Annotated in this window: 50 protein-coding genes, 1 tRNA gene and 1 riboswitch (1 of these 52 only partly in view); of the genes, 24 read left to right on the top strand and 27 right to left on the bottom strand. The window is 71.5% G+C overall.

The window, feature by feature from the left end; all coding sequences use genetic code 11:
• Positions 1-2,046: the 3' portion of a S8 family serine peptidase gene (locus ACFWIA_RS16105; protein WP_387004837.1), read on the top strand. Its footprint begins 1,311 nt before the window's first position; the window shows 2,046 of its 3,357 coding nt (coding positions 1,312-3,357); the start codon falls outside the window, past its left edge; its stop codon occupies positions 2,044-2,046.
• A gap of 118 nt (positions 2,047-2,164) precedes the next feature.
• Here ACFWIA_RS16105 and ACFWIA_RS16100 read toward each other — a convergent pair whose 3' ends face one another.
• The 8 genes from ACFWIA_RS16100 to ACFWIA_RS16065 all read right to left on the bottom strand — a co-directional run bounded on the left by ACFWIA_RS16100 (position 2,165) and on the right by ACFWIA_RS16065 (position 12,007).
• Positions 2,165-2,629: a transglycosylase SLT domain-containing protein gene (locus ACFWIA_RS16100; RefSeq protein WP_387004834.1), complete on the bottom strand. Its 465-nt coding sequence runs from the start codon at positions 2,627-2,629 to the stop codon at positions 2,165-2,167.
• A 329-nt stretch (positions 2,630-2,958) separates the two neighbouring features.
• Positions 2,959-3,891 carry an ECF transporter S component gene (locus ACFWIA_RS16095; protein ID WP_387004831.1) on the bottom strand — a complete coding sequence of 311 codons (933 nt, stop codon included), beginning with the start codon at positions 3,889-3,891 and terminating at the stop codon, positions 2,959-2,961.
• Positions 3,888-5,507, bottom strand: a complete 1,620-nt coding sequence (locus ACFWIA_RS16090; RefSeq protein WP_387004828.1) for an ABC transporter ATP-binding protein — start codon at positions 5,505-5,507, stop codon at positions 3,888-3,890. The genes ACFWIA_RS16095 and ACFWIA_RS16090 overlap by 4 nt, the downstream gene beginning before the upstream one ends.
• On the bottom strand, positions 5,504-6,712 hold the full coding sequence (locus ACFWIA_RS16085) for a CbiQ family ECF transporter T component (protein WP_387004825.1): 1,209 nt from the start codon (positions 6,710-6,712) through the stop codon (positions 5,504-5,506). Before ACFWIA_RS16085 ends, ACFWIA_RS16090 begins: the two co-directional genes overlap by 4 nt.
• A gap of 3 nt (positions 6,713-6,715) precedes the next feature.
• Complete coding sequence (locus ACFWIA_RS16080) at positions 6,716-7,438, bottom strand: SCO2322 family protein (RefSeq protein ID WP_387004822.1); 723 nt, start codon at positions 7,436-7,438, stop codon at positions 6,716-6,718.
• Complete coding sequence (locus ACFWIA_RS16075; protein ID WP_387004819.1) at positions 7,435-8,643, bottom strand: prenyltransferase/squalene oxidase repeat-containing protein; 1,209 nt, start codon at positions 8,641-8,643, stop codon at positions 7,435-7,437. The genes ACFWIA_RS16080 and ACFWIA_RS16075 overlap by 4 nt, the downstream gene beginning before the upstream one ends.
• 140 nt (positions 8,644-8,783) lie before the next feature.
• Positions 8,784-8,854: riboswitch (cobalamin riboswitch) on the bottom strand.
• A gap of 64 nt (positions 8,855-8,918) precedes the next feature.
• Positions 8,919-11,183, bottom strand: coding sequence for an MDR family MFS transporter (locus ACFWIA_RS16070; RefSeq protein WP_387004816.1), 2,265 nt, complete (start codon positions 11,181-11,183; stop codon positions 8,919-8,921).
• A 674-nt stretch (positions 11,184-11,857) separates the two neighbouring features.
• Complete coding sequence (locus tag ACFWIA_RS16065) at positions 11,858-12,007, bottom strand: hypothetical protein (protein ID WP_387004815.1); 150 nt, start codon at positions 12,005-12,007, stop codon at positions 11,858-11,860.
• A 75-nt stretch (positions 12,008-12,082) separates the two neighbouring features.
• Here ACFWIA_RS16065 and ACFWIA_RS16060 point away from each other — a divergent pair, with 75 nt between their 5' ends.
• Positions 12,083-12,886, top strand: coding sequence for a peptidoglycan-binding protein (locus ACFWIA_RS16060; protein WP_387004812.1), 804 nt, complete (start codon positions 12,083-12,085; stop codon positions 12,884-12,886).
• Positions 12,887-12,986: 100 nt separating this feature from the next.
• On the opposite strand, the gene ACFWIA_RS16055 is transcribed toward ACFWIA_RS16060, so the two are convergent.
• Positions 12,987-13,673, bottom strand: coding sequence for an HAD-IA family hydrolase (locus ACFWIA_RS16055; protein ID WP_387004809.1), 687 nt, complete (start codon positions 13,671-13,673; stop codon positions 12,987-12,989).
• Between the two features lie 359 nt (positions 13,674-14,032).
• Positions 14,033-14,614 (bottom strand): TMEM165/GDT1 family protein, encoded by a 582-nt coding sequence (locus tag ACFWIA_RS16050; protein ID WP_387004806.1) that lies wholly within the window; start codon positions 14,612-14,614, stop codon positions 14,033-14,035.
• Between the two features lie 623 nt (positions 14,615-15,237).
• Here ACFWIA_RS16050 and ACFWIA_RS16045 point away from each other — a divergent pair.
• The 4 genes from ACFWIA_RS16045 (at position 15,238) to ACFWIA_RS16030 (ending at position 19,658) form a co-directional block, all read left to right on the top strand.
• Positions 15,238-15,945: a DUF1524 domain-containing protein gene (locus ACFWIA_RS16045; protein WP_387004803.1), complete on the top strand. Its 708-nt coding sequence runs from the start codon at positions 15,238-15,240 to the stop codon at positions 15,943-15,945.
• A 145-nt stretch (positions 15,946-16,090) separates the two neighbouring features.
• The gene (locus ACFWIA_RS16040; RefSeq protein ID WP_387004989.1) at positions 16,091-17,818 is read left to right on the top strand and encodes an alkaline phosphatase D family protein; all 1,728 of its coding nucleotides are present in this window, start codon (positions 16,091-16,093) and stop codon (positions 17,816-17,818) included.
• 158 nt (positions 17,819-17,976) lie between these two features.
• Positions 17,977-18,432 carry a DoxX family protein gene (locus ACFWIA_RS16035; RefSeq protein WP_387004800.1) on the top strand — a complete coding sequence of 152 codons (456 nt, stop codon included), beginning with the start codon at positions 17,977-17,979 and terminating at the stop codon, positions 18,430-18,432.
• Between the two features lie 602 nt (positions 18,433-19,034).
• Complete coding sequence (locus tag ACFWIA_RS16030) at positions 19,035-19,658, top strand: DedA family protein (protein WP_387004798.1); 624 nt, start codon at positions 19,035-19,037, stop codon at positions 19,656-19,658.
• 135 nt (positions 19,659-19,793) lie between these two features.
• Here the strand turns inward: ACFWIA_RS16030 and ACFWIA_RS16025 are convergent, their stop codons facing one another.
• Complete coding sequence (locus ACFWIA_RS16025; protein ID WP_387004796.1) at positions 19,794-20,042, bottom strand: DUF2277 domain-containing protein; 249 nt, start codon at positions 20,040-20,042, stop codon at positions 19,794-19,796.
• Positions 20,043-20,173: 131 nt separating this feature from the next.
• On the opposite strand from ACFWIA_RS16025, the gene ACFWIA_RS16020 reads away from it, so the two are divergent.
• Complete coding sequence (locus ACFWIA_RS16020; protein ID WP_387004793.1) at positions 20,174-20,518, top strand: hypothetical protein; 345 nt, start codon at positions 20,174-20,176, stop codon at positions 20,516-20,518.
• Positions 20,519-20,688: 170 nt separating this feature from the next.
• On the opposite strand, the gene ACFWIA_RS16015 is transcribed toward ACFWIA_RS16020, so the two are convergent.
• A tRNA-Val gene (locus tag ACFWIA_RS16015) sits at positions 20,689-20,760 on the bottom strand.
• A gap of 273 nt (positions 20,761-21,033) precedes the next feature.
• On the opposite strand from ACFWIA_RS16015, the gene ACFWIA_RS16010 reads away from it, so the two are divergent.
• The 3 genes from ACFWIA_RS16010 to ACFWIA_RS16000 all read left to right on the top strand — a co-directional run bounded on the left by ACFWIA_RS16010 (position 21,034) and on the right by ACFWIA_RS16000 (position 23,813).
• Positions 21,034-21,834, top strand: coding sequence for a DUF4097 family beta strand repeat-containing protein (locus ACFWIA_RS16010; protein WP_387004791.1), 801 nt, complete (start codon positions 21,034-21,036; stop codon positions 21,832-21,834).
• Between the two features lie 329 nt (positions 21,835-22,163).
• Positions 22,164-23,477: a hypothetical protein gene (locus tag ACFWIA_RS16005; protein ID WP_387004987.1), complete on the top strand. Its 1,314-nt coding sequence runs from the start codon at positions 22,164-22,166 to the stop codon at positions 23,475-23,477.
• A gap of 117 nt (positions 23,478-23,594) precedes the next feature.
• Positions 23,595-23,813: a zinc ribbon domain-containing protein gene (locus tag ACFWIA_RS16000; RefSeq protein WP_387004788.1), complete on the top strand. Its 219-nt coding sequence runs from the start codon at positions 23,595-23,597 to the stop codon at positions 23,811-23,813.
• 40 nt (positions 23,814-23,853) lie between these two features.
• Here ACFWIA_RS16000 and ACFWIA_RS15995 read toward each other — a convergent pair whose 3' ends face one another.
• Positions 23,854-24,489, bottom strand: coding sequence for a response regulator (locus tag ACFWIA_RS15995; RefSeq protein ID WP_387004984.1), 636 nt, complete (start codon positions 24,487-24,489; stop codon positions 23,854-23,856).
• Entirely contained in the window at positions 24,489-25,643 is a 1,155-nt protein-coding gene (locus ACFWIA_RS15990) for a sensor histidine kinase (protein WP_387004785.1), read from the bottom strand. The genes ACFWIA_RS15995 and ACFWIA_RS15990 overlap by 1 nt, the downstream gene beginning before the upstream one ends.
• Before the next feature lie 132 nt (positions 25,644-25,775).
• Here ACFWIA_RS15990 and ACFWIA_RS15985 point away from each other — a divergent pair, with 132 nt between their 5' ends.
• A complete protein-coding gene (locus ACFWIA_RS15985) occupies positions 25,776-26,456 on the top strand; it encodes a DedA family protein (protein ID WP_387004782.1) in 681 nt (226 codons plus the stop codon).
• Here the strand turns inward: ACFWIA_RS15985 and ACFWIA_RS15980 are convergent.
• From ACFWIA_RS15980 to ACFWIA_RS15970, 3 genes are all read right to left on the bottom strand, one after another.
• A complete protein-coding gene (locus tag ACFWIA_RS15980) occupies positions 26,371-27,117 on the bottom strand; it encodes an HAD family hydrolase (protein WP_387004981.1) in 747 nt (248 codons plus the stop codon). The two genes, ACFWIA_RS15985 and ACFWIA_RS15980, sit on opposite strands and share 86 nt — an antisense overlap.
• Before the next feature lie 107 nt (positions 27,118-27,224).
• Positions 27,225-29,678, bottom strand: coding sequence for a phosphoribosyltransferase (locus ACFWIA_RS15975; RefSeq protein ID WP_387004978.1), 2,454 nt, complete (start codon positions 29,676-29,678; stop codon positions 27,225-27,227).
• Positions 29,679-30,017: 339 nt separating this feature from the next.
• Positions 30,018-31,184: an HpcH/HpaI aldolase/citrate lyase family protein gene (locus ACFWIA_RS15970; protein ID WP_387004780.1), complete on the bottom strand. Its 1,167-nt coding sequence runs from the start codon at positions 31,182-31,184 to the stop codon at positions 30,018-30,020.
• A gap of 197 nt (positions 31,185-31,381) precedes the next feature.
• Between ACFWIA_RS15970 and ACFWIA_RS15965 the strand changes: the two genes are divergently transcribed.
• Positions 31,382-32,212, top strand: a complete 831-nt coding sequence (locus ACFWIA_RS15965) for a TerD family protein (protein ID WP_387004778.1) — start codon at positions 31,382-31,384, stop codon at positions 32,210-32,212.
• A 65-nt stretch (positions 32,213-32,277) separates the two neighbouring features.
• Here the strand turns inward: ACFWIA_RS15965 and ACFWIA_RS15960 are convergent, their stop codons facing one another.
• The 6 genes from ACFWIA_RS15960 to ACFWIA_RS15935 form a co-directional block, all read right to left on the bottom strand.
• A complete protein-coding gene (locus ACFWIA_RS15960) occupies positions 32,278-33,015 on the bottom strand; it encodes a Tellurium resistance (RefSeq protein ID WP_387004776.1) in 738 nt (245 codons plus the stop codon).
• Between the two features lie 166 nt (positions 33,016-33,181).
• Positions 33,182-34,324, bottom strand: coding sequence for a DUF475 domain-containing protein (locus ACFWIA_RS15955; RefSeq protein ID WP_387004773.1), 1,143 nt, complete (start codon positions 34,322-34,324; stop codon positions 33,182-33,184).
• 74 nt (positions 34,325-34,398) lie between these two features.
• On the bottom strand, positions 34,399-34,974 hold the full coding sequence (locus tag ACFWIA_RS15950; protein ID WP_387004770.1) for a TerD family protein: 576 nt from the start codon (positions 34,972-34,974) through the stop codon (positions 34,399-34,401).
• Between the two features lie 156 nt (positions 34,975-35,130).
• On the bottom strand, positions 35,131-35,706 hold the full coding sequence (locus ACFWIA_RS15945; protein WP_387004767.1) for a TerD family protein: 576 nt from the start codon (positions 35,704-35,706) through the stop codon (positions 35,131-35,133).
• A 113-nt stretch (positions 35,707-35,819) separates the two neighbouring features.
• Positions 35,820-36,278: a peroxiredoxin gene (locus tag ACFWIA_RS15940; RefSeq protein ID WP_385487917.1), complete on the bottom strand. Its 459-nt coding sequence runs from the start codon at positions 36,276-36,278 to the stop codon at positions 35,820-35,822.
• 376 nt (positions 36,279-36,654) lie between these two features.
• A complete protein-coding gene (locus ACFWIA_RS15935; protein WP_385488027.1) occupies positions 36,655-37,092 on the bottom strand; it encodes a DUF3052 domain-containing protein in 438 nt (145 codons plus the stop codon).
• Positions 37,093-37,679: 587 nt separating this feature from the next.
• Here ACFWIA_RS15935 and aceE point away from each other — a divergent pair.
• Positions 37,680-40,427, top strand: coding sequence for a pyruvate dehydrogenase (acetyl-transferring), homodimeric type (aceE, locus tag ACFWIA_RS15930; protein WP_387004764.1), 2,748 nt, complete (start codon positions 37,680-37,682; stop codon positions 40,425-40,427).
• Between the two features lie 177 nt (positions 40,428-40,604).
• Here the strand turns inward: aceE and ACFWIA_RS15925 are convergent, their stop codons facing one another.
• Positions 40,605-41,078 carry a peptidase inhibitor family I36 protein gene (locus ACFWIA_RS15925; RefSeq protein ID WP_387004761.1) on the bottom strand — a complete coding sequence of 158 codons (474 nt, stop codon included), beginning with the start codon at positions 41,076-41,078 and terminating at the stop codon, positions 40,605-40,607.
• Positions 41,079-42,215: 1,137 nt separating this feature from the next.
• Here ACFWIA_RS15925 and ACFWIA_RS15920 point away from each other — a divergent pair.
• The 5 genes from ACFWIA_RS15920 to ACFWIA_RS15900 all read left to right on the top strand — a co-directional run bounded on the left by ACFWIA_RS15920 (position 42,216) and on the right by ACFWIA_RS15900 (position 48,033).
• A complete protein-coding gene (locus tag ACFWIA_RS15920) occupies positions 42,216-43,427 on the top strand; it encodes an alpha/beta hydrolase (RefSeq protein WP_387004758.1) in 1,212 nt (403 codons plus the stop codon).
• 75 nt (positions 43,428-43,502) lie between these two features.
• On the top strand, positions 43,503-44,369 hold the full coding sequence (locus tag ACFWIA_RS15915) for a DUF4429 domain-containing protein (protein ID WP_387004756.1): 867 nt from the start codon (positions 43,503-43,505) through the stop codon (positions 44,367-44,369).
• Positions 44,370-44,472: 103 nt separating this feature from the next.
• Positions 44,473-45,888, top strand: a complete 1,416-nt coding sequence (locus ACFWIA_RS15910; protein ID WP_387004753.1) for a sensor histidine kinase — start codon at positions 44,473-44,475, stop codon at positions 45,886-45,888.
• A complete protein-coding gene (locus ACFWIA_RS15905) occupies positions 45,873-46,550 on the top strand; it encodes a response regulator (RefSeq protein WP_387004750.1) in 678 nt (225 codons plus the stop codon). Before ACFWIA_RS15910 ends, ACFWIA_RS15905 begins: the two co-directional genes overlap by 16 nt.
• Positions 46,551-46,815: 265 nt before the next feature.
• Positions 46,816-48,033, top strand: a complete 1,218-nt coding sequence (locus tag ACFWIA_RS15900) for an alpha/beta hydrolase (RefSeq protein ID WP_387004748.1) — start codon at positions 46,816-46,818, stop codon at positions 48,031-48,033.
• Between the two features lie 189 nt (positions 48,034-48,222).
• On the opposite strand, the gene ACFWIA_RS15895 is transcribed toward ACFWIA_RS15900, so the two are convergent.
• Both ACFWIA_RS15895 and ACFWIA_RS15890 read right to left on the bottom strand, forming a co-directional pair.
• Positions 48,223-49,233 carry an aldo/keto reductase gene (locus ACFWIA_RS15895; protein WP_387004745.1) on the bottom strand — a complete coding sequence of 337 codons (1,011 nt, stop codon included), beginning with the start codon at positions 49,231-49,233 and terminating at the stop codon, positions 48,223-48,225.
• Positions 49,230-49,703: a MerR family transcriptional regulator gene (locus ACFWIA_RS15890; RefSeq protein WP_387004975.1), complete on the bottom strand. Its 474-nt coding sequence runs from the start codon at positions 49,701-49,703 to the stop codon at positions 49,230-49,232. Before ACFWIA_RS15890 ends, ACFWIA_RS15895 begins: the two co-directional genes overlap by 4 nt.
• Before the next feature lie 324 nt (positions 49,704-50,027).
• Between ACFWIA_RS15890 and ACFWIA_RS15885 the strand changes: the two genes are divergently transcribed.
• A complete protein-coding gene (locus ACFWIA_RS15885; RefSeq protein ID WP_387004743.1) occupies positions 50,028-50,867 on the top strand; it encodes a serine hydrolase domain-containing protein in 840 nt (279 codons plus the stop codon).
• A 116-nt stretch (positions 50,868-50,983) separates the two neighbouring features.
• Here the strand turns inward: ACFWIA_RS15885 and ACFWIA_RS15880 are convergent, their stop codons facing one another.
• The gene (locus ACFWIA_RS15880) at positions 50,984-51,694 is read right to left on the bottom strand and encodes a pirin family protein (RefSeq protein WP_387004972.1); all 711 of its coding nucleotides are present in this window, start codon (positions 51,692-51,694) and stop codon (positions 50,984-50,986) included.
• Positions 51,695-52,410: 716 nt separating this feature from the next.
• Here ACFWIA_RS15880 and fasR point away from each other — a divergent pair.
• The 5 genes from fasR to fabF all read left to right on the top strand — a co-directional run bounded on the left by fasR (position 52,411) and on the right by fabF (position 57,333).
• The gene (gene fasR, locus ACFWIA_RS15875; RefSeq protein WP_387004969.1) at positions 52,411-53,541 is read left to right on the top strand and encodes a fatty acid biosynthesis transcriptional regulator FasR; all 1,131 of its coding nucleotides are present in this window, start codon (positions 52,411-52,413) and stop codon (positions 53,539-53,541) included.
• A gap of 91 nt (positions 53,542-53,632) precedes the next feature.
• The gene (locus ACFWIA_RS15870; RefSeq protein ID WP_387004967.1) at positions 53,633-54,637 is read left to right on the top strand and encodes an ACP S-malonyltransferase; all 1,005 of its coding nucleotides are present in this window, start codon (positions 53,633-53,635) and stop codon (positions 54,635-54,637) included.
• Between the two features lie 31 nt (positions 54,638-54,668).
• On the top strand, positions 54,669-55,670 hold the full coding sequence (locus ACFWIA_RS15865) for a ketoacyl-ACP synthase III (RefSeq protein ID WP_387004741.1): 1,002 nt from the start codon (positions 54,669-54,671) through the stop codon (positions 55,668-55,670).
• Positions 55,671-55,742: 72 nt separating this feature from the next.
• Entirely contained in the window at positions 55,743-55,991 is a 249-nt protein-coding gene (locus ACFWIA_RS15860; RefSeq protein WP_210875806.1) for an acyl carrier protein, read from the top strand.
• Between the two features lie 76 nt (positions 55,992-56,067).
• On the top strand, positions 56,068-57,333 hold the full coding sequence (gene fabF / locus ACFWIA_RS15855; protein ID WP_387004738.1) for a beta-ketoacyl-ACP synthase II: 1,266 nt from the start codon (positions 56,068-56,070) through the stop codon (positions 57,331-57,333).
• Positions 57,334-57,510 lie beyond the last annotated feature (177 nt).

Genomic DNA, 57,510 nt, shown 5'->3' with positions numbered 1-57,510 from the left:
GACCCGAGCGGGTACACCCCGATGAGCGGCACGTCCATGGCGGTGCCGCACGTCGCGGGCGCGGCGGCCCTGCTGAAGCAGCGTCACCGGGACTGGACCCAGCGGGAGTTGAAGGGCGCCCTGATCGCCTCCGCGAAGGACACCGGCGATCCGACCCTCGTCCAGGGCACGGGTCGGCTCCAGGTCGACCGGGCACTGGGGCAGACCGTCTTCACCGACCCGGTCTCCCTGGGCTTCGGGACGGCGCAGTGGCCGCACCACGACGACGTTCCGCGCACCAAGGAGGTCACCTATCGCAACACCGGGTCCCGGGACGTCGTCCTGGACCTGAGCGTGACGGGCGAGGACCAGCAGGGGCGGCCCGCTCCGCAGGGCTTCTTCGCGCTCGGGTCGCCCCGGGTCACGGTGCCGGCGGGCGGTAGCGCCTCGGTCGGGCTGACCGCGGACACCCGGCTCGGCGGCGACGTCGACGGGCAGTACACCGCCGAGGTCGTCGCCACCGGGGGCGGGCAGACCGTGCGGAGCGTCGCCACGGTGCACCGCGAGGTCGAGTCGTACGACCTGACGATCGAGACCCTCGGGCGCGACGGCCTGCCGACCGCGGAGCACGCCACCTCCCTGAACGGGCTCACCGGGCTCGCCAAGGGGCTGTACGAGCAGCCGCACGACCCCTCGGGCACCGCCCGGCTCCGGGTCCCTGCCGGTGACTACGCCCTCGTCAATCCGGTGTACGTCGATCTGAACGACGCCTCGAAGGGGGCGGACCTCCTCGTCCAACCCCGGCTGCGGCTCACCAAGGACACCCGGGTCACGGTGGACGCGCGTACCGCCCGCCAGGTCGACATCACCGTTCCCGACGCCGGGGCCGCACCGGTGAGCGCGAGTCCCACCTTCAAGGTGAGCTCCGGGGAGCACACCCGGAACTTCGTGTGGGCACTGCCTTCCTACACCGCCCTGCGCACCGCGCACCTGGGCGAGCGGGTGCCCGACGGATGGCTCACCCAGCAGTGGGGCGGGCAGTGGGTGAACGGGCGCGGTGAGGAGTACAACACCGTGCACCTGATCCGGCCGAACGCCTTCACCACCGGCTACGTGAAGCGGTACCGGCACTCCGAGCTGGCGACGGTGCGGGCCAGGATCGGCTCCTCGGTCCCCGGCAAGGAGGGCGCGCTGTTCATGTGGCCCCTGGTGGAAGGGGGCACCAAGGCTCCCACCGCCCGCGTCCCCCAGCGGGTGCCGGGCGGACGCGAGGTGCACGTCTCCGCACTGCCCGGTGTCGCCTGGGACATGGAGTACCGGCAGTACAGCGGCGCCGTGGGCGAGTGGGGGCCGGTCTCCGAGGTCTGGCAGAGCCTGCCCGCGCCGGAGACCTACCGCCCCGGGCGCACCTACCGCAAGGCGTTCAACACCGGGGTGCTCGGCCCCCGGCTGGGCGACGGCTTCGGGCTGTACCGCGCGGGGAACGAGATCTACGGTGCGGTGCCGCTCTTCTCGGACGCCCGACGGAACCTGGGCTCGTCCGACCTCACCTCGGTGCGGACGACCCTGCACCGGGGGGACGTGCTCGTCGGGGAGAACGACGACGCGCTGTTCGGCTGGAAGTCGTTCCGGGTGCCTGCGGACGAGGCCGAGTACCGGCTGAGCACCTCGGTGACCCGGGCCGCGACGGTGGCCACCAACGCGTCCCGGGTGGACGCGAGCTGGACCTTCCGCTCGGCCGCCGGGCCGGCCGGCGAGACGCGGCTGCCCGCCTCGGTCACGTGGTTCGACGCCCGGGTGGCACCCGACGGGACGGTCCCCGCGGGCCGCGTCCAGGTGTTCCCGGTCCGGGTGGAGGGCACGGCCGCGGGCACCGCGGTGCGCTCCCTCACCGTGCACGCCTCGTACGACGGGGGCGCCAGCTGGGACGAGCGAGAGGTACGGGACGGGAAGGTGAGCGTGCGGAACCCGGCGGCGGGTCAGGACGTCTCGCTGCGGGCCCGGCTCGTCGACCGGGACGGCAACGTCTCGACGGTGACCGTCCACGACGCGTACCGGGGTCGCTGACCCGGTGACGTAGCGGAAGCGGGAACGGACGCGGGAACGAAGGAACGGCGGCACCCGGTCGGGTGTCGCCGTTCTGTCGCCCCGGTGGGGGGTCGTGCGGAGGTCGAGCGGGGGCCGCTCAGTACCAGCTGTTGGCCTTCCAGAAGTTCCAGGCGCCGACGGGGCTGCCGTAGCGGTCCTCCATGTAGTCGATGCCCCACTTGATCTGGGTCTCGGCGTTGGTGCGCCAGTCCGAGCCGTGGGTCGACATCTTGGAGCCGGGCAGGGCCTGGACCAGGCCGTAGGCGCCGGAGGAGGAGTTCTGCGCCGTGACGTCCCAGTTGGACTCACGGGTGACGATCTTCTCGAAGGCGGCGTACTGCGAGTCGTTCGCGATCAGCTTCTTCGCGATCGCCTTGGCCGACGTCGCCTGGGCCGCCTTGGCGGTCACCGGGGCTGCCTGCGGCGCGGTGGCGGCCTGGGCCGGGGCTGCGGCGAGCAGCATTCCGGTCGTGGCGGCGGCGACGGCGACACCGGTCAGGGCCTTCTTGGGGGACGCGACACGGCGGAGCAGGGAAGCAGAGGTGGCGAACGAGACAGACACTGCGGACCTTTCGGCCGGGGACAAGGACGGTCACCCGCGTTCCGTCCCCACGGCGGTGCCGGGGTGGGGAATGCGAGGGCGCCGCGGCCCGGGTGGGCTCGTGGCGCCTTGCGACTCGGTCCAGAGAAACAGGTTCGGGAACGTCCCGCAATCACCCCTTTTACTAGTGGGAGTCGCATGTGCCGGACCGACCCCTGTTGTGACGTGGCTCTCAAACCGCAGGTCAGACCCCCTGACGACGCGAACACGTCAAGGCGATCCGGCTACGACCCCGCCTAGTGGAGGGCCGAAGCCCTGTGGGATGCCTCACCGGCCGCCCCCCGCCCCGCTCACGGACCGCGGTCGGGGCCGCACTCGGTGGGGCCGGTGGATGTGACCGGCGTCGCAGGAATCGGGTCGCGCGCGGGCCCTTCGGTGACCGCGGACCCGTCCGTGGACGCGGACCCCTCGGTGAACGCGGGGCGGGCGTCGAACGCCGCCCGCCGGGTCGCGCGCCGCAACGCCTTCAGGACCGTGCCGCCCAGCGCCAGCGTGAGCACGGCGGTGAGCACCGCCCGCCCGAGGTCCCACCCCAGCGAGGTGGCCAGGCAGTAGGCGAGGAACCGGACGAGGTTCTCCGGGACCGGGTCCCCCGGCCGGAAGGCGACGGACGAGGTCAGCTCCCCCATGAACGGCCAGCCGGCGAGGTTCATCACCGTGCCGTACGCGAACGCCGCGACGAACCCGTACCCGGCCAGCAGCAGCCGCTCCCCCGCACCGCGCAGCCGCTCGGACCCGGGCAGCAGTCCGGCGCCCAGGGTGAACCAGCCCATGGCCAGCATCTGGAACGGCAGCCACGGGCCGACTCCGCCGGTCAACAGCGCCGAGGCGAACATCGTGACCGAGCCCAGCACGAAGCCGAAGCCGGGCCCGAGCACCCGCCCGCTCAGCACCATCAGGAAGAACATGGGCTCCAGGCCCGCGGTCCCCGCGCCGAGGGGCCGCAGCGCGGCGCCCGTCGCGGCCAGCACGCCGAGCATCGCCACCGCCTTCGCGCCCAGTCCGGACTCGGAGATCGTCGCCGCGACCACTCCGATCAGCAGCACCAGCAGGGCGGCGAAGAGCCAGGGCGCGTCCTGCGCGTGGGCGTTCACCGAGGAGGCGGGAGCCGCCAGGAACGGCCAGCCGAAGCCGGCCACCCCGACCGCGCCGACCAGCAGCAGCGCCGCGGCGGACCGGGGCCCCCACCGCACCGCCCGCGCCGTACCGTCCGGACGGTTCATCGCAGGGCCTCCCGCACCTGGGCCACGGTCAGCCACGGCCCGCTCCCCAGGACCTTGGCGACCTGCGGGGCGAAGGACGGGGAGGCGAGGACCACCTCGGCGGCGGGACCGTCCGCGACGACCTCGCCCTCCGCGAGGATCAGCACCCGGTGCGCGAGTTCCGCGGCCAGCTCCACGTCATGGGTGGCAAGCACGATGGCGTGGCCGTCGGCGGCGAGCCCCCGCAACACCCCGACCAGCCGGGCCTTGGCCGCGTAGTCGAGGCCCCGGGTGGGTTCGTCGAGCAGCAGCAGCGGGGGGCGGGCGGCCAGGACGACGGCGAGCGCGAGGGCCAGCCGCTGTCCCTCGGAGAGGTCACGCGGATGGGTGTCGTCGGTGATGCCGGGCAGCAGCTCGGACACCAGCGCCCGACAGGTGCCGGGCGGGGCCTGGGCGTCCCGGTCGGCGGCGGCGCACTCCGCGGCCACCGTGTCGGCGTACAGCAGGTCGCGGGGTTCCTGGGGAACGAGTCCCACCCGGCGGACCAGGTCACGCGGTCGGGTGCGGTGCGGCACGGCGCCCCCGACCCGGACGGTGCCCCGGGTCGGCTCCACCATGCCGACGAGCGCCGACAGCAGGGTGGACTTCCCGGCGCCGTTGCGGCCCATCAGGGCGACGGTCTCCCCCGCCCCGAGGGTGAGGTGGACCCCGCGCAGCGCCTCGACCGTGCCCCGTCGCACGCCCAGGCCACGGACCTCGGCGACGGGCGCGGCAACCACCGGAGCCGCGGGTGGTGCGGGCGGGGGCGCGTCGGCGAGCCGGTCCCGCAGCGGCGCCGCCCGGCGCCGCGCGTCCCGGACGCTCAGCGGCAGCGGTGACCAGCCGGCGAGCCGCCCGAGGGCGACGACCGGCGGGTGGACGGGCGAGTGGGCCATGACCTCGGCCGGCGGGCCCAGCACCGGGCGGGCGTCGAGGCCGGGGCCGGGGCCGGGCAGCAACAGCACCTGGTCGGCGTACTGCACCACGCGTTCCAGCCGGTGCTCGGCCATCAGGACGGTGGTCCCGAGGTCGTGCACCAGCCGCTGGAGGACGGCGAGCACCTCCTCCGCTGCGGCCGGGTCGAGCGCCGAGGTCGGCTCGTCGAGGACCAGGACCCGGGGGTGCGGGGTGAGGACCGAGCCGATGGCCACCCGCTGGCGCTGGCCGCCGGACAGGGTGGCGATCGGCCGGTCCCGCAGCTCGGCGAGGCCCAGCAGGTCGAGGGTCTCCTCGACCCGGCGGCGCATCACGTCCGGGGCGATGCCCAAGGACTCCATGCCGTAGGCGAGTTCGTCCTCGACGGTGTCGGTCACGAAGTGCGCGAGCGGGTCCTGACCGACGGTGCCCACGACATCGGCGAGTTCGCGCGGCTTGTGGGTGCGGGTGTCCCGGCCCGCCACGGTGACCCGACCGCGCAGGGTGCCGCCCGTGAAGTGCGGCACGAGTCCGCTGACGGCGCCGAGCAGGGTGGACTTGCCCGCCCCGGAGGGGCCGACGAGCAGGACGAGTTCGCCTTCCGGCACCGCGAAGTCGGCGCCCGCGAGCGCGTCCCGCCCGGCGCCGTCGTACCGCACGGACACGTTCTCGAAACGGATCACGAACCCTTCGCCTCCTTCGACGGCCCCGCAGGATCGGGTGACCCGGCCGGGCGTTCCGTACGTCGTGGCGGCGCCGGTGCGACGAAGGCAGGCAGCAACCCGAGCAGGATCGCCGCGGCCGGCCACAGCGGCAGTTCGGGAGCCGTCAGCGGCACCACCCCCGGCCGCAGCACCTCGGCGGCGGCCCCGCCGAACGTCCCCCACCCGATCAGTACCGCCGCCGCGCACGTCCCCGACCCGGCGACCAGCCAGGCCCGCGGCCCCCACCCGTCGGGGCGGTAGCGGGTGCGCACCGAGCGACGGCCGCCGAGCCACAGCCCGCCGAGCGCGGTGCACAGCCCGAGGAGCAGCAGCGGCAGCGCGTACCCGGCGCCGTCCGCGCCGAGCAGTCCGTACGTCCCGGCGCACACTCCGAGCAGCCCGCCCAGGGTGAGCGCGGCGGTCAGGCGGCGCACCGGGGCCGGGACGAAGGCGGTGCGCCCGTAGCCGCGCGCGTCCATCGCCGCGGCGAGGGCGACGGACCGTTCCAACGCGCCCTCCAGGACCGGCAGCGCGACCTGGAGCAGCCCGCGCGGTCCGCGGTCCGGGCGGCCCCGCAGCCGCCGGGCGGCCCGCAGCCTCCGTACGTCGGCGATCAGGTTCGGGGCGAACGTCATCGCGACGACGACGGCGACCCCGACCTCGTACAGCGCGCCCGGGAGCGACTTCAGCAGCCGGGACGGATTGGCCAGGGCGTTCGCGGCGCCCACGCAGATGAGGAGGGCGGCGAGCTTCAGCCCGTCGTAGAGGGCGAAGACCAGTCCTTCGAGGGTGACCCGCCCGCCGATCCGCACGCCCTCGGCCCAGGCGGGCAGCGGCAGCTCCGGCAGGGTGACCAGGACGTGCGTCCCGGGGATCGGCGATCCGAGCAGCACGGCGAACACCAGCCGGATGCCGAGGACCGCGAGCGCGATCTTCACGAACGCGCCGTACGAACGCGCCCACGGCGCTTCGGTGCGGCGGGCCGCCACGACGTATCCGGCGACCGCGACGAGCAGCCCCAGCAGCAGGGGGTTGGTGGTGCGGGACGCCGCGACCCCGAGGCCCAGGGCCCACACCCACCAGGCACCGGGGTGCAGCGCGTTCGCCCGGTCCGCGGACGGCGCCGCGAGACGGGCCGACCGCGGTGCGGTAACCGGACGGGACGGGGAGGGGCGCTCGGACATGCGTCAGCCCCGGCGGCGGGAGCGCCAGACGGCGGCGGCGCCGAGGGCCGCGACGGCGGCGGCACCGACGTAGAGCCCGGCGGACGGCCCGCCGCCTGCGTCGCCCTCGCCGGCTTCATCGGATTCGCCGGCTTGGTCCGCGGCGGGCCGCTCGGGTGTTGTCGCCGGGTCGCCGGAGACCTGTTCGCCGCAGCCGGTGCGGGGGTAGCCGTCGATGGCGCAGAGCAGTGCGTTGCTGTCGTAGCGCAGCGGCTTGGCGACGGCGGCCAGGGCCTCGGCGCTGGTCGCGTCGGTGCCGACCCGCGCGCACGCGGTGCGGGCGGCCGGCGGGGTCTCGCCGCCGGGGGCGTCGGCCGGGGTGCCGGAGTCGATGACGAGCGCGACCCGCTTGGTCCCGTCGCGCGGGGCGGTCGCGCCGCAGATCCCGGCGAAGTCACGGGGGCCGCGGGGCTTCGCCGCGTCGCCGGAGTTCTCGCTCACCGAGAAGCGGAAGCCCTGGACGTCCCCGTCGGCGGGGCGGGCGAGCGCCGGGCCCTGGGTGGCGTACGTCCAGGAGCCGTCGGTGAGGTCCCAGAAGGACCAGTAGCGGTATCCGGCGGCCTGCGCGGGCGTTGCGGTGAGGAGGGCCACGGCGAGGGTGGTGAGCAGCGCCGTCAGCACGGCCGCCACCCGGCCGGGGGCGCGGGCGGGTACGGCAGGTGCGGGGGCGGGGGGCGTGGCGGTCACTGCTGCCGCTTCCGGCGGCTGACCAGGAAGCCGATGCCCGCCCCGAGGAGGAGCGCGGGGCCGATGATCCACCCGGCGGCGGGGCCGTCGTCGTCCTTCCCCGCGGCCTGGTCACTCGCGCGCGGCTCGGGGCCGGTGGCGTTCAGCCCGGCGACCAGGTCGGTGCCGCCGAAGTCGCGCGGGTCGGCGCCGGTGGCGTGGGCGGCGAGCACCAGTTGGGCCCAGGCCGCGGGGCCGGTCTGCTTCGCCCAGGCGACGGAGTTGCGTTCCAGCCAGGTGACCGCGGGGGCGGCCCGGTCACCGAGTCCGGCGGCGGCGAGGGCGACCACGGCGTCCGCAGTGTTGCCGTGGTCGGGCTGGTCGTCGGCGCCCGGCAGGCTGCTCCCCAGGTGCCCGTCGGCCTTGAGCACCCCGACGAGGTGGGCGGCGCCGTTGCGGGCGGCCTCCTCGGCGGTGCGGGGCTCGGCGCAGTCGCGCGGGGCGGCATCGGGTGCGGCGGTCGGGGCGAGGGTGCGGTCGAGGCCGCCGAGCACTCCGGCGGCGGTGGCGTCGTCGTTGGCGACCAGCGCGCCCTTCTTGTCCGGCTGGTAGGCGAAGGCGCCGCCGCCCCCGGCCGTGCAGGGCACGGTCAGCGCGAGGAGCGCGTCGTGCGGGGTGGTGCCCTCCGCGGAGCGGACCTGCGCGGGACGGGCACCGGTGGCGGTGAGGGCGCCGACGACCAGGCCGGTGGAGTTGGTGTCGCTGGGCGCCCCGGGCAGGTAGCCCCAGCCGCCGTCCGCGTTCTGGACGGACTTCAACCAGTCCACGGCGTCCCCCGTCGCGTCGTCCTGCCCGCCGAGGGCGGCGAGTGCCTGGACGGCGGCGGCGGTGCTGTTGGTGTCGACCGGCGTCTTGGCGTCGCACGGGTCGTCCGGAGCGGCCCGGTACGCGGCGAAGGCGCCGTTCGCGCACTGCTGGCCGGTGAGCCAGTCGACGGCAGCGGCGGCGGGGGCGACCTCCGCGGTGTCCTGGGCGAGCATCGCCAGGGACTGCCGCCAGACGCCGTCGTAGGTGGGGTCGGTGGTGCCGTACAGGCCGGTCGGGAGCTTGGCGGACGGGGAGGGCGAGGGGGTTCCCGCGGCCCGGTCGGCGAGGGCGACGGGGGCGGTCACCGTGCCGAGCACCGCGGTGGCGGCGAGGACCGCGGCGATGCGGCGGATGTTCATGGTCGGCGTGTGCCCTTTCGCTGCGGGTCGGGCGCACGGGCACGCGTCGCTGGGGCGGCTCCGGGCGGCTCCGGCCCCGTGTTCCTCGACGGTGCCCGTCACCGGTTCCCGGTGGCGTGAGCCGGTCACGTCGACGTACGGGGTGCTCCGGCTGGCGCCCGGTGGGCGGCTCACGGTTGCGGGTCAGCGCCGGACTCGCACCGGCTTCCCCCCGTGGGGACGTGATGACGACCCCCCATGCTACCGGTCGCCCGGCCCTCCCCCCGGTGGACGTCTCACGGCATCGGCCCGGTCGGCGGTGTGGACGGCGGCCCGGTCTCCGGCCCGGTCGATGGCCCGGTCGATGGCCCGGCGGACGGGCCTGTGCCGGACGGGGCGCCGGTACCGGGCAGACCTGTGCCGGACGGGGCGCCAGTGTCGGACGGGGTGCCGGTGCCGGGCAGGCCAGTGCCCGACGAGGCGCCGGTGCCGGGTGCGGGGTCCGCGACCGCGCCGGGTCGGGGCGGGCCCTTGGGACGCTCCGCGTGGGACCCGCACAGCTCCGCGCTCAGGGTCCGGACGAGGACGGTGAGGTCGGCCGGCCGGTCCGGTCCCCACCAGTCGCCGAGCAGTTCGGCGAGCGACTCCTCCCGCGCGGCGGCCAACGCGTCGGCGGCCCGGCGGCCCCGCCGGGTCAACGTCAGCCCCAGCCCTTCCCGGGCGCCGAGCCCCCGCTCCTCCACCTGTCGGGCCGCCGCGGCGACCACCTCGAAGGGCACGTTGCCGCCCTCCGCGAGGATCGACGGCTCCACGACCCCGTGCCGGCGCATCCGCAGCAGCAGCCAACTGCTCGCGGGGAGCAGGTCGTACCCGGCCCGGCGGGTGATGGTCTCGTAGATCCGCCGCCGCCCCTCGCGGGTGCCGAGGACGGACAGCGCCCGGGCGCACTCGTCGTGCGAGGAGCGCTGGACGGGGTTGCTGGCCAGCGTCTCGGTGCCGTCGGGAACGGTCACCGAGCCGCGCAGCCGGTCCTCGTGGAGGAACCAGGCGAGGACGAACCCGAAGAGGGCCACGGGCACCGCGTACAGGAACACGTCGGTGATCGCCGAGGCGAAGGCGTCGAGCACGGCGGGCCGCACGGCCGGCGCCAGCCGGTCGAGTCCCCGGGGATCGGCCGCGAGCGAGGCCGCGTCCACTCCGGGGGGCAGCGCCTGCCCGCCCAGCGCGGCGGTCAACTTGTCGGTGAGGCGCCCCGCGAAGACGGACCCGAAGACGGCCACTCCGAAGGACGCCCCGATGGACCGGAAGAAGGTCGCCCCGGACGTGGCGACGCCCAGGTCCTCGTACGCGACCGCGTTCTGCACGATCAGCACCAGGACCTGCATCACCAGCCCGAGGCCCAGCCCGAACACGAAGAAGTACGCACTCGTCACGGCCGTGCTGGTGTCCGGGCCGAGGCGGTGCAGCAGCAGGAGGCCCAGGGCGGTGATCCCGGTGCCCGCGACGGGGAAGACCTTCCAGCGGCCGGTGCGGCTCACGATCTGCCCGGACCCGGTGGAGGCGAGCAGCAACCCGATGACCATCGGCAGCATGTGCACGCCCGACATGGTCGGCGACACGCCCCGGACGATCTGGAGGAACGTCGGCAGGTACGTCATCGCCCCGAACATCGCGAAGCCCACGACGAAGCTGATCAGCGCCGCGAGCGTGAACGTCCGGATCCGGAACAGCTTCAGCGGCAGCACGGGTTCCGCGGCCCGGCGTTCGACCAGGACGAACGCCCCGGCCAGCAGCACCCCGAGCACCGTCAGGCCGATGATCCGCGCCGAGCCCCAGGCCCAGGTGGTGCCGCCGAGGGAGGCGACCAGGACCAGGCAGGCCGCGACCGAGGCGATCAGGAAGGTGCCGAGGTAGTCGATGGTGTGCCGGGCGTCCCGGTGCGGGATGCGCAGCGCGGAGGCGATCACGACCAGGGCGACCGCGCCGATCGGCAGGTTGACGTAGAACACCCATCGCCAGCTCAGTTGTTCGGTGAGCAACCCGCCCAACAGCGGTCCGAGCACGCTCGTGGTGCCGAAGACCGCGCCGAACAGCCCCTGGTACCGACCGCGTTCCCGGGGCGGGACGAGGTCCCCGACGATCGCCATGGACAGCACCATCAGTCCGCCGCCGCCCAGCCCCTGGAGCGCGCGGAAGCCGATGAGCTGCGGCATGCTCTGGGCGGCCCCGCACAGCGCCGAGCCCACCAGGAAGATCACGACGGCGGTCTGGAAGAGCTTCTTGCGGCCGTACTGGTCGCCGAGCTTCCCCCACAGCGGGGTGGCCGCGGTCGACGCCAGGAGGTAGGCGGTGACGACCCACGAGAGGTGGTCGAGGCCGCCGAGGTCGCTGACGATCGTGAGGAGCGCCGTGGACACGATGGTCTGGTCGAGCGCGGCCAGCAGCATGCCGAGGAGCAGCGCTCCGATCGAGACCATGACCGAGCCGCCGAGCCCGTCCTCACCGGCGGCCCGACCCCGCCGCGGGAGGGTCCCTTCCCGCCCCTGTTCACCACGTGTCATGCACACCTCCTGAGCGGATCTGCGCGCTCCGCACCTCCCATCGTGGTGCGTGGACCCAGGTCCGGCCTGTCGGGAGCGGGGGGACGCGGTGCCTGCGGGGCCGCCCGGTTGTCTGCATAATCGCCTTCAACCAAGGGGAGGGGACCCAGACGGTGAACCGACAGACATGTCCACGGTGCGGGGTGCCGCAGGGTGCGCAGGCACCCGGCGGCTGCGAGTGCGCGGCACGTACCGATGGGACGGCACGGGGAGCCGGCCCGGCCACCGATCCGACACACCCGTCCGGGCCACCGGACCCGACCCGCCCGCCGCAGCCCGCGGACCCGCAACAGCACACCGAACTCACGGACCACACCGGACAGTTCGCCCGCCTCCAGGTGCGTCCTTACCTGGGCCAGGGACAGCCGGACTCCCCCACGAACGCCTTCGGGCCCGGCGCCCCGCCCGGCCCTCCGCCCCGACCGGGGCCGCCCCCGCCCGACTCCCCCACCCAGCCCCTGCCCCGGATGGCGGCGGGCGTCGACGGCGCGCCCCCGGGGCCCGTGCCGCCGTTCGACGACGCGGCCGGCCCCCCGGCGCAGGAGCAGGCTCCGCAGGCGCCCGTACCGGGCCAGACGCCCTCGCCGGGGCAGGGGTACGGGCCGGGGCAGGCACCTGCGCAGGGACCGGCGCCCTCACCGGGACATGGTCAGGGCCAGGGCCAGCACGGACAGGGACACGGGCAGGCTTACGGTCAGGCGCAGCCGCAGCCCCAGCCGCACCCCGCGGACGGAGAGGTCGGGTGGACGGTCGAACAACCGGCGGCGGGCTTCCAGGCTCCCCACGACCCCGCGCCCGCCCCGCCCCCGGGACCCGGCCGGGTCCCGGGACCCGGCCACGGCGTGCCGGAGCAACCCACCATGAGCTTCCCGCACGGTGTCCGCGGCGAGGCGGAGGTGGGCCCCCGGCCGGCCCTCGCCACCGACGGCCCGGGCAGCCCCGGGCGGCACCGTCCGGGCCCGCGTGACCGGCACGAGCCCCCGGAGCCCGACCCCCGGGCCCGCCGGCGCCGCCTCGCACTCATCGCCGCTTCGACCGTGGCGGTCGCCGCGGCCGGCGTCGGCATGGTCGCCGGCGGGGTCTTCAGCTACGACAAGCCCCGGCACGACAAGGCCCTGCCGGACATCGACACCACCATCCCTGGCACCTCGGCACCGCACACGACGCCCACCGGGAAGCCCTCGGCGGGATCGACTCCGTCGAACAGGGCGACGAGCCAGGCTCCCTCGACGACCCCCTCGGCGAGCTCGTCCGCCTCGACCGAACCGGCCGCCCCCGGAGCCACGACGAGCCCGTCCAAGAGCCCGAGCGAGAAGTCCACCGCCCCCGGTTCCACGGCTCCGTCCAACTCCGCGTCCCGCCCGGCGGAATCGACACCGCCACGCTCCGACGGCACCCTGCGCGCGGGCGACCGGGGCGCGGCGGTACAGGACCTCCAGCAGCGGCTGTGGCAGATGCGTCTCTACACCGGTTCGCGCGACGGCGTGTTCAACTCCGAGGTGGAGCAGGCCCTCACCCGTTACCAGATCGCCCGGGGCATCTCCGAGGAGCGCGGCACGTACGGCCCGTTGACCCGGGGCGTCCTGGAGTCCGAGACCTCGGCCTCCGGCGGGGGCGACGGAGGCGGCGGCGAGGGCGGCAGGAGCGGCGGCAACGACGACTGACGGCCCGCCGACCCGCCGGCCTGACAGCGCCGTCAGGCCGCCGGACCGTCAGGCCGTCGTCAGCCCATCAGGCCATCAGGCCGTGAGTGCGGGAGTGCCGTCAGTTCAGGGTGAGTCGGAGCATCCCGTCCGCAGCCGCGTCCACCCGGATGCGGGTGAGGTCGTCGACCTGGACGGTGGCCCCGTGCTCCGCCGCGCGGGGACCCACGCCGACCACGCGCATGCCCGCGGCCAGCCCCGCGGCGATCCCGGCCGCGGAGTCCTCGAAGACCACGCAGTCGGCGGCCGGCACCCCCAGTTCCGCGGCGCCCTTCAGGAACCCCTCGGGGTCGGGCTTGCTGGCCCCCACGTCCTCCGCGGTCACCCGGACCCGGGGCAGGGCGAGGCCCGTCGCCCCCATCCGGGCGGCCGCCAGCTCCCGGGTCGCGGAGGTCACGAGCGCGTACGGCGCGGCCAGCGCGGCCAGCGCGGCGAGGAAGGCGGGGGCGCCCGGCACCGGGACGACCCCGTCCAGGTCCGCGGTCTCCTCGGCGAGCATGCGGTCGTTCTCCGCGTAGTTCTCGGCCATGGGCCGGTCGGGCAGCAGCAGGGCCATGGAGGCGTACCCCTGACGACCGTGCACGACCGACATCACCGCATCGGGGTCGAGTCCGTACCGGGCGGCCCAACGCCGCCAGCAGCGCTCGACCACGGCGTCGGAGTTCACGAGGGTGCCGTCCATGTCCAGGAGGAGGGCACGGGTGGTCAGAACGGCGGTGTCCGGCGTCGGTGTGGCCGTCATCGGCATGCTCCCAGGGTGAGGGTGGGCGCCGCGGAACGCGCTGGCGCACGGAACGGAACGGTCAGGACCCCGCGTGCCAGGGTGGGACCGGCGCGGGCGGGGCCCGGTGAGCCCCGGGAGCCCTCAGGGAGGTGCACCCGGTGGACGGGAGGGCCGGTCACCGCGGGGCGCGGGCCCGCGCACGGCAACCGGCGGTCCGGACGACGACCACCCGGACGACGACCGCCCGGGCCGGGCCGCCGGCGGGGCCGGGCGGGCGCACGGGCGGCGCAGCGGACCAAGGTGGCCCCGCCCGCTGGTCAGGGAAGGCGAGCGGAACCACTTTGTTCAAACACGGTACAAAACAAACGGCGTGAATGCCACCGTCAGCCGGCCACCGCCTCGTACAGGCTCCAGATGCCGAGGCCCAGCATCAGCAGCGCGGCGATCCGGGTGATGAGCGCCAGCGGCACCCGCTTCATGAGCGCCTTGCCGCCCACGATCCCGAGCCCGGCCACGGCCCACAGCGCCAGTACGGCGCCGAGCCCGACGGAGAGCGGGTCGTCGTAGCGGGCGGCCAGGTTCGCGGTCATGATCTGCGTGAGGTCACCGAACTCGGCGACCAGGATGAGCATGAATCCGGCGCCGGAGACCTTCCAGAAGCTCTGGTCCTCGGGCTGGCGGATCTCCTCGTCCCCATCGCTCTTCTTGAACGCGAGCACGGCCGCGCCGCCGAGGAACAGGACGCCCGTGATGGCGCTGAGCAACCGTTCCGGGAGCAGGGTGAGCACGCTCCCCGCGGCGACGGCGAGCGCGACGTGGACGGCGAAGGCCGCCGCGACCCCGGCGAACACGTACGAGGCCCGGTACCGCGTGCCCAGGACCAGTCCCGCGAGCGCGGTCTTGTCCGGCAGCTCGGCCAGGAAGACGACGCCGAAGACGAGCGCCACCACACTGATGCTGATCAAGGTTCCTCAATCGGTCGGGCTGCCCCACCGAGAGTCACTGCGAACGACGCCCTCGGCACGGCAGCGCTCCACACGCGCACGGGTGTGCGCGTGAGCACTGCTGGCCGAAGGTCTCGCTGGCCGGACCCGGTGTACGGGCCCCGCCTCCGGGCGCCGGCTCAGACGAGCTGAGCAGTATGTCGACGGTCCGGCGAAGAGCTACTCCCCTTCTGCTGGCCCCATGGTACGCGAGAGCGGCGGGCCCACCCCGGGACCTTCGTCACCCGCACCCCCCGAGCGGCCCGCGGCCGGCCCGGAGATTCCGGCGGATCCGGACCCGCCGGACAGGGGGCCACCTCCACCCGATCCACCCGACGCACCTGGGGGCGCGCCCTCGCACGGCCGTGGACACCCCGCGCACCCCACCGCGGGACGGCGCACGACGGAGCACGGAACACCCGTCCACTCCGGGAGGATTCACAACTCTTCACCTCCATACGGAACGTGATCCTCCGTTATCCCTCTTGATTTGACGTGACCATGCCGCAACCCTGTTGTCTGGCACTCACTCTCCGGAAGTCCCCGGACGCCGCCACGGCCGCGCCCGCCCGGCGCAGCCGCCCCATGACGATCAGGGAGCCCCCATGTCCCGTGGCCACGCGCGCCAGTCCCCCACCGACACCCCGCCCGCCACCCCGTCCGCGATCGGCGACCGCCCCCGTACCCGCCGGTTCGGCGCCGTCGTGGCACTGACGACCGGACTGTCCGCCATCGCCGCCCTCACCGGCCCGCCCGCCCAGGCCGCGCCGCCCACCCCGGTGAACGCGGCCACCGCCCGCGCCTACCTCGCCCAGCTGAACGAGGCCCCCGAGGGCTCGTCGGCCGGCTACAGCCGGAGCAAGTTCCCGCACTGGAGCACCGTCTCCGGCACCTGTAACACCCGTGAGGTCGTGCTCGAACGCGACGGCACGAACGTGGTGCAGGACGCCAATTGCGCGGCCGTGTCCGGCACCTGGTTCTCCGAGTACGACGACGCCACCTGGACCCTCGCATCCGACCTCGACATCGACCACGTGGTCCCGCTGTCCGAGGCGTGGCGCTCCGGAGCCGACAGCTGGACCAACAGCACCCGCCAGGGCTTCGCCAACGACCTCGTCCGTCCGCAGCTGATCGCGGTCACCGACAACGTCAACCAGGCCAAGGGCGACAAGGACCCTGCCGAGTGGCTGCCGCCCAGCACGTCGTACCACTGCCTGTACGCGCGGATGTGGGTGCAGGTGAAGAAGCACTACGCCCTCGACGTCGACACCGCCGAGAAGGTCGCGCTCCAGGGCATCCTCAACTCCTGCTGACACCCTCCCCCACCTGGGGGAACGCGCCTCTCCCAGCTCCAGACGGGGGACCCGCAGGACGGCGGCCACAACCGCGCCGGCGGGAACCGGCCAGCCCTCCACTGGCGTTCCGTACCGTACGGGGCGACAGAGGAGAGTGATCACCATCACGGTGCTACGCCTGGGGCCACTGCTGAGGTACGTCGACGACTCGTCGGCGACCGTGTGGATCGAGACGGGCCGTCCGTGCACCGCCGAGGTGCGCTGCGCGGACGGTTCGGCCGGCGTGACCCCGACCTTCCAGGTCGCGGGACACCACTACGCACTGGTCACGGTCCGGGGGCTGACTCCCGGCACCGCCACGGAGTACGAGGTGCTGCTCAACGGGACCCGGGTGTGGCCCCCGTCGCACTCCACGACCCCGTCGGCCGTACGGTTCCCGGCCTCGGTGATCAAGACCCTGGCGACCGACGGCACCGGCGACCCGAGCAGTCCGGTACGGATCGCCTTCGGTTCCTGTCGCTGGGCCGCGCAGCCCCCTGGGGAACAGGACCCGATCGGCCCGGACGCACTGGACGCGCTGGCCGCCCGACTGGCCCTCGACCCCGAGGTCGACCAGCACCGCCCCGACGCCCTGCTGCTCTTGGGCGACCAGGTGTACGCCGACGAGGTGTCCCCCGCGACCCGCCGCTGGCTCGCCACCCGTCGCGACCTCAGCGAACCCCCGGGCGCCCAGGTGACGGACTACGAGGAGTACACCCGGCTCTACTACGAGTCGTGGCTCGACCCCGCGGTCCGCTGGCTGCTGTCCACCGTCCCGTCCTGCATGATCTTCGACGACCACGACGTGATCGACGACTGGAACACCAGCGCCGCCTGGCTCACCGAGATCAGGTCCACCCCCTGGTGGCGCGAGCGGATCCTCAGCGGTCTGATGTCGTACTGGGTGTACCAGCACCTCGGCAACCTGCCCCCGGACGAGCTCGCCGACGACGAACTCTTCGCCCGGGTGCGCTCGACCCCCGACGGCACGGACGCGCTACGGGCCTTCGCCGCCGAGGCCGACGCCGAACCGGGACGGGTGCGCTGGAGCTACCGCCGCGACTTCGGACGCGTCCGGCTGCTGATGGTCGACACCCGCGCGGCCCGCGTGCTGGACGAGGACCGGCGCGCGATGCTCGACCCGGACGAGGCACGCTGGTTGCGGAAGCAGGCCCACGACGCCCCCGGAAGCTACGACCACCTCCTGATCGGCACCTCCCTGCCCTGGTTGCTACCGCCGCTGGTCCACGACGGCGAGGCGTGGGACGCGGCACTGTGCCGGGGCGACCGGGGCGAACGTTGGGCACGCTTCGGCGAGCGGCTGCGCCGGCGGGCCGACCTCGAACACTGGGCGGCCTTCCCCGAGTCCTTCGCCCAACTGACCTCGCTGATCGCCGAAGCAGGCTCGGGCCCGTCCGCACCCGCAGCGGTGTACGTCCTGTCCGGCGACGTCCACCACGCGTACCTCGCCGAACCGACCGAGTGGCCCCTGGGCCCCGACCCTGCGGCCCGCGTCCTCCAACTGACCTGCTCCCCCGTCCACAACTCCTTCCCCGCACACCTCGCCTGGGCCTTCCGCTTCGGCTGGAGCCGGTTCGCCACCGCACTCGGACGGGTCCTGGCGGGTCACGGACGCACCGGCGCGCGCGAGCTGAAGTGGTCCAAGCGCGGCGGACCGTGGTTCGGCAACCAGTTGATGACCCTGACCCTGCGCGGACGGGAGTCGTGGCTCCGGCTCGACCGGGCACGGCCGGAAGCGAACGGCGGAGCCCTACTGGAAGAGGTGCTGGAGACGATGCTCACCCCGGCGGCGGGAACACCGGCCGACTCGGGGCGCACCACCCGCGGATGAGCCGGATCCGGTCTGTGGGGGCAGCGCCGCTCAGGGATCACACAGGGACCACACAGGGACTACATATGGCCAAATGTTGAACTTGCAAGCACTCATTAGGTCAACCTAACCTGTGGCTTCACTCGGTTACGTCCCCACCACACCGAAGGAGTCCCCCCATGACTGGACGTCTCAACAACGCCCAGCCCTACGCTCTCGGCCTGTTCCGCATAGTCGTTGGCCTGCTCTTCGCCTGCCACGGCGCCGCCTCCCTCTTCGGCGTCCTCGGCGGCGCGCACGGCGGCGGCACCGTCTCGGCCGGCACCTGGCCAGGTTGGTACGCCGCGGTCATCCAACTCGTCGGCGGCGGCCTGGTCATGATCGGCCTGGGCACCCGCGCCGCCGCGTTCATCTCCTCCGGCTCCATGGCGTACGCCTACTTCAAGGTGCACCAGCCGGAAGCCCTGTGGCCGCTCCAGAACAGCGGCGAAGCCTCGGCGATGTTCTGCTGGGCGTTCCTGCTGCTGGTGTTCACCGGCTCGGGGGCCTTCGGTCTCGACCGGCTGCTCTCCTCGCGGTCGCGGAACGAGGAGGGAAAGCAGTCCCGGCAGGAACCCGCCGCGGCCTCCGTCTGATCCCCCGGGGCACTCAGGCACTGAGCGCCGCACACTGCGCACCGCGCACCGCGCACCGCGGCACCGCTCGCCGGGAGACTCCGGCAGTCGGGGCACCGGTAGCCGAGGCCGAGCCCCGAGACCTGAGCCCCGGGTCCTGAGCCCTGAGCCCTGAGCCCTGAGCCCGACCTGACACCCGGCACGACATCCGCTCACCCCGCTCAGTCCCCTCACCCCGACACCAACCGGGCCGGCGTCCACCCGGGCGCCGGGAGGGTGGCGGGCGGCGGAACCGGACAGGAACCCAGCCCCGGTCCGGACCACCTCGTGCAGCACCTTCGGGCCCGCGCGGCGCCCCATCCCCCCCGCCGCGCGGGCCCACCCACCGCACGCTCGCACCCCGACCGCCGCGCAGGCACCTGTACCTCATGCCCGCGCCCGCCTCAAGAGCACCATCAAGCCATCTTCCCGCCCGCCGAGGGTGAACACCGCGTGGAGAACATTTGAGCCCCCGGTGGATCACAGGAACGAACCTCCGCGTACGCTGTATGGCTGTCACCAAGCGCCGCCCCTGCCGCACCACGCGACATCGCGGCATCGCGATGCCGACCGGGGGAGATTCGGTGCTGGAGAGTATGGGCCCATTGACCGGGAGCCCATGGATCTACGCCATTGTGGCGATTTCCGTCCTTTTTGATGTGTTCCTACCGATTCTGCCCAGCGGCGTCCTCGTGATCGCGGCAGCCACGGCCGCCGCGGCGGGGACCGGGGCGGCCACCGGCCAGGTCCCGCACGACGTGCCGGACATCCTGGCCCTGATCCTGTGCGCCGCGACCGCGTCGGTCCTCGGCGACTTCTGCGCGTACCGGCTGGCCCGACGCGGCGGTGCGAGGTTCGACCGGGCCATCGCCCGCTCCCGCCGGCTCACCTCCGCACAGGCCCGACTCGGCTCGGCGCTCGCGCGGGGCGGCGGGCCCCTGGTGGTGATCGCCCGGTTCGCCCCGGCGGGCCGTTCGCTCGTCTCACTCGGCGCCGGCGCCGCACAGCGCCGCAACCGCGACTTCCTGCCCTGGTCCGCACTCGCGGGCATCGCCTGGGCCGGCTACAGCGTGGGGCTCGGCTATGTGGGGGCGCAGTGGCTGGGCGCGACCTGGCTGGCGGCCGGGGTGTCCCTGCTGGCGCTCTTCGGGGCGGGGGCCGGAGCGGCGTACCTGATGCGACGCCCCGTCGCGACCACCACCACCTGAAGCCTTCCCCTAGACACCCGAACCCGGGCGGTCACGGCCGCGTCCGGGTACCCGGTCACGGCCGGGTCCGGGCCCTGTCGCGGCAGGGCGCCCAAGAGGCGGGGCGGGCGGGACTCAAGAAGCGGAGGCGGGACCTCAGGAGGCCGGGGCCGAAACGTGGGCCTTGTCCGCGGACCGGCCCCTGACCTCAAGCCCGGCCAACAGCTCCGCCGTGGCCGCGGCCACGGCCTCCACGGCGGCGTCGAACACCTCACGGTTGTGGGCGGCCGGGGCCCTGAAGCCGGAGACCTTCCGCACGTATTGCAGCGCGGCGGCCCGGATCTCGTCCTCGGTGGCCTCTTCGGGGATGACGGGCGGACGGAGCGTCTTGATGCTGCGGCACATGACCCCAGTGTCCCTCCACGGACCCGACGGCTCCAAGCCCGCACCGGCATGACGGCGCACCCCTGCCCACCCCACACCGCGGGGGCATCCACGACTCGCTCGATAAATTCGAACAGGCGTACCATTCCCGCGTGACTGCCCCCTATGACTTCCCGAGCGACCTCCTGGCCGGCCAGGAGGAACTGCACCAAGTACGCGCGGAGCTCATCGACCTGCTCAAGCGCCTCCCCTGGTCGGTGGAACCCCTCGACGGCTTCAGTGACGCGACCAGCTGGCGCAGGGTCGAACGCCCCGCCTCCCCCGGCTGGACCCCCGACGAACAGGCCCAGGTGGAGAAGCTCCGCGCACGAGAGCGTGAACTCGCCGTCTTCGTCACCTGTCACCGCTACTGGGCCGAGGTCACCGCCCCCGACCAGGTCAACGCCCGAGCCGCCCTGAAGCACGCCCACGGCGCCCCGCCCGGCCCGCCGCCCTGAACGGCGGTAGGGCACCGGGTCCCATGCGTACCGGGCCCGCTCACCGCACCCGCCCTCCGGGCTTCCGCGCACACGAAAACGGCCCCCGGAGCCACGTACTCTCCAGGGACCGTTCCGACATCACACGGCATCAGATCGGCCGGGGATCACACCAACACGACCGATTCCGGTGGGCGCGGACGGTTTCGAACCGCCGACATCTGCCTTGTAAGGGCAGCGCTCTACCACTGAGCTACGCGCCCGGGATGAGTCGACAGCCTACCTTGCTTCCTGCCGGGCCCCACAAACCCCTTTCCCGCAGCGGCCGGGGGGTTATCCCCACCCCAGATCCGGTAGGGACCCCGATGCCCGTGCGGACCGTTCCTCCCTATCGTCGAATCACGCTCCGACGGCAGCCCGCGAGGCCCGCCGACCCGCCGACCGGCGAGGCGCCTTGCGCACCGCTTCCAGGCACCGGAGCCGCACAGCGGCACCGGGGAGTGCCGCTACGCATCGTTCGTCCCAGGGGGATGTCCATGACCGCACCCACCACCCGCCGGCGCCCGCACCAGCGTCGCACGGCGCTGCTCGCCGCCACGGGAGTCACCGTCCTCGCCCTCGCCGCCAGCGGCTGCGCGAGTGACCCGGAGGACGACTCCTCCCCCGACCGACGCTCCTTCGCGCTGTCCGGCAAGACGCTCACCGTCGATTCCGACGACTCCAGCCTCGAACTCGTACCCACCGACGGTGACGAGGTCGAAGTGACCCGCTGGATCAAGGCCCGGAAGCTGATCGGCTCCAAGTCGACGTTCAACTGGCGGATGGAGGACGACCGTCTCGTCCTGCGTCGCGACTGCTCCGGCTTCATCGCCACCTGTGGGGTCAAGCACCGCGTCGAAGTACCCCGCGGGGTGACCCTCGTCGTGAAGAACGACGACGGCCCGGTGCGGGCCTCCGGCTTCCGCACCCCCGTGGACATCAGCACCGACGACGGCTCCGTGAAGGTCGAGGACATCAGCGGCCCCCTCACTCTCCGTAGCGGCGATGGCAGCATCCGCGCGAGCGACCTGCGTTCCCGCGAAGTAGCGGCCCATACCGAGAACGGGTCGCTACGGCTGGCCCTGGCCTCCGTCCCGGACCGGATCACCGCGCGCAGCAACGACGGCTCCGTCTCCGTCACCCTTCCCGGCCGTGCAGGCGACGCGACCGGGTACAAGGTGTCCGCGAAGAGCAACGACGGGAGCGTGAAGGTGTCCGTCCCCCGCGACGACCGCAGCCACCGCTCCGTCTCCGCCCACAGCGACAACGGAAGCGTCACGGTGCGGAACGCGAACTGAACGCCCCGTATGTTCGTCCGTACCAGGTGGGACAATGGCACCGGGCACGGCGGACCACAGCACGGGAGAGGTAAGTGACGGCGACACCCAGACAGCCGTACACACCGACAACACCACAGGCGTTCAACATCCCCCATCCTTCGGACACCCCGGGCATCTCGGACACCCCGGTCGGCTCGGCCAGCCCGAGCAGCCCCGCCAGTCCGGGCGACTCGGACGGTGTGGGCAGCCCGGACGGGCACCGCCCGGACACAGCAGCCGGGGCACCGGCCCACGTCGTCGCACCGAGCACACCGGCCGCGTCCGCTCGGGACGCCCTCGCACGCCGCCTGCTTCCCCTCACCTTGCCCGTCGCCCTGTTCGCCGTGGCGGCGGTGGCCCTCCCCGCCGCCTTCAACGGCGGGGGCACCCGTCGCTGGTTCGGCGGGCGCGCCGAGGGCCAGCGCGCCCAGGCCCAGGCCGCCAAGGACGCCGCAGCCGCCGCGTTCTACGAACTGGACACCGCCCAGCGCGACCTGCGCATCTCCATAGAGACCATCACCGCCGTCGACGATTCGCCGGCCGCCCAGCGTGCCGTTGCCGACTTCGACGCCCTGAGCGGACGCATCGACGAGGTCAGCCACCAGTACATCGCCGCCGTCGACGCCCACGACCTCGACCGCGACGATCTGGAGGCGTCCACCGCGTCCCGGGCCCGCACCGAACTGGCCCAGGCCAAGGACGCCCTCACCAAGGTCAAGGAGGAACTGGACCGCTTCTCCCAGGGCCTCGGCCCTCTCCTCGACAAGGCCGAGACGCAGCTCGCTCGTCTGGCGCCCGCCGTCGAGCGCGCCCGGCAAGCGCTCCTGACCGCCACGACCGCCCTTGACACCACACGTGCCTCCGGGCTGAAGGCGGACGACCTCGCCGCCCGCCTCGCAGCGCTCGCCCCCGAGTTGACGAAGCTCAACCAGGGAGCGGGACGCCACGGGGTCCCGGAAACCCTCCACCGCGCCGAGCGGGTCACCCGCGACGCCGAAGCAGTACGTGTAGCAGCCGAGCGACTTCCCGAGCGCGCTGCCGAGATCGACCGCCGGCTGGTCTCCCTGCGCACCCGTGCCGAGGCCCTCACCACCCGTGCCCAACAGGTGGAGCCGGTACTCAGCGAGTTGCGCCGCCGCTTCACCATCGCCTGCTGGCAGGACCTCCAGCACGTACCGGGCCAAGCCGCAGCCGACGTGCGTCGGGCCGAGGACAAGCTCGCCGAGGCCCAGACTGCACGTGACGCACAACGCTGGCCCGATGCCACCTCCCTCCTGTCCACCGTCCGCGCCCTGCTCAACGCCACGGACGAAGCAGTCTCCGCGGCAGGCAACCGCCTCCAACGGTTGAACGCCGTCTCCAAGAGCCCCGAGGACGAGATCGAGCGCACCCGCTTCGCCATCCGCGATGCCCAGCGCCTCGCCATGGCCGGCCGCCACACCCCCGAACCCCGCCACGCACGCCCCCTGGACGAGTCCGTTGCCCGGCTGGAACGGGCCGTCCAAACCCTCCAGGGGCGCCACCCCGACTACTGGCACTTCCTGACCGAGACCGAGGCCGTGCGCCAGCAGGTGGCCGCGGTGGTGTCCCGCATCCGCGAGGACCGCGGCACCAGTACCTGACCTCCCCCTACCCCCTCGCTCCGCTCCCCTCTGCGGGCCGCCGGCCCCTGAAGCCCGCCGTCAAGTGTCACTCGCGCACCACCTGAGCGGCCTGGACACGGCCGCTAACCTGTTTCCATGCCTCGCTACGAGTACCGATGCCGGACCTGCGGCGACACCTTCGAAGTCAGTCGCCCCATGGCCGAGTCCTCCGCACCCGCCGACTGTCCGGCGGGCCACGACGACACGGTGAAGCTCCTGTCGACCGTCGCCGTCGCCGGAACCTCCGCCGCCCCGTCGCCCCCTCCGTCCTCGGGCGGTGGCGGCGGCTGCTGTGGAGGGGGTCGCTGCGGCTGACCCGGCGTAGCGCCGTGCCTCCGGGCACGGCGCGCCCGGCTCATGTCCCCAGGTAGCGGAGCACCGCGAGCACCCGGCGCGAGTACCCCGACCCCCCGGAGAGTTCCAGCTTCTCGAAGATCGCATTGATGTGCTTCTCCACGGCGCTCTGCGAGATGTGCAGACGACCGGCGATGGCGGCGTTCCCGTGCCCCTGCGCCATCTCCGCCAGGACCTCCCGCTCCCGCGCGGTCAGCCGGACGAGTTGATCGCCGTGGGAGCTACCTCCCAGGAGTTGACGCACCACCTCCGGGTCGAAAGCCGCCTCTCCCCCCGCCACCCGCGCCAAGGCGTCGAGGAACTCGTCCACTTGCACCACCCGGTCCTTCAGGAGGTAGCCCACTCCTCCCGCCTGCCCGGACAGCAGTTCCCTGGCGTAGCGCTTCTCGATGTACTGGGACAGCACGAGCACTCCCACCGTCGGCCAGCGTTCGCGGATCTCCAAGACAGCGCGGAGCCCTTCGTCGGTGTGGGACGGAGGCATCCGCACATCAGCGACGACCACGTCCGGACGCTCCTTGGCGATCGCTTCCAGCAGGGCCTCGGCATCCCCCACCGCGGCCAGGACCTCGTGCCCCTCGTCCGCCAGGAGCCTGATCAGCCCTTCCCTCAGCAACGTCGAGTCCTCCGCGAGCATCAGACGCACGGCAGCTCCACAGTGATCTTGGTGGGCCCGCCTGGTGGGCTCCGCACCTCGAACGTCCCGTCCAGCGCTGCGACCCTTCGGGCCAACCCGGTCAGCCCTCCGCCCTCGGGCACCGCACCACCCTGGCCGTCGTCCTCGACCGTGACGTACAGCCGGTCGCCCCTCTCCTCTCCGATCATGACCACTATCTTCGTCGCGTTCGCGTGCTTGACCGTGTTCGTGACGGCTTCCGCGACCACGAAGTACGCGACCGCTGCCACTGCCTTGGGCGGCGGACACATGACGTGGTAGCCGAGGAGCACTGGTATCTCCGAGCGGTCCACGACCGTGCTCAGGGCCGCTTCCAGGCCCGCCTCGTCCAGCGCCGCGGGGTACACCCGCCAGGCCACCTCCCGTAGATCCACCAGAGCGCGGTGGCTCTCCTCGTGCGCCTGGCGGAGCAGCACGCTGGTGCGGTCGGGGTCATCGCCGCGGCGCGCCCGTCCCAGCAACATCCCGAGGGCGACGAGGCGTTGCTGTACACCGTCGTGGAGATCGCGTTCGATGCGTCGGCGTTCGTCGTGCACGGCATCGACCACCCCGGCCCGGCTGGCGAAGAGTTCGTCGATGCGTCGGCGCAGTTCCTCCTCCGGGCTGGGCCCGAGGAGGTGCGTGATGAGTCTGCGTTCGAGCATGGTGACCCCGAGCACGCCCTGAACCGCCAGGAAGAGCAGCAGGAGCCCACCGATGACACTGAGCATCACGTCGTCGGGGTGTCTCACCTCCATCACGATCCAGCCGAAGGTCAGGAACACCCCGTACCCGAGGCCGAGCACCAGACAGCCCAGCACCGCACCACCGAGGAGCCCGAGGGGCCAGCGGGCGGCAATGTAGCGCAGTGCGCGATCATCGCCGCCCGGCGCCCCGTACAGTGGAGGCAGCCGGGTCCGCTGGTACGCCGCGAGTCTCGCGCGTTCCCACGCCACGAACCGCCGTCCTATCCTGTGCACAGGTCGTAGCACGGTGTGGTGGCCCCGGGGCCAGGCGCGCAATGGCAGGAGGATGAGTCCGGCGAGCACGACGAAGACCAACTCGACGACTGCCGTGCAAGCGCCGAGTGCAAGTCCTGTGACGAGCTTGAGCCCGCCGCGTACGGCTGTGTTCACGTCGCTCACAGTAGCCAGCCGCAAGACACCCGCACATTGCGGAAAACCGCACTTCTTGACTGTGGCACGCACCACCGAAAGCTTGTGGTCGGCTTCAGTGTGCATTCAGCTCGCATTTTCTACGGTGGAGTCATGATCGAAAGCAGCGCTCCGCAATGGATCAACAGCCTGATGGACGAGCTCGGGGCTCCGGGCGCCGGGCTGGCCATTGCACTGGAGAACCTGTTCCCTCCCCTGCCCAGCGAAGTGATCCTGCCGCTCGCAGGGTTCGCGGCGAGTACGGGGCAGATGAACCTCATAGCGGCCCTGTTGTGGACCACGGCGGGTTCAGTCGTGGGCGCACTCGCCCTGTACGGCATCGGAGCGGTGCTCGGCCGCGACCGCATGATCGCGATAGCGGCCAAGCTTCCGCTGGTGAAGGTCGCGGACATCGAGAAGACGGAGGCGTGGTTCAACCGTCACGGGACGAAGGCCGTGTTCTTCGGACGGATGATCCCGATCTTCCGCAGCCTGATCTCCATACCCGCGGGTATCGAGAGGATGTCATTGCCCATCTTCCTGGGCCTGACGACGCTCGGTAGCGCGATCTGGAACACCATCTTCGTCCTCGCCGGGTACCTCCTGGGCGAGAACTGGACGGAGGTCACGGGCTATGTGTCGGCCTACTCGAAGGTCGTCCTGGTCCTGGCGGTCCTCGCGGTGGTCGCCTTCATCGTGGTGCGGATGTTCAAGCCCGGTCCGGGGCAGCGGCGCGGGTCAAGCTCGTCAGGATCTGCTCGCCGGCAACAACCCCCCTCTGCAGAAGAGCTGTGAGGTGGGGGGCCTGCCAGTTCTCGTCGGCGAGTTCGCCGTGGCCCGGCCGCCAGGCCAGGTCCGCGGCGAGCAGCAGGTCGGCGTCGAGCAGCGAGTCCCCTGCCGCGAGGATGCGGGTGGCCCCGGTGCGTCGGGCCACCTCCCGTACCGCCGCGCTCTTGGTGAGCGGCTTCGGCACGACGTAGATCTTGCGGCCCTGTAGCGAGACCGTCCAGCCGCGGTCCTCAGCCCATGCGGCCAGTTCCTTGACCCACTGTGTGGGCAGGAGGGCACGTTCCACGACCAGGTAGGCGAAGAACTCGTCCGCGACGCGGTCCTTCAGGAGCCAGGCGGGGTCGGCGGTGTCCCGCAAGTGGGCACGGATCTCGTCGAGCGGGGCGCACTCCGTGGTGACCCTGCCGAGGACGTGCCGCTGCCATTCCCGGTCGGGGCGTCCGTCCACGAGGATCTGGCCGCCGTTGGCGCAGATCGCGTAGCGGGCGTCGGGGCCGGGCAGGTGGATGCGACGGTACTGCGCGAGGGTACGTGTCGTGGTGGGCACGAAGTGGGTGGTGCGGGCCAGTTCCACCAGGAGCCCGGCGGCGGTCTCGGTCAGGTAGGAGAGCGGCTTGCCCTCGTAGACCTCGACGCACAGCAGACGGGGTGCGTCGGCGTCGGGCATGCGCAGGCCGAGCGCGGCGGCCGAGTAGATCAGGGTGCGGTCCAGGTCGCTGGCGACGAGGACCGGGCGTCGGTCGGCATCGGTGGTCGAGCGGTCGGGTGCGGTGCTCACAGCGAGGTCACCGCCTTGCCGTCGGAGCCGGTCGCGCCACGGGTGTAGTGGGGGTGGATCAGCCCGACGCAGCTGTAGGGCAGGTCGTGGACCTCCTCGACGGGGACGCCTCGCTGTTCGGCGAGGAGGCGTACGTGTTCCAGGTCCGCGCCGGCGCCGTGCCGGGCGAGGATCTTCCAGGGAACGCGACGCAGAAGGACCCGCGTGGTCTCCCCCACCCCGGGCTTGACGAGGTTGACGTCGTGGATGCCGTACTCCTCACTGATCCGCTCGACGGCGGCCCACCCTTCCCAGGTGGGTGCCCGGTCGGCGGTGAGCATCTCCTTCACCTGGACGTCGACGGTGTCGACGACCTCGGGGAAGTGGGCGGCGACCCGGTGGAGGAAGTCTTGGGAGACGTCCGCGCCGGCCAACTCGCGGTAGTGCTTGGCCCCGTGGTAGTCGTCCGGTCCCACGAGGTCGGCGCGCAGGACGGTACGGGACACCAGCCCGGAGACCGTGGAGTTGAGGCAGGCGGAGGGGATCAGGAAGTCCTCGCGGGTGCCGTAGGTGCGCACGCAGGCCCCGGGGTCGGCCAGAACGGCGATCTCGGGGTGGAACCCGTGGACTCCGGTGGCCTCTTGGAACTCCTTGAGTGCCTGGGCGAGTTCGCGGGTGATGGCTCCCTTGCCCGTCCAGCCGTCCACGAAGACGACATCGGTGGGGTCGTGGTGGGTCGCGAGCCAGCGCAGGGCGTTCGCGTCGATTCCCCGGCCCCGCACGATGGACACGGAGTAGTGCGGCAGATCGATGCCGTAGCGGTGCAGGGCCCAACGGCGCATGAGGATGCCGACGGGCGTTCCGGCACGGGCGAGGGAGACCAGCACGGGGCGGGGCGAACGCTCGGCGAGGACCAGGTCCGTGACGGTACCCACGGCCTGGGCGATCCGGCGGGCCGAGACGTCGAGGGCGCTGTGGAAGAGCTGCTGGTACTGCGGGCTCGGCTGGTACTCCACCGGCAGGGACTCCGCGTAGTGGGCCCCTCCCTGCTGGATCGCTTCCTCGCGTTCCTCGGTGGGGGCCTCCAGCGTCACGGAGGACAGGTCCTGGAGCAGCCAGCCGACGTCTTCGGGGGCGTATGAGGAGAAGGCGGGGCCGCGCAGGGGCTCGGGGAGCAAGGAGGGCCTTTCGGAGGTGGGGACCGCGGGGTGCGGAACACGGGACGGTACGACGGCGAGGACGACCCGGGAGGTGTGGCGCGTGAGGAGGGCGAGCAGGCCGTCGGGGGCGTGCAGCGCGGGGGTGTCCGCCACCGAGTCGACCACGAGGACGACGGCGTCGAAGCCGGCGCCGGCCACGTTGTAGGCGTAGCGGTCGCCGGGGCCGTCGCCCGGGTCGTCGTGGGCGGGGAAGACGAGGCTGCTGCGTATCGCGTAGCCGGGGTCGTCGACGGGAAGCACGGGCGAACGCGTGGTGGTGGAGTAACGGACGTCGGCGAAGCCGAGTTCCTCCAGCGCGGTGGCGAGCCGCAACGGGGCGTACATCAGCTCTTCGAAGCCGAGCACGAGGACCCGGGGCCGGTCGACCGGATCTCCGTCCGCCGTTGGAGCGCCGTTCCCCCGCGGGAGGTGGCCGGCCAAGCCCTCGGCCAGGCCGGGAAGAGCGGCCTCCAGTCGAGCACGGTGCTCGGGGGTGAACCCGTGGCGACCTCCGTCGGGCACCCCTGCGGGCCAGCGCAGTTCGGCCCGGACCACGGACGCGCGCGGGGCGGCCTCCGCTGGAGCGGGGTGCAGGCGGCCTTCGGTTGCGGGGCCTTCAGTTCCGGGATGTCCGCTCCCGGGCGCGCTCTCGTACTGGGCGACGAGGGCACGGCCCTTCTCCAGGACCCCGTCGGGCAGCCGGACGGTGCCCGAGGCCGCGGCCACGAGGTCGACCCGCGCACCGATCTCCCTGGCGAACGCGTCGAGCCGCCCGCGGTCCCCGGGGGAGCGCATGTCGACCAGAGCGACGATCACGTATCGCTGGCGGGGGTAGCGGGCGTGGAGGGCGCGCACGGTGTTGAGGACGGTGTTGCCCGTGGAGAACTCGTCGTCCACCAGGACCAGGGGTCCGTCGCCCGTGAGGAGGTCGGGATCCGCCGGGAGCAGCAGGTGGCTGGTGGCGTGGGAGTGCGCCTCCTCGAACCCCGCGGCCTCCGCGACGCCGGCCACGGGACGCCGGGTGGAGTGCAGGTAGGGGGCGACGCCGATGCCGTCGGCGACGCAGTGCCCGAGCCCCGTGGCGGTCTCGGCGTAGCCGAGGACCACGGCCCGGTGGGCGAGGTCCTCGCCCAGGAGGTCACGGACCCTTCGGCCCAGGTCGTACCCGTACCGGTGGACGATCGCCGGCGACTGGGGAACGTGTTTGCCGAGCACGTTGGACACGAGCAGGTGGGCCCGCTTGGGGTTGCGGCGCAGCGCGAGTCCCAGCAGGTCGCGGAGCGCTGCCCCGCCGTCGCGCCCTTCCGGGGGTGTGCCGGTGTCCGCGGTCGCGGTCGTGTCCGCGGTCGTGTCCGCGCCCGTGCCGGGGTGGAGGGTGACCGGCGCGCCCCGCCCGCTCCCCGGGCCGTCCCGCCCGCTCCCCCGGCCGTCCTGCGTGCGCTGACCCGCCCCAGCACCGGTCCTACCGGTCCGGGCGCCGTCGGCGGTGGCTTCCCGCCCCGCGGGAGCCTCGGGGTCGCCCCCGTCCGGGGCGGCCCCCACCAGTTCGATCCCGAGCCGTCTGGCGACCCACGTCCCCGTCCACACCACGTCGTCCACGCTTCCTTACGATCAGCCGGTGAGCCCGGCGGCGAGCAGCTCCACGAAACCGACGTCCTCACCTGCGACGCCGAAGACCTCGGCGCGCTGTAGGGTCCGCTCGGCCCATGCGCGGTGCGGCTTCACCTCGTTCATCTTGTTGGTGTAGGCGGAGCGCATCACTCCGCCGCCTTCGCGGTCGGGCCGCAGGATGTCCCGCGCATCGCTGTACTCCTCGTGACTGACCACGGACAGAGCATGGACCGGGAGCACGTGCGACGGATGGATGCAGGTCTTGCCGAGGAGCCCGTTGACGCGGTCGAGTTCGATCTCTCGCAGCAGTCCGTCGAGATCGTGGTCGATGAGTTCCTGGCGCAGCTCGTCGGCGCGACCGGCGAGGAAGGGGCTGCGGCGCAGCTGGGGCTTGAACATCCGCTCCTGACGCCGGAAGTACTCCCAGACGGGTCCGGTGACGGTGAAGCCCGTACCGTCGGACCGCCCGAGGAGGTTCACGACGTCCGCGATCACGGATGCCACGATCTGCACGTCGTAGGCGGTCATGTCGGGGGGCCTGCGCAGACCGTATGCGGAGCAGAAGTCGGTGACGCCCAGGCGCAGGGCGAGCACCCGGTCCCGGTACTTGTCGACGGTCCGGGCGATGCCGTCCAGCGTCTCGCGGCGGGACTCCAGGTGCAGCAGTTCCGGGGACTCCAGGACCGGCATCGCGAACAGTCGACGACCGTGGGCGGCCTCCGTGTCCGCGAGTGCCTCCAGGAACGGGACGCCGCGTTCCTCGGTGAACTTCGGCAGTACGAATCCGGACAGGAGTGCCGCGGAGGAGCCCAGCCGTCGCACGAGATCGGGTATCTGTTCCGGGGTGCGGACGCGCATGAACAGCAGGGGCAGGTCACCGACCGGCCGGGTGGCCAACTCGACGAGCTGGCGGACGACGTTCTCCTCGGCTTGGGGGACCTCGGAGTCCTCGATCGAGTCCTCCAGACAGATCACCATCGAGATCACGCCTCGACCTGCCTGTTTGCGGATGTCGTCTGCGAGCGTGGGCCTGATGGCGGGGCTGTACAGGGTGGCTCCCAGCGCAACCGCGAGCACACGGGCGGGGGAGTCGGCGGTGAAGTCGCACGGCTCCCGGTAGAAGAGGCGCTGACGCACCTGTGGGGCTATGTGCCCGAAATGACGCATGAGTCTCCCCGTGTTGCCGGAGTGTTCCGACACGATGTGGCCGGTAATAGTACGTAGGAACGTGTGTCAAGGGTTCCCATGCCCCATGAAATCCTGGTAAGCGAAGCATGTCGCCCTCATGGTCGCGCTCCTTGACCTCACCGTGCAGCACGGCACCCGCATTGTCCTGGCGGCGACCGGGAGGGCAGGATGGCCGTATGACGCACGCGATGCTGAAGGGGTCGAACGTCCCGCTCGAAGCCGCGGCGGTCCGTGCCGTGCTGCGGTGGGCCACCGGGCAGGACGTCCCGGACGTCGACGTCTCCGCGCTGCTCCTCGGACCCGACGGCCGGGTGCGGTCCGACGAGGACTTCGTCTTCTACAACCAGCCCCGACACCCTTCGGGCAAGGTGTGGCGGCTCGGGAAGAAGCGGGTGTCGGAGGGGCTCGCCGACACGATCCAGACGGATCTGAGGGGTCTGCCGAGCGAGGTCGACCGGGTCCTCCTGGTGGCGTCGGCGGACGACGTGCCCTTCCACCGGGTGCGGTCCCTGCGCATCCAGGTGCACGACGCGGGCGCCGCGGACGACGAGCCGCTCGCGTACTTCGACATCACGCCCGAGACGGGTGCCGAAACGGCTCTGATCTGCGGTGAGCTGTACCGACGCGGCGACGGGTGGAAGTTCCGGGCCGTCGGCGACGGCTACTCGAACGGCCTGGTCGGACTGGCGACGGACTTCGGGATCTCCGTGGACGAGTCGACGGCGGAGAGCGGCGGCGGCGCGTCGGAACAGCCGCTGCCGACGTCCCCCCAGCCGTCGGCGCCCCCGCCCGCCCCGCAGGAGCCGGTCACCCAGCCCGCGTACGGCTATCCCCCGCTGCCGGAGGGCAGCCCGGCGGCCCAGCCCGCGTACGGATACCCGCACCCCGTGTCGGGGCAGCCCAGCGGCGCGCAGCAGCCCTCCTACGGCTATCCGCAGCCGGTCTCCGCGGTGCCGGACCCGAGTTTCCGGCTGCCGCCCCAGGGCCCGCAGTTCCAGCCCCGCTGACCCGATGGCGACCTGGCCGTCGGCCTCCTGTCCCCGGCGGACGCGGGCGGCCCGGGGGCGTGGGCTCAGCGGTCAGCCTTGGACTTGTACCCGCGGCCCCATTGGAGTCCCCAGCCGTACAGCCGGTCGAGTTCCGCCTGGAAGCCGTACACGAACTTCACCTCCCGCCGGACGATCAGCTGGTCCTTGACGTTCTCCAACGAGAACACCGCGCAGGAGCGGGCCTGCGGGGCGCGCTCGTCGAGGCTGATCTCGATGCGGGGGCCGCTGCTCGGGTAGAGGGTGACGATGGCGTGGGTGCGGTCGAAGGCGGGCGTCTGGTCGTAGATGTAGACGAAGATCAGGAGCCGCTTGATCGCTTCGCGCTGGTCGAGGTTGATGAAGATCGTCTCGCCGGTGCCGGAGCCGAAGCGGTCGTCGCCGCTCAGTTTCACGTACGGGGAGCCGTTGAGGTCCCCGAAGAAGCCGCCCAGGGGTTGGACCACGCCCTTGGACCCGTCCGCCAGCTCGTACAGGCAGCCGAGGTCGAGGTCGACGTTGACCATGCTCTGGGTGTGGGCCTGGACGGCTTCGGGTTTGAACATCCTGAACGGGTTGCTCAGCAGCCCGCCGCGGTCCGGGCCCCCTATGTCGGAGGTGCGCATCCGCCAGGACAGGTTGACGCGCAGGTTCCCGGTGGCCGCCCCCTGCTTGGTGAGCGAGACCGACGGGTTCCGCTTGGTGAGTTCGATGGAGTTGGTCGCTGAGCTCCCGGACTCGAAGTCCGCCGAGCGCCCGCGCCACAGACTGTCCCAGAAGGACATGCAGCCCCCCAATGCCCTGATATCCCCGGGCCCGGCGGTGTCGGCCCGGGCTTCCTTGCGTACGTAGCGGGGCGGCCGTGGGAACCATGTCCCACGGCCGCCCCGCTGAGAGCGTTCCTCGTGGCGAGCCCGGTCACACCCTCGAACCGGTCACATCAGTCGGTGCTCATGCCTTGGAGGTGATCTTCGGCTTGCCGTCCGAGTTCTCGGACCCGCCGCCGGCCGCTGCGAGGGCACGGTTGCGACGGACCGACGACCAGAACGACCAGCCGATCAGGACCACGCCCACGAGCCCGGTGATGACCTCGTTGACCTCGTACCGAATGGTGATCAACAGGATCGCGGCGAGTGCGCCGATCGCGTAGTGCGCGCCGTGCTCCAAGTAGACGTAGTCGTCGAGGGTGCCCTCACGGACCAGGTAGACCGTGAGGGACCGGACGTACATCGCGCCGATACCGAGGCCGAGCGCCATGAGCACGATGTCGTTGGTGATCGCGAAGGCGCTGATCACCCCGTCGAAGGAGAAGGAGGCGTCCAACACCTCCAGGTACAGGAACATGAAGAACGCGGCCTTGCCCGCCATCAGCACCACGGGCTTGCCGCTGCGCTTGGCGGTCTCCTCGGCCTCGTGTTCGCGCTCCTCCTGTTCTTCGAGCCTGCCCTCGAAGAACCCGGAGAGACCACCGACGACGAGGTAGGTGATGAGTCCGGCGATACCGGAGAGCAGCACCGTCTCCGTCTTGTCGGCATGGGTGCCGCCGTGCTGGTGGGCCTGCGGTGCGAGGGCAATCGCACTGACCAGGAGCACGATCAGGGCGAGGCAGACCGACAGCATCTCGACCTTGCCGAGCCTGGCGAGCGGGCGCTCGATCCAGCGCAGCCACTTGATGTCCCGCTCCTCGAAGACGAAGTCGAGGAAGATCATGAGCAGGAACATGCCGCCGAAGGCGGCGATGGAGGCATGGGCGTCAGTGACGAGTTCCTCGTAACGGTCCTTCTCGGTGAGCGCGAGGTCGACCGCTTCGATCGGGCCGAGCCCGGCACTGACGGCGACGATCACCACCGGGAAAACCAGTCGCATACCGAAAACGGCGATCAGGATGCCGATGGTGAGGAAGATGCGCTGCCAGAAGGCGTTCATCTTCTTCAGGATTCCGGCGTTGACCACCGCATTGTCGAAGGACAGCGAGATTTCCAAGATGGAGAGTATGGCGACGACACCGAAGCCGACCCATCCCCCGTACAGCAAGGCCGCGACCAGACCGAGCGCGGTGACCGCGAACGACCAACCGAAGGTTTTGAGAATCACTGGCTACCCATTCCTGTCACGGGGGTCCCCCGGTAGGAGTCCGGCAGGAGGTCACCCCCGCACCGGGCCCAGCTTCACGAAACACTGACCCCGAAGTCTAGAGCGATGCCCCTCAAACCCGATGCGTACCCCTGCCCCACCGCGCGGAACTTCCATTCACTTCCGTAACGGTAGACCTCGCCGAAGATCATCGCCGTTTCGGTGGAGGCGTCCTCCGACAGGTCGTAGCGGGCGAGTTCCTGACCGTCCGCCTGATTCACGACACGGATGAATGCGTTGTTGACCTGGCCGAAGGTCTGTCCCCGGGCGTCCGCCTCGTGGATGGAGACCGGAAAGACGATCTTCTCGCAAGCCACCGGTACCAGGGAGAGGTCGATCACCAAGGACTCGTCGTCGCCGTCGCCCTCACCCGTCAGGTTGTCTCCGGTGTGCGTCACAGAGCCGTCCGGGCTGGCCAGGTTGTTGTAGAAGACGAACCACTCGTCGCCGAGGATGCGGCCCGCATTGCACAGCAGCGCACTGGCATCGAGATCGAACGGGGCTCCCGTGGTGGAACGTGCGTCCCACCCGAGGCCGACCAGGATCTGTGTGAGGTTCGGTGCGGCCTTGGATAGGGAGACATTGCCCCCCTTGGCAAGCGTGACACCCATGTTCGTCGTCCTCCCCGAGGTGATGCAGCGCCATCCCGGGGACGGACAGACACACGGCCGTGCCGTGCTCCCCCCGGGCCCCCGACCGGGGGCTGTTGTCCTGCCCGACTCGGTGCGACGCCACACGGGCGTCGCACCGGGCGGTCGTGCTCCGACTCAGACGTTGACGCCGAAGTCCTGCGCGATGCCGCGCAGGCCCGAGGCGTAGCCCTGGCCGATGGCGCGGAACTTCCACTCCGCACCGTTGCGGTACAGCTCGCCGAAGACCATCGCGGTCTCGGTGGAGGCGTCCTCGGAGAGGTCGTAACGGGCGATCTCCTGGTTGTTCGCCTGGTTCACCACCCGGATGAACGCGTTGCGGACCTGCCCGAAGGACTGCTGGCGGCTCTCGGCGTCGTAGATGGAGACCGGGAAGACGACCCGGGCCACGTCCGCGGGGACTGCGGCCAGGTTCACCTTGATCTGCTCGTCGTCGCCTTCGCCCTCACCGGTGAGGTTGTCACCGGTGTGCTCGACCGAGCCGTCCTGACTCTTCAGGTTGTTGAAGAAGACGAAGTTCTGGTCGCTGGTGACCTTGCCCTCCGTGTTGGTCAGGATGGCGCTGGCGTCCAGGTCGAAGTCCGTACCCGTGGTGGTGCGGACGTCCCAGCCCAGCCCGATCACGACCGCGGTGAGGCCGGGCGCCTCCTTGGTCAGCGATACGTTGCCGCCCTTGCTGAGGCTGACTCCCACAAGTCCTCCCAATGGTGTCTAGGGGCGGGGAGCCCCGTCGTGCTCTGGTATCGGATCAACGTTTCGATCCTAGTGACGGGTTCCCGTGCTCCGCAGGGGTTGGTCCCGAAGAATCACAGGGTGTCGAGGGCCTTCACGTAGTCGTTCAGGTCCCGGGCGTCCGGCAGGCCGTTCACGATCGTCCAGCGCACGACGCCCTCCTTGTCGATGACGAAGGTGCCGCGGACCGCGCAACCCTTGCCCTCGTCGAAGACGCCGTACGCGCGCGAGGCCTCACCGTGCGGCCAGAAGTCGGACAGCAGCGGGTACTCGAGGCCCTCCTGCTCGGCGAAGACGCGAAGGCTGAACGGGGAGTCGTTGGAGACCGCGAGCAGCTGGACGTCGTCGTTGACGAACTTCGGCAGTTCGTCGCGCAGTGCGCACAGCTCACCCGTGCACACCCCGGTGAAGGCGAACGGGTAGAAGAGCAGGACGACGTTCTTCTCACCGCGGAAGTCGGACAGGCGCACGGTCTCGCCGTGCTGGTTCCTGAGTTCGAAGTCCGGGGCCTTGGTGCCGACCTCAATCGCCATGGTCACGCATTCCCTTCGCGGGGCTGTTCGGGTGGTGGCCACCACCCTACGCAGCGCGAAGGCTCAGGTCTGTGGCAGGGGAGAACGCGCCGGAACGGGAGCAGCGTCCATCCTGCGAGCCGGCCGGGCCGGGCCCGGGTACGTGGTGCCGCACGGCGCGGCCCCGCGGCGCCGTGCGCCACTCACGACCCCACCGGGACGGCCCGGAACAGCCTCGACGCGCTGCCAGGGGCGCTCGGAGCCCCGCCGGCACGCCTCGGGAGCCATCCGGGAGCGGTCCGGGAGCGACGAAGTCCCCGCCGACCGGGTCGACGGGGACACACGCTGGAGTGCGTAGGGCTCCCGTGGGGCGTTGATCCCCCACGGGAACGCAGTGTCAGCGCTTCTTTGCTGCGGCCTTCGGCGTGACCAGGCGGCTCCCTGTCCAGTCCTTGGCCACGCTGATGCTCTTGGTCTGGGAAAGACCCGCGGTCTGCGCGGACTCGTTGATGTCGCTCGGTTCGACGTAGCTGTCCCGGCCGGTCTTGGGCGTCAGCAGCCAGACCTGGCCGCCGTCGTCGATCAGCCCAATGGCATCGACCAGCGCGTCCGTCAGATCGCCGTCGTCCTCGCGGAACCACAGCACTACGACATCGGCGACATCGTCGTACTCCTCGTCGACGAGGTCGCTGCCGATGGTCTCCTCAATGGCCTCGCGGAGTTCCTGATCGACATCGTCGTCGTAGCCGATCTCCTGGACCACCTGCCCGGGCTGGAACCCCAGCCTGGCGGCAGGGTTCGTCCGCTCCTCCGCGTGGTCCGCGGTCGCGCTCACCGTTTGCCTCCTGATCATGTTCGGATGTTGTCCTGATGGCCTCGCGCCAGCGCGGGGCGTTGGCCGTAGTCCACACGGGCGGGGCGGATCGCGCAAGTACCCGGCCGCCGAGACCGCCGAAACGGTGACGTTCCCGACCGTGTCACCGCAACTTCCGATACGAAATCGCGGCAATCAGTGACACACACCACGACAGTGTGCCCTATTCGCCCGCTTCGCGAACCGGAGTCCGGGTAGGTGGAGCCTCGAAGAATTCCCGAGAAGTACCGAGGGGCGCGGCGAAGCTCCAGAAGCGGGGGGCCAGGGAACGGGCAGAGGTCGACCACCCGCAGCCCGTCCGTCACGGACAAACCATACGGGCACACGAGGGCCGAACGGACACGGCACCGGCGAACGGCCCGGATCGACTGACACAACGTGGGCGTATCGTTACATTTTGGAAGAACATGCCCCATTTGCCGAGTCGAGGTTCCGGTTACCTCTCGGTACGAATGACGTTTCCCACCCCGAGGTACACGATGGGAGACGGCGCACCCACCAGAAGTGGCAAGTCCCACGACCGTGCCACCGGACAGCGAAGGAACAGCGTGGCTTCCGGATTCGATCGCAACCCGATCATCATTGGCGGCCTTCCGAGTCAGGTCCCCGATTTCGATCCCGAAGAGACCCAGGAGTGGCTCGACTCGCTCGACGCCGCCATCGACGAGCGGGGTCGCGAACGGGCCCGCTACCTGATGCTCCGCCTCATCGAACGGGCGCGCGAGAAGCGCGTGGCCGTGCCCGAGATGCGCAGCACGGACTACGTCAACACCATCGCCACCAAGGACGAACCGTTCTTCCCGGGCAACGAGGAGATCGAGCGCAGGGTCCTCAACGCCACTCGTTGGAACGCCGCGGTGATGGTGTCGCGGGCCCAGCGCCCGGGGATCGGTGTCGGCGGGCACATCGCCACCTTCGCTTCGTCGGCCTCCCTCTACGACGTGGGCTTCAACCACTTCTTCCGGGGCAAGGACGAGGGCGACGGCGGCGACCAGATCTTCTTCCAGGGCCACGCTTCGCCGGGGATCTACGCACGGGCGTTCCTCCTCGACCGACTTTCCGAACGCCAACTCGACGCGTTCCGCCAAGAGCGGTCGAAGGCCCCGGACGGGCTGCCCAGCTATCCGCACCCGCGGCTGATGCCGGACTTCTGGGAGTTCCCGACGGTCTCGATGGGGCTGGGACCGCTCGGCGCGATCTTCCAGGCCCGCATGAACAGGTACATCGAGGCCCGGGGCATCGCGGACACCTCGTCCTCTCACGTGTGGGCCTTCCTCGGTGACGGCGAGATGGACGAGCCGGAGTCGCTGGGCCAGTTGTCCATCGCCGCTCGCGAGGGGCTGGACAACCTGACCTTCGTGATCAACTGCAACCTCCAGCGGCTTGACGGGCCAGTCCGGGGCAACGGCAAGATCATCCAGGAGTTGGAGTCCCAGTTCCGGGGAGCCGGCTGGAACGTCGTGAAACTGGTCTGGGACCGCTCGTGGGACCCGCTGCTGGCCCAGGACCGGGACGGCATCCTGGTGAACCGGTTGAACACCACCCCCGACGGGCAGTTCCAGACGTACGCCACGGAGACGGGGGCGTACATCCGGGACCACTTCTTCGGTGACGACCACCGGCTGCGTGCGATGGTCGCCAGCATGACCGACGACCAGATCCTGCATCTGGGCCGGGGCGGCCACGACCACCGGAAGATCTACGCCGCCTTCTCCGCGGCGAAGGCCCACAAGGGTCAGCCCACGGTGATCCTGGCGCAGACGGTCAAGGGATGGACGCTGGGCCCCAATTTCGAGGGCCGCAACGCGACCCACCAGATGAAGAAGCTCACCGTCGACGACCTGAAGGGTTTCCGCGACCGGCTGCACCTGCCGATCAGCGACCGGCAACTCGACGACGGTCTGCCGCCTTACTACCACCCGGGCCGCGACTCGGAAGAGATCCAGTACATGCACGACCGCCGCACGGCGCTCGGTGGGTACGTACCGTCGCGGGTGGTGCGGGCGAAGCCCCTGGCGCTGCCCGACGACAAGGCCTACGCGAGCGGCAAGAAGGGGTCCGGTCAGCAGTCGATCGCCACCACCATGGCCTTCGTGCGGCTGCTCAAGGACCTCATGCGGGACAAGGAGATCGGGAGGCGGTTCGTCCTGATCGCTCCGGACGAGTACCGCACGTTCGGTATGGACTCCTTCTTCCCGAGCGCCAAGATCTACAATCCGCTCGGTCAGCAGTACGAGTCGGTGGACAGGGACCTGCTCCTCGCCTACAAGGAGTCGCCCACGGGGCAGATGCTGCATGACGGTATCTCCGAAGCGGGCTGCACGGCCTCGCTCATCGCCGCGGGTTCGGCCTACGCCACTCATGGCGAACCCCTCATCCCGGTGTACGTCTTCTACTCGATGTTCGGTTTCCAGCGCACTGGTGACCAGTTCTGGCAGATGGCCGACCAGTTGGCACGCGGGTTCGTCCTGGGGGCCACCGCCGGGCGCACGACCCTGACCGGCGAGGGCCTCCAACACGCTGACGGTCACTCGCAGTTGCTCGCCTCCACCAACCCGGGTTGCGTGGCCTACGACCCGGCCTACGCGTACGAGATCGCCCACATCGTGCGGGACGGTCTGCGCAGGATGTACGGCGAGACCGAGGACGGTTCGCCCGGTGAGGACGTCTTCTACTACCTCACCGTCTACAACGAGCCGATCCAGCACCCGACCGAGCCGGAGAACGTCGATGTCGACGGCATCCTGCGGGGTGTGTACCGGTTGAAGGCGGGTGACCGCGGTTCGCTGCCGGCCCAGATCATGGCGTCAGGCGTTGCCGTGCCCTGGGCGTTGGAGGCCCAGCGGATCCTCGCCGAGGAGTGGGAGGTGAAGGCCGATGTGTGGTCGGCGACCTCCTGGAACGAACTCCGCCGGGAGGCGGTCGAGGTGGAGCGGCACAACCTGCTGCATCCTCAGGAAGAGCAGTTGGTGCCGTACGTGACGCGGAAGCTGTCGGGTGCCGAAGGTCCGTTCGTCGCGGTGTCCGACTGGATGCGATCCGTTCCCGACCAGATCGCGCGCTGGGTGCCGGGTACCTACCAGTCGTTGGGGGCCGATGGATTCGGCTTCGCGGACACCCGGGGTGCGGCACGGCGTTACTTCCACATCGACGCGCAGTCGATCGTGGTGGCCGTGCTCACCGAGTTGGCACGGGAGGGCGAGGTGGACCGGTCGGTCCTCAAGCAGGCGATCGACCGGTACCAGCTGTTGGACGTGACTGCCGCCGACCCGGGTGCGGCCGGGGGCGACGCCTAGGCTCTTTCGCGCGGGGGGACCGGGTCAGCGGGCAGGGCTCCCTTGCCTCCTGTGCCCCACGAGAGCCGGGCAGGGGTGCGTAGCTCGGTCGCCCTACGGTCCGGGGTGGGATCCGGGACCGTAGGGAGTCCGGACGTCCGTACCGATGGCCAGCTGTACGGCCAGCAGCCCCGACCGTCAGTTCTCCCAGACCTTGAACGCTCTGATGCGGTGAGGTGACTGCGGGGTCCAGGTGCCGTTCCCGGGGTAGGTGTCGAACTCTCCGGTCTCTTCACACGTGGCGGACTGGTAGGTGGTGACGGGGCGTCCGAGTCGGTTGGCGAGAGCCTGCGCGCTGCCCCCCGCCGGCAGCGCGACGCAACTCTCGATGTCGATCTCGGACAGTTCGTAGGCGAGCCGGGTGCCCTTGAAGTCGGACTTCGCCCACAGGCACAGCTCGCCCGGTCCGCAGCGGCCGAGCGTCGTGGCGGTGGCCGCTGCGGCAGATCGGGGCTGGGTGCTCGGAACGGCCTGTTGCTGGGTCACCACGCGGTCCGGCGGATTCGCGGGACGGGCGGTCGACACGCTGGTGGTGCCCGCGTGAGCGGGGCCGAGGAGCACGGCGACGGTGGCGACCGCGAGCGTGGTGGACCTGAGCAGGGTGGAGCGCATGTGGTTCATCCCCCGTGTTGGACTGATCACTTGGTGCAACCATCGTCGGTCGCGGGGAGCGGAAGGAAGCCCTCCGGGCATGTGCCACCCGGACAGGCGAAATCCCCACCGCTCGGGAACTGTTGGGGCGTCCCAGATGTTGATGACCGTTTTCCGGAGGCCGGAGCCACGTGTTCGCCCCCGCAGCCGAGTGGCCCAACACGTCGTCAGGGGTGGGACGTTGGAGGTGCGCCGGCGTCGGATGCGCACCGCGCCGCGGCCGGTCTCCGCGTTGGCGCCCCATCCGATCGACAGCACCACGAAGCCCACAACGAACCTGACGCCCGGGGCGACGAGACGGGCGAGGCCCGTTCCGGAGGGGAGCGGCCTCGGTGAGCGTCACGGCGACGCACGCGGGGGCGTCCGGAGTCACCGGTGCGGCACCCGCTCGGGCAGCCGCGGCCATGGGGTCGAGTCCCTCAGGGCCGAGCAGCGGCAACTCGACGCCGTCCAGCCGTTCGGCAGCACACCGTCAGGCTTCGAGGCCGGCGCCATCCCGTCGGACGGGGGAGAACATCGCTCCACGACGCCCCTCACTCTCCGCATGCGCACGTACCGGATGATCGATTCGGCGCCTGCCCGCGGCGAGACGCTTAGGCCGCTTCGGCGAGACGGAGGAGAAGATCGCACGGCCGATCGCCGGGCGCGAGTGCCTCGTCACGGCGGACCACCGCCGTACGCGGGCGGCGGTCGCGGCGTTCGGCGACGTCACGCCCTTCACGGGCCGGCTCTGGACCGCGGGCCAGGACACCGACATCGCCCGTCAGGGCTCTCACCCGGCGCCACCTGGACGTGGCGGCTCGCGCACTGACGGCGGACCGGCACGGCACAGCCGCCGAGTAGCGCACCGCGGCACCGTGCACCGTCCTGCCCGCGGGCCCTCGACGGCGTCAACAGGTGTCCGCGTCCGACACGCGCAGGCAGGCCGCCACGCGTGTCGAGCCGCGGGATCTCCGCACGTGGGGACCCACGCCCCCGGCCAGGAAGGTGATCCACGCTCTTCACGAGACCACCCCGTACCAGCGTTCCACCCGGGGAAACGTGATCCGTGTCACGCATTGCCCAGGAGGGTGTGGGCGTCTCCTAGGGTGTCCCGCAGTGACTTCTTCCGATGCATCCCCCCAACTCGACGTCTGGCGCGCCCTGGTCGCCCTGGGTGTCGTCTTCATCATGCTGGCGACCACCGGCTGGACGGCCCACAACAGTCGACGCGACGGTGGTGCACCGCTCAAGGCCGCTCTGGCTGCCTGGGAGGACGGACACGTCCAGGGGCGGGAACTGCCCGACCCCCAGACGTCTCCGCGGCAGCTCGCCCGCTTCTTCGCCTCGCTCACCAGCGACCAACGCGACCGGTTGGCCGACCGCCACCCGCTCGTGGTCGGCAACATGAACGGCGCCCCGCTCACCCTGCGCTACCGGGCCAACCGCACCGCCCTGGACGCCGCCCGCGAAGCGGAGTCGCGTCGTGTGCGCGACGACCGCCTCTCACCCGAGGGCCAGCGCCAGGCGGCACGTCGGATGCAACGCTACGCGGCCTTCCTGCACCCCGACCGCCGCGTACTCGCCTTCGACCCGACCGGTTCCGGGCGGATCGCGGAAGTCCTCGGCGACCTCGCCCACGCGCAGCGCGTCTCGGTCATCGTCCCGGGCGTCGACACCAGCCTGGTGACCTTCGAACGGCCCGACCGGGCGCACTCGACGCCCTTGGGCATGGCCCGAGCCCTGTACGACGCCGAACGCGCCGCAGCACCCGGGACCCGTACCGCGGTGATCGCCTGGGCCGACTACACCGCCCCCGAAGGGCTCGGCGTCGAGGCCGCCACGGCGATACGGGCCAGGAGCGGTGCGATCCGACTCAACGCGATGGTGCGCGGGCTCCCCGGCAGGGCGGAGGTCGCCCTCTACTGCCACAGTTACGGTTCCGTGCTGTGCGGCGTCGCCGCGCCGGCCCTGCCCTCCCGCGTGACGGACATCGCCGTCGCCGGCAGCCCGGGAATGCGCGCCGACCGGGCGTCCCACCTCGACACCCGCGCCCGGATCTGGGCCACGCGCGATGGCGACGACTGGATCGAAGACGTGCCCCACCTCGAACTGGGCGGCATCGGACACGGCGCCGACCCCTTCTCCCGGGCCTTCGGAGCGAGGCTGTTGTCCGCGAGCGGCGCGGACGGTCATACGGGCTACTTCGAACCCGGAACCGAGAGTCTCAGCAACTTCGCGGAGATCGGCGTGGGCGCCTTCCTGGGGCTGCGCTGTGCCGATCGGGATGACAGTTGCAGAAGTGGTCTGTCCTCGGCCGCGAAGGTCTGACGCGCGTAGAAATCGGGTGAACTGCGGCTCGTCGCAGGCGGGACGGGGACGTCCGTGCCGCATACGATGACCCGCATGGGTGATGTACTGGCCGGATTTCACGCCGCTTGGGAGTTCGCGTCCGACTCCGTGCACATCCGCTTCGAACGGGGGATACGCACGCCCAAACTCTTCCAGGCACTCGTCGAGCGCCGTGTCCCCCACGAGGCGATCACCGCGGTCACGTTGACCCCGGGTAGACGCGGCACCGTCGTCCTGCACGCCGTGCCCCGCCCCGGGGCCGACCCGCTGATGGACGCGGCCGCCGGGCAATTGAAGGAGGCCTCCGACCCCTACCGACTGGTGCTCCCGGTGGAGCGAGCAACGCTCGCCGAGTACTACGCCGACGAACTGCGCCCGCTCATCGCACGCGACAGCCCCGTCCCTCCCACCGGCCGCTACCTGGTGGCCCCTCCCGCACCGCCCCTCACGTTCAAGGCGTACGACGGCAAGGCGGCCTTCGACGGAACGGCCGTCTCGTACCGCTGGTCGTGGACGGGTGCGTCCTCGACCAAGTGGAAGGCCGGCGACCAGAAGTTCGCGGTGGCCGACCTCAGTGGCGTCGAATGGCGTTCCCCCGAACTCTTCGAAGGCCACCTACGACTCCTGCGCCGCGATGAGCCCCGGCCGCCTGCGCAGGCCGACCAGGACCCCGCCGCGGTCGTGTTCGGCCTCGGGTACGGACCCGTTCACGAGTCCTTGCCGTTCGCCGCCTCGGTCCTGGCTGCCGTGCGCTCGGCGGGACCGGTGGGGTCGGTGCCCGCTCAGCACTCCCCGTCGGGCCGCAGGGACCCCGCTGACATCGCCGACCGCATCCGGCATCTCGGCGAACTGCACCAGGCCGGTCTCATCACCGACGAGGAGTTCCTCTCCAAGAAGGCCGAATTGCTCGCCGAGCTCTGACCGCGCTGCTGGTCCTCCTCCCTCTCATACCTGGGTATGAGAGGGGTTCCAGCCCCTCGGTATGACGGCACGGTCGTCCGCCCTTGCCTACGCTGAACGGGACATGAGCACCACACCCACGTCCCCCCAACCATCAGGGCACGGGCCGGGGCCCGCACCCGGGCGACGGTCCGTTGTCCTCGTCATGGACGGGCTGCGCCACGCCAGTTCCCTGCTCACCGCTCCCCCGAAACGCCCCCGAGCGCTCCTGGCGGACTCGCCCCGCGCATGGGTCCGACGGTTACCCCATCTCGTCGCGCTCGCCCTGGTGGCGATCCTGCTGCCGGTCACCGCCCACCTCCTCACCAACCACTACTCCATCGGCATCGGGCTCGCCACCCTCCTCGCGGTGGCACAGGCCGGTCCCCTCCTCCTCGCCGTGACCCGGCCCCTGCGTGCGTGGGGGATCATCGCGGTCGCGGACGTGACCGGTGCAGTGGCGGCGATCGGCTCGACCGAGTCCAGACCGGCGCCCTGGACGCCCACGATCATCATCGGCTACCTCGCCCTCTGCCTCGCGCTGTCCCAGCGGGAGGGTCGACGCACGCTCGGCGCCGTCTGGCTGGCGACCCTCGCCGCGACCGCGGTGCTCACCGCGTACAACTCCCCCGGCAGCCACAGCACGAGCGCCGTGACGATCGCCCTCAGCGGCGGGGTCCTGGTCCTCGGGACCCTGGTGAAGGAACGTCGGGAAGCACAGCGCAGACTCGCGGAGCAGGAGACCATCAACGAGGCGGAGCGTTTCCAGCGCACCCTCCTGGAGGAACGGGCCCGGATCGCCCGCGAGTTGCACGATGTGGTCGCCCACCACATGTCGGTGATCACCGTGCAGGCCGACTCCGCCGCCTACCGATTGCCGGATCTTTCCGCGGAAACGGTGCGGGAGTTCGAGTCGATCGCGGCCGGAGCACGCGAGTCCCTGGTCGAAATGCGACGGCTCCTTTCCGTCCTGCGCAGCGAGGACGCGGCAGGTGAGCGAGTTCCCCAACCCGGCCTCGACCGACTGCGGCAGCTGGCCGACGCGACCGTGCGCGCGGGCGTTCCGGTCGTGTTGTCGCTGCCTGAGATCACCCTCGTCAAGTTCCTGACGCGACTCTCGCCGGTCGTCGAGTTGTCCGCGTACCGCATCGTGCAGGAAGCGCTGGCCAACGTCGTGCGGCACGCGCCCGGGGCACGCACCGAGGTGCTCATCTCCACTGACGGTGACCATCTGACCGTCGTCGTCGTGAACCGACCCGCGCCCCGGCGAGCCGTACCGCTGGAGCTCGGCTCGACAGGGCACGGGCTCACGGGCATGGCGGAACGCGTCAGATTGGTGGGCGGCACGCTCGACGTCGGTCCCCTGCCCGACGGCGGCTTCCGCGTGGCCGCTCGTCTGCCCGTCGCCGAGCCCCGCGGCACCACTGCCTCGCCGCCGGAGCATTCGTCGGCGTCCGCCGCCAACCCCGAGGAGCCCCGCCGCACATGGCCATCCGCGTGATCATCGTCGACGACCAGGCCATGGTCAGAGCGGGGTTCGCCGCACTCCTGGCAGCGCAGAGCGATATCGACGTCGTGGGCGAGGCCCCGAACGGCAGGGACGGCGTCACCCTCAGCCGCACCGCCCACCCGGACCTCGTCCTCATGGACGTCCGCATGCCCGAGATGGACGGTCTGACGGCCACCCGCGCCCTCCTGGACCCGCCTCCCGGCGTGGTGCACCGGCCCAAAGTGCTCATGCTCACGACCTTCGACGCGGACGACTACATCTTCGAGGCACTGCGCGCCGGGGCCTCGGGCTTCCTCCTCAAGGACGCACCGCCCGCCGACCTCATCTCCGCCGTGCGGATCGTGGCCGGCGGCGACGCCCTGCTCGCCCCCTCGGTGACACGCAAGCTGATCGCCGAGTTCGCGGAGCGGAAGACCAGCTCCCGCAGGGAGCGCTCGCTCGCACTGAACGGTTTGACCCCGCGCGAGACCGAGGTGCTGGGTCTGATCGCGCGGGGGCTGTCCAACCAGGAGATCGCGGGACGTCTCGTGCTCGCCGAACAAACGGTCAAGACCCACATCGGCCGGGTGCTGGCCAAACTGAACCTGCGGGACAGGGCACAGGCCGTGGTCTTCGCCTACGAGTCCGGGCTCGTCACGCCCGGAGAGTCGTAGTCCGAAGATTCTCCGAAGAGTCGCAGTCCGGCACGTCAGCGCGGTGCGGCAGTGGGCCCAGCGGGCTCAAGTGCTGCCGCGCCGTACCGGGGTACGGCGGCCTCATACCCCGGTATGAGGCAAGGCTTGGCACCGCAGTGTGATGTGTCGTCCGTTCTCACCTTCGTACCTTTCCCCTCGTCAGGCAGTCGGACGAAGGGACAACGAGATGAGTGTGAAGTCACCTACACGGCCTGGGAGTCGGCTGGTTTCACGGGTGATACCGATGCGCTGGGGGAAGCCCGGTACGGTTCGACCGGCCCGCGCCTCGCGTCTGGCGCGGACGCTGCGTCAGCACCGCGAGTGGCGGGTCCTGGTGGCGGCCGTGCTCGTCCTCACGGCCATGGCGGGCACGGTGGGGTGGACCCTGGAGAAGGGACAGGTCCCCCTCACGGGGCCGCCTCCGGGCACCACCGCATGGCGGGCCGACCGAGTATCCGGCATGCCACTGCCCGACCCGGTCAGGGACCCGCCCTCCACAGCGACGGAGTTCTTCGCTTCGCTCAGCGAGGCCAAGGCCAGAGCGCTGGCGAGACGACACCCCGGAGTGGTGGGGAACCTCGATGGTGCGCCGGTCTCCCTGCGGTACGAGGCGAACGCCCGTGCTCTGCGGCTCGGGTACTCGGAACAGCGGGCGCGGTCCGTGGACCCGGCTGTCCCACCAGCCGACAGAGCGCGGGCGAGGGAACTCGCGGCCCGGTACTCCGCTCTGCTCACGCCCGGGCGGCAGATCCTGGCATTCGACCCGCGAGGACGCGGACAGCTGGCGGAGGTCCACGGAGACCTCGGCAGGGCCCGCCACGTCTCGGTGATCGTGCCGGGCTCCGACAACGACCTGAGCACGTTCGACCGGAGCCGCGACGCGTACAGCACGCCCTCCGGAATGGCACGGTCGCTGCACCGGGCTGCGGGCGACGACATCGCGGTGATCGCCTGGGTCGGCTACACCACCCCGACGGGTCTCGGCCCGGACGCGGCCACCGCACGGCTCGCGGCAGCGGGAGCGCCGCGGCTGAACCGCTTCGTGACCGCGCTCCCCACCGTGGACGGCGCCCCGAGACCCGTCGTCTTCTGCCACAGCTACGGCTCGGTGGTCTGTGGGCTGGCCGCTTCGGGGCTGGCCGCCTCGGAGTTGGTCGTGTTGGGTTCGCCCGGGCTGCGGGCCAGTAGCGTCGCCGACTTGCGGACCCGCGCTCGGGTCTGGGCCGCGAGGGACGACAGCGACTGGATCAGGAAGGTGCCGAACGTCGAGTTCCTCGGGCTCGGCCACGGCAGGGATCCGGTTGACCCCGCCTTCGGAGCACTGCGCGTTCCCACCGGGCAGGTGAAGGGGCACACGGGCTACTTCGCTCCGCACACGGAGTCCCTGCGGGCGTTCGCCGAGATCGCCACGGGAAGCGGCACGGTCGCCGGGCACCCTCCGGCAGACGGCGAGGCACGGTGATCAGAGCTTCTGGTAGGGCGGAAGGCCTTCCGATGACCGGACGCGGAGTGGGTAGATTCGGCAGAGGAGCGCCGACGGGGCCGTTCGCAGCAGGGACGTGGCCCTCGCCCCGGGGTGGGGCTGATGTCCGACCGAGCCGAGCCCGGAAGCAGCGCGACCCTCCAGCGGCCGAGACCGAGGCGCGAACCGTTACGCGCGGTTCGCCGAGGTGAAGGACATATCGGCGTAGCGGTCGCCCGAGACCCGGGCGGCGATGGGCTCCAGGAGGGACAGTTCCTCAGCGGTGAGCGTGACACCGGTCGCGGCGGTGTTCTCCTCGACCCGGTGGCGGGAGCGGGTGCCGGGAATGGGGATCACGGACAGGCCGTGCACATCGGCCCGCTGGTGGACCCAGGCGAGGGCGATCTGTGCGGGTGTGACGTCATGGACCTCGGCGACAGCGCGAATCGGGTCCAGGAGGCCGGCGTTGGCGGTGGCGTTGCTCCCGGTGAAGCGAGGTTGCAGACGGCGGAAGTCCTGAGCGCTGAGGTCGCTGTCGGCGTTCACGAAGGAACCCGTGAGGAAACCGCGGCCCAGGGGCGAGTAGGGCACGAGGGCGACACCGAGGTCCGCGGCGGTGGGGACGACGCCCTGTTCGATGTCCCTGCTGAACAGGGACCACTCGGACTGTAGGGCGGCTATCGGGTGGACGGCGTGGGCCGCCCTGAGTTCCGAGCCGGTGACCTCACTGAGCCCGAGGTGTTTGACCTTGCCGGCCTGGACGAGTTCGGCCATGGCGCCGACCGACTCCTCGATCGGGACGGCCGGGTCGCGGCGGTGCATGTAGTAGAGGTCGATGGAGTCGGTGCCGAGACGCTGGAGGCTCGCGTCGACGGCGGCACGAATGTAGGAGGGGTCGTTGTTGACGCGCCGCCCGGTCGGATCGTCGGGGTTGATCGACAGGGCGAACTTCGTGGCGACGAGGATGTCGTCGCGGTGGGCCTTGAGGAAGGGGGCGAGGAAGCGTTCGTTGTCCCCGTCGCCGTAGACGTCCGCGGTGTCGTAGAAGGTGACGCCGAGTTCCAGGGCGCGTTCCAGGGTCGCCCGGGCTTCCTGGGCGTCGGTGGGCCCGTAGGCGAAGCTCATGCCCATGCAGCCGAGCCCTTGGGCGCCGACCACGGGGCCGTGGGTGCCGAGACGGGTGGTGGTCAGGGGAGTCATCGGGAGGGGGTCCCTTCGGAGACGGAGGAGGTGGGGGAAGCGGAAGAAGCGGAGGCGTAGTAGTCGATCTTGTGATTGAGGACGGCGAGGGTGCCGTGGAGTTCGGCGATGCGGGCCAGGACCTCACGGCGGGTTGCTTCCAAGAGCAGTCGACGCTCGGGGAAGGTCTCGTCTCCGCCGCGGACGAGTTCGGAGAAGCGGACCATGTCGGCGACCGGCATGCCGGTGAGGCGGAGCTTGCCGACCAGGTCGAGCCAGTCCAGATCCTGGTTGCGGTAGCGACGTTGGCCGGCGTGGGAGCGGTCGATGTGCGGCATCAGGCCGATCCGCTCGTACCAGCGCAGGGTGTGGGCGGAGAGGCCCGTGAAGGCGGCGACCTCGCTGATGGTGTAGAGGTCCTGCCCGTCGGGGCGGGGGTGCGGGGCGGGATCAGCGGTACAGGAACGTCCCGCATCCGTGGTCGGGGCGATCGAATCCGTCGCGCCGTTCAGGTCGGCCGGGTCCGTCACCGCGGCGCCTGCCGGGCCGGCACCCGCCGAACGGACGGGGGCCGTGCCGTCCAGGGAGCCGGAAGAGCCGGAGGAACCGTCCGAGCCGATCCACCCGGGAGTGGGGGCGAGAGAGGTCTGGGTCACCGTGTCCGTCACCGTCATGCCCTCAACGCTAGGACCTTGGAGTGCACTCCAAGCAAGCACCGGACGGAACGGGAGGCGTGCGGGAGCCCGTGAGGGGCGGGAGGAGGGCAGGCGAGGGCAGCCGAGAGGGGTGGCCCACAGGGTGGATAGGCTCGACGGATGCAGAGCCTTGGGTTGATGGAAGGGTGGCCGGTGCCGGCTGCCGCGGGAGCCGTGGTGCGGTCGAACGGCGAGTTGGCGGGGACCTTCGGCGCCACCGGTCACCGGTTCGCGCTGGCCTCGGTGACCAAGCCGTTGACGGCGTACGCGGTCCTCGTGGCGTACGAGGAAGGTGCGGTGGAGCTGGACGAGCCCGCGGGGCCGGCCGGCGCCACGGTGCGGCACCTGCTCGCTCACACCAGTGGGCTGGCGTTCGACGAGCACAAGGTGGTGGCGGAGCCCGGGGTAAGGCGGCTCTACTCGAACGCAGGCTTCGAGGTGCTGGCCGATCACGTGGCGAAGGCAGCCGAGATGCCGTTCGGGGAGTATCTGAGGCAGGCGGTACTGGAGCCGTTGGGGATGGTGGGCACCACGTTGGGGGGTGACGGCTCGGCAGCGAAGGACGGGGTGTCGACGGTCGACGACCTGGTGCGGTTCGCGGCGGAGGTGCAGGCGCCCAGGTTGCTCGATCCGCGAACGGTGGCGGAGGCGATGACCGTGCAGTACCCGGGGACGAAGGGGGTGCTGCCGGGGTACGGGCACCAGAACCCGAACGACTGGGGGCTCGGGTTCGAGGTCCGGGACGCCAAGTCACCGCATTGGACGGGTAGTGCGTCGTCACCGCGGACGTTCGGGCACTTCGGGCAGGCGGGTACGTTCCTGTGGGTGGACCCGGATGCGCGATGGGCGGACGGCCGGGGCACCGGGGCGGCCTGCGTCGCGCTCACGGACCGGGCGTTCGGACCGTGGGCCGTGGAGGTGTGGCCCGAGCTGACCGATGCGGTGCTCGCCGAACTCTGATCGCACCGCAACGGCCCCTTCCGGGTGCGCACCCACCACGGGAGTGACGGACCGGGGACCGGGGTCAGGGGGCGGCGGAGAGTCAGGGGCAGGAAGCGGTCAGGGACGGGAAGCGGTCAGGGACGGGTCATCTCCCAGACGAGGGCGTCAGCGGGGGTGACCGCCCTGAGTTCCCAACCCTCGGGCTCGGTGAGCCGGGCCGCGTCACCGGGTCCGAGGAGTTCGCCGGACGCCGGGACGCCGGGACGGTCGGCGGACGCGGTTCCCTCGGCAACGGAAGACGACAGCCGGAGTTCACCGCGGACCACGTGGATGTACACGTACGCGGCGTCGGGAACCACCGCGCGCTCGGCCGCAGCGAGGCGACGCACATGGAGCGTGGCGGCAGCCTCGGGAACGGCGTACGGGGTGGAGTCGGCGATGCCACGGACGATCTCGTAGCGGGGTTCGCCGGCCGGGGCGACGGGGGCGAGCCACATCTGGACGAAGACCAGCGGGTCCGTACCGTCGTTGCGTTCGACGTGCCGAACGCCGCTCGCGGAGCTGAGGTGCTGGACGTCGCCGGCGCGGACGAGGGAGGCGTGGCCCTGCGAGTCGCTGTGGGTCAGTTCGCCCTCGACGACCCAGGTGATGATCTCGGTGTGGCTGTGGGGGTGCTCGTCGAAGCCGGCACCGGGGGCGAGTCGTTCCTCGTTGCAGGCGATGACCGACCCGAAGCGGAGGTTGTCGGGGTCGTAGTGGGGCCCGAAGGAGAACGCGTGCCGGGACTCGATGCCCGCCGCGGGGTCGCCTCCGGGGTAGCGCTCAGCGGCGCGGCGCACGTTGATCACACCCCACACGGTAGTCGCCCCGGTCGGGGCGACGGTGCCGGGGTGGGGCCCTTCGTTCGGTCGGCGGGCTCGCGGCGGGCCTGAAGGCACTGCCCGAACGGCCGGGGCGGCCCGACGCATGGACGGGTGTGGGCAGCGGACCGGCGCGCACCCCGGGGTCGTGCCTGACCACGTCCCCGGGCCCTGTCACGACGGGGCACCGGAAGGCCGGGCCCGCGCCACGACGTGCACGCCACGGTCAGCCCAGCCACCCGGCCGCCCCGCCGCCTGTCAGGTGTGCCGTCCGGTCGGCCGGTCGGCCGGCTGCTCGGTCGGCTGCTCGGTCGGCTGCTCGGCCCCGGCGATACGTTCGGCCGTCCTGATAAGGCAGTCTTGTCCCCGTGTCCGAACCCGAAGTCGGTAAGACCGACCCCGCAGCCCCCGGCGCATCGCGCGATTCCGTCTCCGGTTCGCCGCGCGGGGCGAGCCGGAGTGGACCACGCACACCGGAGTCCGGCGCGTCCGACCCCACCCACGGCAGCCCCACCCACGGCGGGCTTGCCCACGCCGCCCCGGGCAACGGTGTCCCGGGGAACCTCGGACCCGACGAGGACCCCGACTGGCCCGACGCCGCCGAGCACCCCGCCCGCCGCGGACCCACCGAGGACAGTTCCTCGGCCGGCCGCCCGCGGGGCCGCACCCGGGCCCACCCCCATGCGGGCACCCTCCGGCGTCTGGAGCAGTCCTCCGGCAGCCTCGCCGCGCAGGCCATCGCGCGGATGGACGAGACGCTGTCCTGGTACCGGGCGATGCCCCCGGAGAACCGTTCCTGGATCGGCCTCGTCGCCCAGGCCGGCATCGCGGCGTTCACGGAGTGGTTCCGCCACCCCGACGCACCGCAGGCGATCTCGACGGACGTGTTCGGCACGGCCCCGCGCGAACTCACGCGGGCGATCACCCTGCGCCAGACCGTGGAGATGGTGCGGACGACGATCGAGGTGATGGAGTCCGCGATCGACGAGGTCGCGGCGCCGGGCGACGAGTCGGTGCTGCGCGAGGCGCTGCTCGTCTACGCGCGGGAGATCGCCTTCGCGACGGCACAGGTCTACGCGCAGGCGGCGGAGGCCCGGGGCGCGTGGGACGCCCGGCTGGAGTCGCTGGTGGTGAACGCGGTGCTGTCGGGCGAGGCCGACGAGGGCGCGGTGAGTCGGGCCGCGGCGCTGGGCTGGAACGCCCCGGACCATGTGTGCGTGGTGTTGGGGACGGCACCGGACGGGGACAGCGAGCTGACGGTGGAGGCCATCCGTCGGGCGGCGCGCCACGCGAAGCTCCAGGTGCTGACGGGGGTGCTCGGGGACCGGCTGGTGGTGATCGCCGGCGGTAGCGACAACCCTTTGCAGGTGGCGAAGTCGCTGATCGGACCCTTCGCGGCGGGTCCCGTGGTGGCGGGGCCGATCGTGCCGGACCTGCTGGCGGCCACCCGTTCCGCCCAGGCGGCGGCGGCGGGGCTGAAGGCGTGCGGGGCGTGGCAGGACGCGCCGCGTCCGGTGCTGGCCGACGACCTCCTCCCGGAGCGCGCCATCGCGTCGGACCCGTCAGCGCGTGATCAGCTGGTGGAGGAGATCTACAGACCGTTGGAGGAGGCCGGCTCGGCGTTGCTCGAAACGCTGAGTGTCTATCTGGAACAGGCGAGCAGTCTGGAGGGTGCGGCGCGGATGCTGTTCGTGCACCCGAACACCGTGCGCTACCGGCTCCGACGTGTGACTGACGTCACCGGTTGGTCACCCTCTGACGTGCGGTCGGCGTTCACTCTGCGGATCGCCCTGATCCTCGGACGGCTCGCCGATGGGGATGTCCCGACTTAGCCGGTCTTGTAGGGGGCCTACAATTCCCCCCTCGGTTCTTCGTCCCTGTCCCCACGGGCGGGTTCCACCCTCCACAAGAGAGAGTGTGAGTGTGCTCGTACTCGTCGCTCCCGGCCAAGGCGCGCAGACGCCCGGCTTCCTGACCCCCTGGCTCGACCTGCCCGGTGCCACCGATCGGGTGGCCGCCTGGTCGAAGGCCATCGATCTCGACCTGCTGCACTACGGTACGCAGGCCGACGCGGACGCGATCCGTGACACGGCGGTCGCGCAGCCGCTGCTGGTGGCTACCGGAATCCTGTCGGCGGCGGCCCTCGCGGGCCCTGACGCCTTGGTGTCGCTCCCCAACGGTGACGGCTTCGCCACGGGCTCCGACACTCCGGTCCCGGCGGCCCTCGCGGGGGTGACGGCGGACGTCGTCGCCGGTCACAGCGTCGGCGAGATCACCGCCGCCGTGTTCGCAGGAGTACTGGACCCGGTGGCCGCGCTGCGGTTGGTGCGGGTCCGCGGGCTGGCGATGGCGGAAGCCGCCGCGGTGACGGACACCGGGATGGCGGCGCTGCTCGGCGGTGACCCGGAGATCGTGGTGCCGCACCTGGAGCGGCTGGGGCTGACCCCGGCGAACGTGAACGGGGCCGGTCAGATCGTTGCGGCCGGCACTGCCGAGGAACTCACCGCGCTGGCTCAGGACAAGCCGGAGGGGGTGCGCCGCGTGGTGCCGCTGAAGGTGGCGGGCGCGTTCCACACCCGGCACATGGCCCCGGCGGTGGACGCCCTGGGTGAGGCCGCCCGGGAGCTGGCGCCCGCGGACCCCGCGGTGGCGTACGTGTCCAACCGGGACGGCCGGGTGGTGGAGTCGGGTGCCGAGGTGCTGGACCGGCTGGTCGGTCAGGTCGCGAATCCGGTGCGCTGGGACCTGTGCATGGAGACGTTCAAGGAGCGCGGCGTGACCGCGCTGGTGGAGGTGTGCCCCGGTGGGACACTGACGGGACTCGCGAAGCGGGCCCTGCCGGGTGTGCCGACGCTGGCGCTGAAGACCCCCGACGATCTCGACGCCGCTCGTGCGCTGATCGCCGAGCACGCCGGGCAGACGGCCTGAGCCCGAGCCTGAGAAGGAGAGTCCGGAGAGCATGGCGAAGATCAAGACCGGTAGGGGTGCCGCGTACGCGCGCATCCTCGGGGTCGGCGGCTACCGTCCGACGCGGATCGTGCCGAACGAAGTGATCCTGGAGACGATCGACTCGTCCGACGAGTGGATCCGTTCGCGGTCCGGGATCGCCACCCGGCACTGGGCGAACGACCAGGAGACCGTGTCGGCGATGTCCCTGGAGGCTTCGGGGAAGGCGATCGCGGACGCGGGGATCACTCCGGGGCAGATCGGCGCGGTCGTGGTGTCGACGGTGTCGCACTTCAAGCAGACGCCGGCGGTGGCCACGGAGATCGCGGACCGGCTCGGTACGCACGAGGCCGCGGCGTTCGACATCTCGGCGGGTTGCGCGGGCTTCGGCTACGGGCTGACGCTGGCCCGCGGCATGGTCGTCGACGGCAGCGCCGAGTACGTCCTGGTGATCGGCGTGGAACGGCTGAGCGATCTGACGGACCTGTCGGACCGGGCGACGGCGTTCCTGTTCGGTGACGGGGCCGGCGCGGTGGTCGTGGGCCCGTCGAAGGAACCGGCGATCGGCCCGACCGTGTGGGGCTCCGAGGGCGACAAGTCGGAGACCATCAAGCAGACGGTGCCGTGGACGGACTACCGTGACGGCACGGTCGAGAAGTTTCCCGCGATCACGCAGGAGGGCCAAGCGGTGTTCCGCTGGGCCGTGTTCGAGATGGCGAAGGTGGCCCAGCAGGCGCTGGACGCCGCCGGGATCACCGCGGACGACCTGGACGTCTTCATTCCGCACCAGGCCAACATGCGGATCATCGATTCGATGGTGAAGACCCTCAAACTGCCGGAGCACGTGACGGTCGCCCGCGATGTGGAGACCACCGGCAACACATCGGCAGCCTCGATTCCGCTCGCGATGGAGCGGCTCCTGGCGACCGGTGAGGCGAAGAGCGGTGACACCGCGCTCGTCATCGGATTCGGGGCGGGTCTCGTGTACGCCGCCACGGTCGTTACTCTCCCCTAGGCATCCGTGCCGGATCTTCGGGTCCGTCCGGAAGCTGACCCACCTCTGTTAGTGACAAGAAGGAGCGCCAACATGGCCGCCACTCAGGAAGAGATCGTCGCTGGTCTCGCCGAGATCGTGAACGAGATCGCCGGCATCCCCACCGAGGACGTCCAGCTGGACAAGTCCTTCACCGACGACCTCGACGTCGACTCGCTGTCCATGGTCGAGGTCGTCGTCGCCGCTGAGGAGCGGTTCGACGTGAAGATCCCCGACGAGGACGTCAAGAACCTCAAGACGGTCGGTGACGCGACCGAGTACATCCTGAAGCACCAGGGCTGATCGCAGGCCCGGTATGCCTGCCGCCACCCGGCGGTGGCGCCGCTGAATCCCTCGTAACCGTGGAGAAAGAATTCCTGTGAGCTCGACCAATCGCACCGTGGTCGTCACCGGTATCGGCGCAACCACACCGCTGGGTGGCGACGTGGCCTCGACCTGGGACGGCCTGGTGAACGGCCGTTCCGGTGTCCGGCTGCTCGAAGAGGAGTGGGCGACGGACCTGCCGGTCCGCATCGCCGCTCGGGTGGCCGTGGAGCCCGGTGAGGTGCTTCCCCGCCCCCAGGCCCGCAAGCTGGACCGTTCGGCGCAGTTCGCGCTGGTCGCGGCCCAGGAGGCGTGGCGGGACGCCGGCTTCACCGCGCGGGCCGGTGAGGACGCCTCGGTGGACCCGGACCGGCTGGGCGCGGTGATCGCGTCGGGCATCGGCGGGGTGACGACCCTTCTCGACCAGTACGACGTACTGAAGGAGAAGGGCGTGCGTCGGGTGTCTCCGCACACGGTGCCGATGCTGATGCCGAACTCCCCCTCGGCGAACGTGGGAATCGAAATGGGCGCCCGGGCCGGGGTGCACACTCCGGTGTCGGCGTGTGCTTCGGGCGCGGAGGCCATCGGCTACGCCATCGAGATGATCCGTACGGGTCGTGCGGACGTCGTGGTGGCGGGCGGCACGGAGGCGGCGATCCATCCGCTGCCGATCGTGGCGTTCGGCAACATGATGGCGATGTCGAAGAACAACGACGACCCGGCGGGGGCCTCGCGCCCCTACGACGAGGCCCGCAACGGCTTCGTGATGGGCGAGGGCGCGGGCGTGATCGTCCTGGAGTCGGCGGAGCACGCGAAGGCCCGGGGTGCCCGGATCTACGCGGAGGCCATCGGTCAGGGCATCTCGGCGGACGCGCACCACATCACCCAGCCGGAGCCCTCGGGCAAGGGCATCGCGCAGGCGCTGCACAACCTGATGGACGCGACGGACCTGAAGCCGGCGGAGATCGTGCACGTGAACGCGCACGCGACGTCGACGCCGCAGGGTGACGTGGCGGAGGTGAAGGCGTTGCGCAAGGTGTACGGCGACGACGTCGACCACATGGCGATCTCGGCGACGAAGTCGATGACGGGCCATCTGCTGGGCGGCGCGGGCGGTGTGGAGACGGTGGCGTCGATCCTGGCGCTGTACCACCGGATCGCCCCGCCGACGATCAACCTCGACAACCTGGACCCCGAGGTGGACGCGGACGTGGTCCGTGGTGAGGCGCGGGCGCTGCCCGCGGGCACGATCGCCGCGCTGAACGACTCGTTCGGCTTCGGCGGACACAACGTGGTCCTCGCGTTCCGCTCGGCCCAGTAGTCCGGCAGCCCGGTAGTCCAGCCGGTAGTCCAGCGGTTCGGCCGGGGCGTCTGCGGGGTTTCCCGGAGGCGTCCCGCCCGTGACCGTGTGAGGGCCCCCACCCCTGGGGGGGGGGGCGCCCACCGGGCCCGGGGGCGAACACCAAGTGGGGGGCCGCGGCCGGGGGGCCCCCCACCG

Source organism: Streptomyces sp. NPDC127068 (assembly GCF_042724695.1).
Taxonomy (GTDB): domain Bacteria; phylum Actinomycetota; class Actinomycetes; order Streptomycetales; family Streptomycetaceae; genus Streptomyces.
This window is presented reverse-complemented; position numbering and strand designations above follow the sequence as displayed.

Excerpts from the sequence above, each read along its gene's own strand:
- ACFWIA_RS16095 (WP_387004831.1), bottom strand. The coding sequence starts at position 3,891 with ATGAACCGTCCGGACGGTACGGCGCGGGCGGTGCGGTGGGGGCCCCGG.
- ACFWIA_RS16085 (WP_387004825.1), bottom strand. The coding sequence starts at position 6,712 with ATGTCCGAGCGCCCCTCCCCGTCCCGTCCGGTTACCGCACCGCGGTCG.
- ACFWIA_RS16075 (WP_387004819.1), bottom strand. The coding sequence starts at position 8,643 with ATGAACATCCGCCGCATCGCCGCGGTCCTCGCCGCCACCGCGGTGCTC.
- ACFWIA_RS16070 (WP_387004816.1), bottom strand. The coding sequence starts at position 11,183 with ATGACACGTGGTGAACAGGGGCGGGAAGGGACCCTCCCGCGGCGGGGT.
- ACFWIA_RS16060 (WP_387004812.1), top strand. The coding sequence starts at position 12,083 with ATGAGCTTCCCGCACGGTGTCCGCGGCGAGGCGGAGGTGGGCCCCCGG.
- ACFWIA_RS16055 (WP_387004809.1), bottom strand. The coding sequence starts at position 13,673 with ATGCCGATGACGGCCACACCGACGCCGGACACCGCCGTTCTGACCACC.
- ACFWIA_RS16045 (WP_387004803.1), top strand. The coding sequence starts at position 15,238 with ATGTCCCGTGGCCACGCGCGCCAGTCCCCCACCGACACCCCGCCCGCC.
- ACFWIA_RS16035 (WP_387004800.1), top strand. The coding sequence starts at position 17,977 with ATGACTGGACGTCTCAACAACGCCCAGCCCTACGCTCTCGGCCTGTTC.
- ACFWIA_RS16025 (WP_387004796.1), bottom strand. The coding sequence starts at position 20,042 with ATGTGCCGCAGCATCAAGACGCTCCGTCCGCCCGTCATCCCCGAAGAG.
- ACFWIA_RS16010 (WP_387004791.1), top strand. The coding sequence starts at position 21,034 with ATGACCGCACCCACCACCCGCCGGCGCCCGCACCAGCGTCGCACGGCG.
- ACFWIA_RS16000 (WP_387004788.1), top strand. The coding sequence starts at position 23,595 with ATGCCTCGCTACGAGTACCGATGCCGGACCTGCGGCGACACCTTCGAA.
- ACFWIA_RS15995 (WP_387004984.1), bottom strand. The coding sequence starts at position 24,489 with ATGCTCGCGGAGGACTCGACGTTGCTGAGGGAAGGGCTGATCAGGCTC.
- ACFWIA_RS15985 (WP_387004782.1), top strand. The coding sequence starts at position 25,776 with ATGATCGAAAGCAGCGCTCCGCAATGGATCAACAGCCTGATGGACGAG.
- ACFWIA_RS15980 (WP_387004981.1), bottom strand. The coding sequence starts at position 27,117 with ATGCCCGACGCCGACGCACCCCGTCTGCTGTGCGTCGAGGTCTACGAG.
- ACFWIA_RS15970 (WP_387004780.1), bottom strand. The coding sequence starts at position 31,184 with ATGCGTCATTTCGGGCACATAGCCCCACAGGTGCGTCAGCGCCTCTTC.
- ACFWIA_RS15965 (WP_387004778.1), top strand. The coding sequence starts at position 31,382 with ATGACGCACGCGATGCTGAAGGGGTCGAACGTCCCGCTCGAAGCCGCG.
- ACFWIA_RS15960 (WP_387004776.1), bottom strand. The coding sequence starts at position 33,015 with ATGTCCTTCTGGGACAGTCTGTGGCGCGGGCGCTCGGCGGACTTCGAG.
- ACFWIA_RS15950 (WP_387004770.1), bottom strand. The coding sequence starts at position 34,974 with ATGGGTGTCACGCTTGCCAAGGGGGGCAATGTCTCCCTATCCAAGGCC.
- ACFWIA_RS15940 (WP_385487917.1), bottom strand. The coding sequence starts at position 36,278 with ATGGCGATTGAGGTCGGCACCAAGGCCCCGGACTTCGAACTCAGGAAC.
- ACFWIA_RS15925 (WP_387004761.1), bottom strand. The coding sequence starts at position 41,078 with ATGCGCTCCACCCTGCTCAGGTCCACCACGCTCGCGGTCGCCACCGTC.
- ACFWIA_RS15915 (WP_387004756.1), top strand. The coding sequence starts at position 43,503 with ATGGGTGATGTACTGGCCGGATTTCACGCCGCTTGGGAGTTCGCGTCC.
- ACFWIA_RS15910 (WP_387004753.1), top strand. The coding sequence starts at position 44,473 with ATGAGCACCACACCCACGTCCCCCCAACCATCAGGGCACGGGCCGGGG.
- ACFWIA_RS15905 (WP_387004750.1), top strand. The coding sequence starts at position 45,873 with ATGGCCATCCGCGTGATCATCGTCGACGACCAGGCCATGGTCAGAGCG.
- ACFWIA_RS15900 (WP_387004748.1), top strand. The coding sequence starts at position 46,816 with ATGCGCTGGGGGAAGCCCGGTACGGTTCGACCGGCCCGCGCCTCGCGT.
- ACFWIA_RS15895 (WP_387004745.1), bottom strand. The coding sequence starts at position 49,233 with ATGACTCCCCTGACCACCACCCGTCTCGGCACCCACGGCCCCGTGGTC.
- ACFWIA_RS15885 (WP_387004743.1), top strand. The coding sequence starts at position 50,028 with ATGCAGAGCCTTGGGTTGATGGAAGGGTGGCCGGTGCCGGCTGCCGCG.
- ACFWIA_RS15865 (WP_387004741.1), top strand. The coding sequence starts at position 54,669 with ATGGCGAAGATCAAGACCGGTAGGGGTGCCGCGTACGCGCGCATCCTC.
- ACFWIA_RS15860 (WP_210875806.1), top strand. The coding sequence starts at position 55,743 with ATGGCCGCCACTCAGGAAGAGATCGTCGCTGGTCTCGCCGAGATCGTG.